The sequence below is a fragment of the Microcoleus sp. PH2017_34_RAT_O_A genome (genome assembly GCF_020737885.1).
Lineage (GTDB): Bacteria > Cyanobacteriota > Cyanobacteriia > Cyanobacteriales > Microcoleaceae > Microcoleus.
On the sequence record NZ_JAEQDD010000006.1, the window covers coordinates 1 to 57671 of the forward strand.

Here is a 57671-nt window from a genome sequence, read left to right on the forward strand (position 1 = left end):
TATGAATGATTTTTTAACCACAGAGGCCGCAGAGGGCGCAGAGTTAGAGAGGAGAGGGTATGTTACGGATTTGGTTTGAGCGAATGTGCGGTCGATCGCTTATACTAGAATATCTGGTTGTGTGCCCTTCAAGGACGAAACAGGACTGAAGTCCTCACTACAAACTTAATTATGATTATTTAATCGGACTTGATATCAACTCTCAGTTAACCGCTAACTACTAACAACTAAGTACAAAAAACGTTTCTGAACAATGGAAGCAAAATCCTACAAAGACACCGTAAATTTGCCCAAAACCAAGTTTGATATGCGCGCCAACGCCGTCAAACGTGAACCAGAATTGCAACAATTTTGGGCAGATCAAGAAATATACGATCGCCTTTCGCACAATAACCCAGGGGATTTGTTCGTCCTCCACGACGGCCCGCCCTACGCTAACGGACAACTCCACATCGGCCACGCCCTCAACAAAATTCTCAAGGATTTTATCAACCGCTACCAAATGCTGCGCGGTAAAAAAGTCCGCTATGTACCCGGTTGGGATTGTCACGGATTGCCGATCGAACTTAAGGTATTGCAAAACATGAAGTCGGACGATCGGCTAAATCTTACTCCGATCGATCTCCGCCGCAAAGCCTCCGCCTTCGCCCAGGAAACAATGGCGCAGCAGCGCACATCCTTTCAGCGCTACGGCGTTTGGGGCGACTGGGAACACCCGTATTTAACCCTGAAACCCGAATACGAAGCGGCTCAAATCGGCGTTTTCGGTCAAATGGTGCTCAAAGGCTACATCTTCCGCGGCTTCAAACCCGTGCACTGGAGTCCGAGCTCGAAAACAGCCCTCGCTGAAGCTGAATTAGAATATCCCGAAGGCCACGTCTCGCGCAGCATCTACGTCGGCTTTCACGTGAGAAAATTGTCAAAATCCCTGCAAACGAAGCTCAAGCGCTATATGCCGAGCCTCTGGGCGGCGATTTGGACGACTACCCCCTGGACGATTCCGGCTAACTTGGCGATCGCAGTTAATCCCGAACTGATGTATGCAGTGGTGGAACCGCCGGCAAATTCCCACATTGCACAACAATTTATGTTAGTTGCTGTCGATGCGGTCGATCGACTGTCGGCAACTTTGAATACTGAATTAAAAATCCTGGCTACCTTCCCAGGTAAAGATTTAGAAGGTTCCACCTACAAACACCCGTTGTTCGATCGCGAAAGCCCGATCGTTGCCGGTGGCGATTACATTACCGCGGACTCAGGAACCGGATTGGTGCACACTGCACCCGGCCACGGACAAGAAGATTTTATCGTCGGGAAACGCTGCGGTTTGCCAGTTTTAACCCCCGTTGATGAAAACGGAAATTTCACCGCCGAAGCAGGACAGTTTGCAGGTTTAAATGTCCTCGGAAACGGCAATGCCGCAGTCATTGATGCCCTTGCGGAAGCAAATTGTTTGATTAAAGAGGAAGCTTATCCTCACTCGTATCCTTACGATTGGCGGACTAAAAAGCCGACGATTTTTCGGGCGACTGAACAGTGGTTTGCATCCGTTGAAGGGTTCCGCGATGAAGCGTTAAAGGCAATTTCCGGTGTGAATTGGATTCCCGCCCAAGGGGAAAATCGGATCACGGCTATGGTTAGCGATCGATCGGATTGGTGTATTTCTCGCCAGCGGACTTGGGGCGTGCCGATTCCCGTGTTTTACGACGAAGAAACCAACGAACCTCTGTTAAATGAAGAGACGATCTCGCACGTGCAAGCTATTTTTGCCGAGATCGGTTCCGATGCTTGGTGGGAAATGTCGATCGCCGAATTGCTACCGGAATCATACCGCAATGACGGCCGCACTTACCGCAAGGGCACAGACACGATGGATGTGTGGTTTGACTCGGGTTCTTCCTGGGCGGCTGTGGCGAAAGGGCGATCGGAATTAAACTATCCTGCTGATATCTATTTGGAAGGTTCAGACCAACACCGCGGCTGGTTTCAATCGAGCTTACTTACCAGTGTAGCAACTAACGGCGTCGCTCCCTACAAAACAGTTTTGACTCACGGTTTTGTCCTAGATGAAAAAGGCCGGAAGATGAGCAAATCTGAAGGCAATGTCGTCGATCCGGCGTTAGTAATTAAGGAATATGGCGCCGATGTTTTGCGGCTGTGGGTGTCTTCGGTAGACTACTCCGCCGACGTGCCTTTAGGCAAAAACATTCTCAAACAGCAATCGGATGTTTACCGCAAGATTCGGAATACAGCGAAGTTTTTGCTGGGGAATTTGCACGACTTCGATCCGGCAAAAGATGCCGTTGCTTTTGAGGATTTGCCGGAACTCGATCGCTATATGCTGCACAGAATGGGTGAAGTGTTTGCGGAAGTTCAAGAAGCTTTTGAAAGTTTCCAATTTTCCCGATTCTTCCAAACAGTGCAGAATTTCTGTACCGTGGATTTGTCTAATTTCTACTTGGATGTTGCCAAGGATCGACTGTACATCAGTTCGACAGATGCGCGCCGCCGCCGCAGTTGTCAGACGGTAATTGCGATCGCAGTCGAAAATTTAGCACGGGCGATCGCACCTGTGTTGTGTCACATGGCTGAGGATATTTGGCAGTACATTCCTTATCAAACACCGTACAAGTCAGTATTTGAGGCTGGTTGGGTGCAACTCGATGCTAAATGGCACAATCCAGAATTGGCGACTCGCTGGCAGTATTTGCGACAAATACGCGGCGAAGTTAACAAGGTTTTGGAACAGGCGAGGACTGAAAAGGCGATCGGTTCTTCTTTGGAAGCTAAGGTTTTATTGTACGTTCCCGATGTCGCAAAAAGAGCGCAATTGCAAGCTTTGAATCCCAGCAGCGAAGGATTGATGGATTATGTGCGATCGCAAAATGCAGCCATCCAACTAGCAGAAGACGAGAAAGCCAAAGCAGTACAAGACAAACAAGAATCACAAGCAGCAAGTGTTGCCAAAGTCTTGACAGAAAAGACAGTTCATGTTGAGGAAGAAACTGTCGCCAAGGGCGATGCAGCTTCTGAGATTGTAGAATATTCTGCCCCAGAAGCATCTGCTTTAGATTTGCAGGAAATGTTAGATAAAAGCGCCCAGTTTGTGGCGGATTTGCCTAACTATGCCGGCAACTTTTTCACAGAATACCAAACATTGCTGGTAACACTTGGGCTGTTAGCTTCTGTGGTGATAACGGGTAGAGTCACCCTGGCGGTTTTGGATACAATGAATCAGATTCCGCTGCTGGGCGGCTTGTTTGAAGTCATCGGTATCTTGTTTACAATCTGGTTTGCTTTCCGTCACTTGCTGTTTGCAGAAAGCCGCCAAGAAATGGCACAAACAATTGATTCGCTGACAGCAGATGTGCTTGGAAAGTCAACGGCGCTGGTACTGGTAGAAACACAGGAGATTGTGCTTTCACTTCCAGTAGAGACAGCCCTTGTACCAGTACAGGCGATCGCACAAACAGCCCCAGTCGAACAAGTGTTTGCAGAAACACCCGAAATCCCGACAGCAGAATTAAGTGCGATCGCGCCCAAAGCAGAAATTCCTGCGGAAATAGCTGTACACCACCATTCTGCAAGTGGTAGCAACGGTGTAGACGAACTGCGCTACTTGTTCATTACTTCGGAAGTGGAACTGATAGAATCGAATGCAGTGATGCAGGAATTGCCGTACAGTTACCAGTCTCCAGAGTTGGCGATTGGTGTAGTTAAAGCAGACGGCCAAAAGTGCGATCGATGCTGGAACTACTCTACTCATGTCGGAGAGTCGATCGAACATCCGGTAATTTGCGAACGTTGCGTCTCAGCAGTTGACGGCAAATTCTAACCCTCGCCTCCAACCCCTCTGAGCTCGGGTTTCGTTTGTGCAGACGCGGTTTCAACCGCCGTCTCCAACTCTTGTGGGATGGGCTTCTCCAACTCTTGTGGGATGGGCTTCTAGCCCGTCCCAAATATACAATTCAAATTGTGTATAAAAAATCAAAAACCTCTTGTGGGATGGGCTTCTAGCCCGTCCCAAATCCACAATTTAAATGCGAAAAACCCTAACAATATTGAGTCTTAAAGATTCATTTATGATTATCGTCATCGCCTTCTGTAACTCTACATTTCCTCCATAAATTCAAACAGAGAATTACAGCAAAAGGCACGAAAAATACAACTGCTGGAACTATCCAAAAAGCACCACCGCCAATCAGACTATCGCCATCTGGCGTGATACAGCTAGAATTAGCCGCCTCGATACAGTCCCGCCATTTCCAGTACCGCACATAAAACAGATAAAAGAAAAAAGAAGAGCAAAACAGACAGACACTCATTATAATATAAGACATCTGATTACAAAAACAAGAGTTAATTGAAGAACTTTTCTATTTCTTATTAAAAAAACGGCAGACAAATTCACCAGGATTGTTTTGTCCAAACGCCAAAACAGTGCCATCTTGCTTAACTGTACTGTGGCTGCGGCAATTGTAGACTTCCAGAGGCTGCTTGACTCCATCAACACTCAGAATTACCCTGTATTCCCAGTAGTTTTTCGCACTGCGCTTGATATCGACAATGCAAATCTCGCGCCCTTGATAGTTGCGGCATACAGAAGCCTCAGCCGGAAGGGCGGCGCAGAAAAAACAGATTAATAGCAACAAGTAGCAAACATATTTCATGATTCGCGATCTATTCTACTGCATAACCAGTAAACTTTCGCATAAACGGCGGCTGAAATCCCCACACAATGTCCTCCTTGGGAACTCCGGCTATGACTAAATCTTCAGCAATATCATCTTCAGTCGCATTCCATTGCAGCCAAATTTTCCCGCCCTTGATATCAATGTGAATGCTACAGTGATGCACTCTAGTCTGTTTGTCCCAGCCCACATAGAAGATTTGGTAATGATCTCGTTCTGTATCAAGAATTGTCTCGACTTCAATATCTCCGTGGGCAGGTTTGCGGTTGCCGTACTCCATTAACATTTGCTGTACAATTTGCCGATATTTGATTAGTTTTTCCATTTAACAATTACCTCAATTGCTGTATCATAAACTATCATTTTTAGCTGATTTTCCTCCACTCTTGCTTTCGGAAAATCTAGTTGAAAGAATTATTCGTAAGTTATTAATGGCACAGCCAAGTACAAAATGCGATCGGGTTCTTTTTCTTTCAGTGCAGCTCGGTAATTAATGAACTGCCCCAAAGCTCTGTGGAATTCGGAGATTGCCGACGATTTTGTCAAAAAGCTTTTAACTTCAACGGCAATTTTTTCGCCTTGCCTTTCTGCTGCAATCAGCCTTTCTGCTCCCAGATCGATCGACATATTGACACCGCCCACACTAATCGGAAACGGATCGTGGGTAATATGCCAGCCTTCTTTTTGCAAAGCTGTTTTGACAACTTCATGAAAAACATCTCTGGCAGACATAATCAATTGATAAATAACTTACTTATTACTATCATACCTCTTAACCGCTAAATACAACAGTAGCTGTAGGGTGCGTCGCTACCTTGAATCCCAAAAAAAGAGCGACAATCTCAGAGCGACGCACCTTACTTACTCGAAAATTGTGTATACCACATATACATGGAATATGCTGTAATTTAGCGTGCTGGCGGTAGCTTGATTTCGATACCCACTTTTTGGCCTAAATCGATCGCACTACTAGCAAAATCAGTCATCCCTGCGATCGGAATTGCGATCGCAGTACCGGCCGCAATCATCGCAGTCAAGCTCTTCTTTAACCTGGCTTTATTCCATTGGCTTTCCGGTTTCTTGATTTCCGCTTCGACATCTTCAATATCGATAATTATCCCATCGCGGATGTCTTCGGGAAACTGAGCGGCGGTTTCACGCATCGATGAAATCAGTTTCAAAAGTTCGGCTGTATTGGCGTTATTATTTTGCACTGATTGATTGCCGCCAACTTCGGCACTGTTTGACGAACCGCCGATATTGCCGGAGAAGTTAGCACCTTGAAAAGCACCTTGAAAGTGGTTGATTTCAGAAGAATTTTGAGTCATTTTTGCTTCGGCTTTATTAATAATAGGTCTACTAACAGCTAGTTTAGCGATATCTATAAGGTCGTCATATTCTCTGCCGTATTTGTCATCGCCCCTTTGCCTTCTGCGCCGAAGTTCGATCGACTCATAGCCATCCAACAAAGGCCGCAAATCCAGTTTAAGTTTAAGTTTCCCCACCCGAACCTTAGTCTCGCCCATCTCCTCCAATCCTAGCAACTCCTCGTAATCCAGCGGATCGGCATCTGGATAACCGGGAACCGGCACCCATTGACTGATTTCCAGATTGGCAAAAGAATTGTGGATTTTGCTAAACGTATCCCGAATCATACTCAGAAAAGAACGCCGCGTCGATTCCCGCCCGCTAACGGCGATCGAGATTTTCTCATCTTCCGGGTCAGACTTAATTCGGGCGATATTGTACACTTCAGCGCCTTCGGTGTACTCCAGCATTACCCCCGTGCGCCAGTGGGTGCAGTTGTGGATTTTCTCGTGCATCAGGACGATGAAACGCGACAGGATGCTGTCGGGGAGGATGCGGTAGTGATATTGAAATTCCAGGGTTTCGCCTTGGAGTTCGGTGTTTTCCGGTTCTTCTTTCGGCAAAATGCCGGGGATGAGGAAAGTCCGTGGGGTGCAATGGCTGAGGGGGAAGCAGAGTTGAAATTCGCCCATCAACTCGGTGAGGCAGTTGTAACGGTGGCTGGGATATTTAGTTGAGTCCAGGATGCGGCTGAGGTCGGCGTAGGTGAGAATGCCTTTGGTTTTGACTTTGAGTGCGTCGTCGCTGAGGAGGGCATAGATGCCTTCTGTCACCCAGTGGGGATTGAGGATGTTGGTGGATTGCAGGATGGGGTGTTCGCGGAAGTTGAGGACAATGCCCAGGTTGTGCAGCAGTCCGATTAGTTGGGTTTGGTCGGTTTCTGCGAGGATGTTTTCTGTGGCGCAGATGGTGGCGTATTCGCTGATGCTGATGAAGTCTTTGTCGAGGTTTTCCAGACGCTGTTTGACTTGGAACCAGCTTAGCGGCAAAAGATCGTAGACTTCCTTGAGTTCGGAGATTTCGGTGTGGATGGCGCTGCGGAGTTCGTCGATTCCCGTGCCGCTTTGGCAGGAGGTTTCGATAATCGCTTTGATGTTGGGATATTTGTCCCGCAAGGCTTTGCGGTTGAGATCCAGGGGTTGTTCGTCGGATTTGTTGCCGACGAGGATGACGGGGGATGCGTCGCCGAAGCTTTCGATCAGTTTCAGCCAGTATTCGAGGCGGTTTTCGTCTTCGCTGGTGCGGCAGTTGGAGACGAGGAGGTAGAGGCTGCGTTTGGTGAGGAAAAATTGGTGGGTGGCGTGGTAGATTTCTTGTCCGCCGAAGTCCCAGACATTGAGTTTGACCGGTTTGGTGTTGACTGTAATTTGCAAGTTTGTGATGTTGAGTCCGTCGGTTTGGGGCTGGTTGGGGTTGTATTGGTTGTGGGTGAGGCGGTTGATCAGGGAGGTTTTGCCGACGCTTCCTTGGCCGACGAGGAGGACTTTGGCTTCGTTGAGGGGGAGGACTTCGCCGCTGCGGAGTTGGCGCAGGTAGTTGAATATGGCGGCGGGAGTACCGGGGTCTTCGTTCAGGTTGTCGGGCCCTAGGACTTCTGGAGAAATGGGCAGGGGATTGCGACGGAGGTCGAGTGTTTCAAGTTTTGGGAGGGTTTCTAAGCATTCGGGAATCTTTTCAATCTGATTGTTAGCGAGGTAAAGCTCTGTCAAATTCGACAGTTTGCCGAGAGCTTCGGGAATTTCCGCTATCTGATTGTTCCAGAGGTAAAGCCGTGTCAAATTCGACAGTTTGCCGAGAGCTTCGGGAATTTCTGCTATCTGATTGTAACTGAGGTAAAGCCCAGTCAAATTCGACAGTTTGCCGAGAACTTCGGGAATTTCTGCTATCTGATTGTTACCGATATCAAGCCCAGTCAAATTCGACAGTTTGCCGAGAACTTCGGGAATTTCTGCTATCTGATTGCTATTGAGGTAAAGCCGTGTCAAATTCGATAGTTTGCCGAGAACTTCGGGAATTTCTGCTATTTGATTGCTATTGAGGTAAAGCCATGCCAAATTCGATAGTTTGCCGAGAACTTCGGGAATTTCTGCTATCTGATTGTTACCGATATCAAGCCCAGTCAAATTCGACAGTTTGCCGAGAGCTTGGGGAATTTCTGCTATCTGATTGAAACCTAAGTCAAGGTATTCAATATTAGCAAGTTGAGCGATCGCATCTGGGATGTGTGTTATCTGATTTCCTCTGAGCTTAAGCTGCATCAGACTGGACATTTGGGTGAGTGCTTCAGGGATTTGTTTTATCTGATTGCTAAACAGGTCAAGATATGTCAGGTTAGACAGTTTGCTGATCGCATCCGGGATTTCTGCAATCTGATTGCCAACGAGGTGAAGCTGTCTCAGTTTGGACAGTTTTCCGAATGTTTCGCAAAGATTTACTAACACTTCTAGGATGTCTTCAATCTGATTGAAACTGAGGTCAAGCTTTGTCAAATTGGGTAATTTGCCGATCGCATCTGGAATTTCTGTTAAACCAATGCTGGTTAAATTCAAACTCTCTAATTGCTTCATTTCCAGCAGCAATTCTGGTATCGTTCCGAATGGATTGCAGCTAAGGTCAATCGATCGCAAATTTTCCAGCGATCGCAATTCCTCTGGTAGTGAGGTCAATTTATTGGTAATCGGCTGCGGAGTCCATTTACCATCAACTCCTCTCCATCTATTTACCTTCCCCAACACCAACGTCTCAAGCTGCGTGCACTTGCCAATCTCCGGCGGCAATTCCTCCAACCCCAACCCCGCCAAATCCAATTCTGTCTGGCCCTCATCAGCCGCTTTGTCGATTAACTGCAACAAGTGCGATCGCGTCATATCCTTTGTCTCCCCGTAGTCTTCATTTGATTGTGACAGGATTTTTTGGTTGGTGGGGAAAGAATCAACCACACGGCCCGAAAGAGGAGACGGCAGTGCCGTTTCCCTACCCGAAAATTATCGTAGGGAAACGGCATTGCCGTGTCCTGCTTGGCCTACGCATCACCACCCGTAGAAACCGGGTTTTTTCCCCATGTCTCTGGCTGTCACCAACAATTCTCGTAAAAACCCGGTTTCTGGCCACCCGCGACAATCTAAGAAACCGGGTTTTTTTGAGTTTCTGCGCTGTCACCAACAATTTTCGTAAAAACCCGGTTTCTGGCCACCCGCGCAAAATCTAAGTCCTCTTTATGTTAATGGGAGATGGACAATCCGATCTTGGTATTCGTTATCGAATGAACCATCAGCAATCAAAATTAATTCCTCAATATTTTGCCCAATACTTAAATCTGAGTTGAGAATGAAAATCCCTGGAATATGTCTGCCTTCAGCCATATGATCTGTTAGATGAACGGGCATTGACTTGCGGTTGTTCGTCACTAAAATAAAACGATTATCCTCACACCAAATCAAAATATCTGGATCGAGCGTACTTTTCGGAGGTGTACCAATGTCGCCCACTGCCCAAACTACTAAATCCGGGCGTTTCCGGCGAAGCTATGTCGCATAAATTGGCGTAACATTCTCATCCATCAAATATTTAAGCGCCATTTCTCAAGCACCCTGGATCGCAGTTTGCCTTTCCCGTTCAGCTTTCAATTTTCGCAATCTTTCCGCAGCCGGATGGGGATTTGCTGCTTGCATTTTTCGCTGCTGATGCGACCATTCTAACCAATCTTGTATGTATCGACTTACTGATTCCTTGTTAAGCAAATAATACAAAATAGTTGTGTAAACTTCTGCTAAAGTTAGAGAGGGATAGAGTTGCTGAATTTCTTCGGCGGTGCGTTCCCGATACAAATACTCATACAGCACCGTCTCAATCCCGATGCGATGTCCTTTAATCCGAATATCATCCGCTGCTAAGAAATCAAAATACTCATTCAGTCCCATATCTAAAATCCCTCTTTTAGCTATCTACTATTCTACTATTCGGTTTGATGAGAAACTATAATGCGATCGATTTCTGCGCGGTGGCGATCGCTCCAACCATCATATCAAATTTCCCCTAGAATCGGATTTCCCCGCAAATCGAGTTTTTCTAGATTCTCCATGCTGTCGATCGCCCTTGGGATTGCTGTAATCTGATTATCATTCAGGTAAAGCTGTCTCAGATTCGGCATTTGGGCGAGATTCTCAGGAATTTCTGTAATCTGATTGCTGCTGAGGTAAAGCTGTGACAGATTCGAGAGTTGGGCGAGATCCTCTGGAATTGCTGTAATCTGATTGTATCGGAGGTAAAGCTCTGTCAAATGCGACAATTGGGCTAGATCCTCTGGGATTACTGCAATCTGATTTTTACTGAGATTGAGCTGTGTCAAATTCGCTAATTTTCCTAGCGCCCCTGGGATGGCTGCAATCTGATTGTGCGTGAGGTAAAGCTTTGTCAAATTCGACAATTGGGCGAGAGAGTCGGGGATTTCGGTAATCTGATTATTATACAGGTCGAGGTCTGTCAGATTCGACAATTGGGCGAGAGAGTCGGGGATTTCGGTAATCTGATTGTAACTGAGATCGAGCAGTTTCAGCTTTGACAGTTTTCCGAGTGATTCTGGGATGACAGCAATCCGATTATTATAGAGGTCAAGGTCTGTCAGATTGGATAGTTGGGCGATAAAATCTGGGATAGCTGCAATCTGATTGTAACTTAAGTCAAGCACTGACAGATGAGAGAGTTGGCAGAGAATTTCTGGGATTTCTGTTAAGCCAATACCGCTTAAATCTAAACTTTCAAGTTGCGTACAGTTGGCAATCTCCGGTGGCAATTCCTGCAACTCTAATCCCGACAAATCAAGTTTTGTAATTTTTTTATCAGTAGCTAGATTAATTCGTCGTAGTGCTTCATCGCGCGTCATATCCTGAGTCTCCGCGTGTGTTTCCCCGCCATCTTGTTTCTATTCAGGCAGGAATTTGGAAGATCCGGAAAAATTGGCAAATTGAGATGAGCAACCGGGTTTCTATTATAAATAAACGTCCGCAATTGTCATTACGAGGCACGAAGCAATCGCCAAGACTAAGATTGCTTCGTTCGTCGCAATGACATATATCAGTTGTTTACGCAGGGAGCGAGAAACCGGGTTTTTATTAATCTTTGGTTAGGTGATGATAAATACGGAAAGAAACCCGGTTTCTGAGGTCTGTGTTACCAAGAGAACTGAAATGATGGTAGGCTTGGCATAGAAACTTGTTTGTTTATGAATCAAATTAAACGTGTTGCCATAGTGGGAGGAACCCACGGAAACGAACTCACAGGAGTATACCTTGTGAAGAAGTTCGATCGCGCGCCAGAGTTAATTGGGCGATCGACTTTTGAAACAATCGCCCTGCTAGCCAACCCCAAAGCCTGCGAAATTGGGAGACGCTACATCGATATCGACCTCAACCGCTGCTTTCGCCAGCAAGATTTAGAAAATCCCCACCTCTCCAGCTACGAAGCCCAGCGGGCGAAAGAGATATACCACATTTTTAGCTCAAAAAACACCGAGCAACAAAGCTTAATCATCGATTTGCACAGCACCACATCGAACATGGGGCTAACATTTATTCTCGCCAGCCAGCATCCCTTTAACCTGCAACTAGCAGCTTATTTAACCTCTATCTATCCGCACCTCAAGTTACTGGCTTCGCCAAGCAATCATCAAGATAGTCCTTTGTTGCGATCGATTTCTGAGTTAGGCGGTACGCTGGAAGTTGGCGCAGTCGCGCAAGGTGTTTTAGATGCGTCTTGGTTTCAGCAAACCGAGCAAGTTATCGGGACAATATTAGATTGCACAGAAGCCTACAATCTAGGCACAATGCCCGTTGTCAATAATTCCCTGACTATTTATCAAAGCATTCGGGCGATCGACTATCCGAGAAACAACTCTGGAGAAATTCAGGCAATGATTCATCCTCAGCTACAATCGAGAGATTATGAAGCATTGAATCCGGGCGATCCGATGTTTTTGACCTTTGAGGGCGAGTCGGTCTTGTATGAAGGTAAATCAATTGTTTATCCAATTTTTATTAACGAGGCGGCTTACTACGAAAAAGGAATTGCCATGTGTTTTACCCAAAAGCAAATTGTGGTTATGTAGCGTACATCAGGGCTGAATTTGGCAACCACTTACTCAATAATTTCCCCCTGACCAAGAATTTCAAAGGTGGTATAGCGGTTGTCAGAAAGATGAGGTACGTTGTTGGGCTTCAGCCCTCTTAGTCGAAGGGTTGTGTGGGCTGCCAGTCATACCTCATCTTTTTGAGAAAGGCTATATAAGCCCCCGGATTTATCCGTGGAATCAATCCCAAATCGAAAATCAAAAATCCTCTCTTCCCCCGGATTTATCCGTGGAATTAATCTAAAATCTAAAATCTAAAATCGATTGACGCACCGTAGCAATTACAATTATTAATTCCATAGAAATTATCGGTTATTTGCATAACTCCCCGCCGGAAATAGCCCTGCCGTTTCCCTACAGATGAAATCCTCTAAGCAATATTGTTCATAATTCGTATTGCCACAAATCTAGGAAACAAAAACACCCGATCGATCGTCGAGATTCCTGAGCAAGTATATTTTGAATGATTAATAGATTTTTCACTACCCACCTCAGCTTTACATCCCACCGGCGAATGATTTTACTATCAAAAAAACAGATTTCTACAATTTTGTTGACCGTGGGGTTGACAACTATTTCTAGCTGTGGTAATAACACGGGAGTTAATGCGCCGATCGCCCAAGCCAACTCGATCGCCCAACGCCTCGTCTCTTCAGCAGTCGCCCAACAGCCCAACAGCCCGAAATTCGGTCAGCCGATCGCCTGTACCCTAGGAAAAGACTGTTTTGTCATGCACTATTTCGATCGCGATCCAAGCCCTGGCGCCGTTGAATTCGGCTGCGGGCGACAAACCTACGACGGGCACGACGGCATAGATTTTGCCATTCCCGACGCCAAAGCAATGGCTAAAGGAGTCCCCGTTGTCGCCTCCGCTGCGGGGAAAGTTTTGCGAGTGCGAGATGGTGTAGTCGATCGGCGTTTGCAAAACCAGACAGACAAAACCAACGTCGCAGGTACAGAATGCGGCAACGGTATGGTAATCGATCACGGCAACGGCTGGGAAGCCCAATATTGCCACCTCCGCCAAAACAGCCTTGTTGTCAAACCGGGAATGCAGGTACAAAAAGGCACTGTTTTGGGCATGGTGGGCAACTCTGGCTTAGCCTCTTTCCCCCACGTACACGTCACTTTTCGGTACCAAGGTAAGCCAGTAGATCCGTTTGTCGGGCCCGATGCCAAATTAGGCTGCAACATTGCCCGCAATCCAATTTGGGACAAGCCGATCGACTATGTTTCTACCGGTTTAATTCGCGCCGGTTTTGCCCCCAAGCCGCCGGATGAGAATACTGTCTGGGCGGGACAATTTTCGGAAACTCAACTACCTGTCAACAGTCCGGTTTTATTGTTTTGGGTGCAGAGTTACGGAGTCCTCAAGGGCGATCGCGAACAATACAAAATCTTTGCACCCGATGGCAAAACAATCGTCAACGACACCAAGGAAATTCCAGCCTCCAACCGCACTTGGTTGCGTTATGTCGGCAAAAAAAACAGCACAAATTCTCCTTTGACTCCCGGAGTGTGGCGCGTAGAATATCGGTTGACGCGGGGCGATCGGGTTTTAGCAGAAGTTAAGCGAGAAGTTGAATTGCGTTAGTGGCTAAGCCTTATAAACTTTAATATCCCTTTATTTCTTAGTCCGCGGAGGCGGACATCGTTTGTGTAGATGCGGTTTCAACCGCCGACTTTTATTTAGATTTAGTTCCCGATCGCACTTTTAAAAGAATGTCATACAGTCAATTCATCAACCTAGAAATGATTGAAACCAACTTTGGCATCACCATTGCTGACAAAGTTGGTATTTTTGCCAATTTACCCAAATCCGAGTATAGCGACCTTCTCAGTCAAACCCTGCAAGAAAATATCTCTTTAGCTTTAGCAATTAATACCGAAAAAGCTCGCTCAGAATTAATTGTTACACCTATTTTAGTAGAACTGAGAAAGCAGTTTAAGTATCAAATTAGCTTGTTTTCAGGAAAAGAGTTTAATGTAGATTTAGAAAAAGGATTGACTGGTTTTTGTGATTTTCTAATTAGTCGTTCTCCAGAACAACTTTTAATTAAAGCCCCGGTTGTCGCCTTAGTAGAAGCTAAAAATGATGATATCCAAGCTGGATTGCCACAATGTATGGCAGAAATGATTGCAGCTCAAATTTTTAATGAAAGACGAAACAATAATATTTCCGAAATATATGGAGTGGTCACAACCGGAACAAACTGGAAATTTTTACGACTTAGCAATCAAATTATGGAAGTGGATTTAAATGATTATTTTATTGATAATATCAGTCAAATTATTGGCATATTAAAATACTTAATAAACGCAGCTAACCTGTGAAACTCAAACTATCTTGAAAGTCATCTGCGTTTATCTGCGTTTATCTGCGGTTTCCCCAATCAAAGATTTATGCCATAAGTCTATAATTTTTGCACGATCGCCAATTCTACCGGACAATGTAGCTGTCATCAGCTTATTGTCCCCGGCTCGATCGCACTGGCGAATGCTTCTGATTTTGACAATTTAGGGCAAATTTTCCCAAGCTTGAGCCACAATCTCACTCAGCCAGCGCCTTTGAGTCAAATCGAGCAGATTGTCGTCCGCCAGTACCTCAGCCTTTAACTCATCCAAAGACTGCGATCGCGATCGGGCAATCTGAACCACACCCACGATCGCAGATGCCACCAATTCTTCATTCAGCGGCTGCTGTCGCAAAGCAATCATTTCTTGAGGATTCGTAGGAATGGGATAATTCATGAAATTGCATACCGAAGAAAGTAGATATTCAGCCACTGCGGGGTTTCCAGCCAATTAGCTAAAAATCTGAGAACAATGTAAACTTATTTAAAACTAAATAAGTATTTGGGAGTATAGCCTACTTTGCTCCCTTGTCAACTCCCCCATCTTTATGAATTTATTGAGAATTGAGACATTAAAATGCAAGAAATTCTTTATTTAGAAGTCCCGACACCCGATACAGCAGCCGTCTGCACTTGGTTGCAACAGGAATTCGATCCCGGAATCGGAGAAAAAATTATTACTCCTGACGGTTTTCGCCTGCTTTCCAACGTAACAGCAGCCGAATTGGTCAAATCTGGATCTCAAAATGCTAATCTAAAACCGACATTCGCCTATAGCAATTCCGAAAACCGCAATTCGCGATCGACAGAACTTTCGACCTTTGTCTGGTCAGTCCAGCGCACAACTTATTTAAAAGTCTTTCGTATCGAAGACGCACCCGCTGGAGAAAGAAAGTTCCTGGAAACTTTGAATCTGGCTGTCAGAAACAAGTTTCCCGAACTATACCCCCAACCCCCCGTTATAGACCTCTCCAAACAGTCAATTTTTGAAGCTCTTGCCCCCTATTACCCCCTTACCGTCAAATACTTCAAAAAAATGCCCAAAGGCGAATACGACCTCCAGCGCGTCTACTGGTGGGAGCAGCGCTGGCGTGAAGGTACTCGCAATCCTCAAGCGCCAAAGCAAGTAGTGTTTTTGAAGAAGGAAGAAGTCCGAGGGAAGTCGGAAGAAGGAAGAGGGAAGAGGGAAGAAGGCACAGTTTCGGTGTCGGATGTTGGGGATAGTTTTAAGGAAGAAGGAAGAGGGGAGAAGAAAGAAGGCACAGTTTCGGTGTCGGATGTTGGGGATACTGTTTACGACTTGATTTATATTGGCGGGGCGTTGGGGGTAATTCACGCCGCAGTCATGGCGAGATTGGGCTACCGAGTGCTGCTGCTGGAAAGAATGCCTTTCGGGCGGATGAATCGCGAGTGGAATATTTCGCGGGATGAAATTCAAAGCTTAATTGATTTGGGTTTGTTTACGGCTGCGGAAATCGAAACTTTGATTGCTAGAGAATACAAAGATGGCTATAACAAGTTTTTTGATGCTAACAATCCAACCGTTGCTCAAGCCCCAATCCTGCACACGCCGAAGGTGCTGAATATAGCTTTAGATGGCGAGAAATTGCTGTATTTGGCGGGAGTTAAGCTAACAGAAGCTGGTGGGGAAATTTGGGACGAAACTGAATTTGTTAGAGCCGATGTTGAAGCAAAAAAAGTAGTGGTTCAAGCCAGCCACTTGCCGACAAAAGCCGATCGCACAACCTCCGCCCGACTGCTCGTGGATGCCATGGGTTCAGCTTCTCCCATCGCTTGGCAATTGAACGGAGGACGGGCGTTTGACAGCGTTTGCCCCACCGTCGGAGCTGCCATTGACGGAGGATTTGAGCCTGGAGTTTGGGATTCTGACTACGGGGATGTTCTCTACAGTCACGGCGACATCTCCCGGGGGCGCCAGCTCATTTGGGAACTGTTTCCCGCTGCTGGTGGAGAACTGACAGTTTATCTATTTCACTACCACCAAGTACATCCCGAAAATCCCGGTTCTTTGCTAGAACTGTACGAGGACTTTTTCGCTATTCTGCCGGAGTACCGTCGCTGCGATATCGACAAATTGGTGTGGAAAAAGCCGACTTTTGGTTATATTCCGGGGCATTTTAGCAGCAACAGCAGCGATCGCGCCGTGGCAGTCGATCGCCTAATTGCGATCGGCGATGCAGCATCTTTGCAATCTCCCTTAGTATTCACCGGTTTCGGCTCCCTCGTCCGCAATCTTTTCCGCTTAACTGACCTTTTGGATACAGCATTAAAACACGATTTATTAAGTGCCAATCACTTAAACCAAATTCGCGCCTACCAGAGCAACGTGTCAGTAACTTGGCTGTTTTCTAAAGGGATGATGGTTCCCACCGGCCGCAGTTTGCCGCCCCAGAGAATTAATTCAATTCTCAATACCTTCTTCGGCATTTTGGCAGGACAAGAACTCACCGTAGCCGAAACTTTTATCAAAGATAGAGTCGATTGGCTAACTTTCAATCGATTGGCGATTGAAGCAGCCGGAAAAAATCCTTCTCTGCTGCTGTGGATTTTAGATTTTGTCACCTTGGGGGATGTTTGGCGCTGGTTGGGGAGTTACTTGACTTTTACTCTGTTGGCTTTAGCTAGTTGGCTGTTCGGATGGCTACCCAGTTTCGCCCGCAAGGTACAGCCTTGGTTGGAACCCAGATATCCGGGTGTTTGGCTGTGGCTGTTGGCTACCAGCTATGCTCTCACCTACGGCATGGGAAAGGGGAAAAAAGAGTTTTCAGTTGATAGCTGAGTGCGAGCGTTTCGCTGACGTTGAACACGCGAGGATCTCGCTGACGTTGAACACGCGAGCGAGACGCTCGCACTGCACTCGGAATAATATTTTTCCGGTCAAAACCCAAACGACGATCTGTCTTTTTGGTAATTGGTAAATTTGAGCAATTACCAATTACCAATTACCAATTACCATAAAGAATTGGTTTAAAGCCGGAACCCTGATCGGGAGAAATTAAAAGAAGACGATTGATTACTCCAATCCTCTTCCTTCTTTTGTCAACTATCAACTGTCAACTGTCAACTGTCAACTGTCAACTGTCAACTTGCGTTTGCTATCGAAAACTCGGCAATTCAATTTCAGCCAGCGATCGACGTTTTTTAGAAGCCCGCAACGGATTGGAAATCAAGGTCAGCCACTCGGGTTGTCCGGCTGCTGTAGGTTTGACCGCACTCGATCGCACTTCCTGAAGGCCAAAGGTTTCCACTGAATTCAAAATTTGAACCGCCTTAGCCAATTCTTGGCTGCCTAAGGTGGGCGCAGCAGTTTCTGGTTCAGGTTCAGGCTCAGCCGCCGGCAGTTGAGGTTCCGCAACCCCAAGGGGCGAGTTTGTTGCTGGCTCAAACGGCTGGTAGGTTTCCGTCTCCTGCAATTGAATGCCGGATGCTTGGGCTAATTTGTTAAGTTCCATATTTGCGATCGATTCAGGGTCGATCGCATATTCAGCAAGCGCTGCCTCTAGATGCTCTTCGGGATCTGACCAAGCTTGGACAGGGGCAGCGTTGAAGGCTGGTGGCAGGGGACTCTGAGAGCTTCTGACTGCCGCTAGCAAGGATTCTAATTGCTTGTGGGCGCTATCTTCCGCCTCGTCAGGTGGCTCAATAATTGGAGATTTCTGTGGCCTTTCCAGACTTTTTTCCAAAGCAGCTTTAAATTGCAGAGTGTGGCGCTGCTGGCGGTGCAAGCGCGATCGCAATTCCCTGCAAACATTTTCGGTAGCTACTAGCTGGTGAAACTGTTCGTTGTAGCGCTGCACAGTAGACGCACATTCTCGCTCCACAATCGCTAACCTGGTTTGGCTGGTTGTCAACTGACTGCTTAAACTTTCCACTAAAATTTCTTGACCTTGCAGAGTTTGATGGGAAACTTCCACTTTCCCAAACAGTCGCGTCAATTGTTCTTGAATGCTTTCTAGTTCAGCAGTCCGCTGTTCTAGTAACGTTTCGCGATTCTCCAATTTGTTGTGGGACTCTTCGAGGGCTGTTTCTAGCTGAGCGATTCGCTGCAAAAGGTCGCGGTTGCATTCGTGCAGCGCTTGCATGAGGGTAACTGGTGTCGATCCTTTGTTCTTAGCCTGTTCGGCATTCCCAAGCAGATTTTTGAGATTGTCTGAAATCACGGGCGATCCCACCTCTGGCGGCTGTGTCTGAGATGGCAAATTGTTCGGGGAGGGTGTTGTGGGAATTGCATCTACGCTGATCGCGTTGGGAAAATCTAGTGTTTGCCAGTCTTCTTCTGGCTGTTGGGGCACCGTTGCGGGAGTATCTGTCGGACGGGGGGCGATCGGCTCAAAACCCCCAGCAGCAGCAAAATTTGACTGCAATCCTTCGTTCTCGGATCGAACAGCAGGGTGGGGTTGGTGCTGACTGGCTCGAAGATCAGCTTCTGACATGGCTTTTTATCCCAATAGTCACAGGGTCTCAGATACAGTCTATCCTTATAGATTATCTAAAAGAAAGCCCCTAGTTATTGGTTATTGGTTATTGGTTATTGGTTATTGGTTATTGGGCAAGCAGGGCAAGCAGGGCAAGCAGGGCATTGGTCACAAGCAAAATTCTCCGATTGGGGACTCCGACATTCGGGCATTCCGAGATTTCCTGCGATCGGCTAAACTTTAACAACTGCAAAATGTTTGTCAACAATTGCTGGAACTTCTGCCGGTTTGATGCGACTGTAGCGAGTTTTGTCCGGCATCACCACTATATTTGGCCCTGCTTTGCACTGTTTGAGACATCCGGTTCCCTGAACAGTAACTTGCCCTTCTAAACCCCGCGCATTCAAAGCATTTTCTAAAGCTTTACAGACTGCTGCGCCGCCCCGCTTCTGGCAGTCGGATTTTTGACACACTAATATTTTGGTTTGAGTTTTTGCCGCAGCTTTGACAGTTTGAGCTGCTGTGGGAGTGGTGACTTCGGTTTTGCCGATCGCGCCAACGGATGTCAGTACCCCAGCAGGTACGCTGGTAGAGTCGAGGTGTTCGGGCGATCGATCGTTGTGGCCCCGAGCCAGAGTGAGGCTGTGAGCTTTCAGTTTTATTTTACCGTTTTTCAAATTGAGTTCTTTCTCACCTGCAACTTGAACTCTCAACCCAGGAGTCAAAACAGGCGCTAAAAATGACCGCAATTCCTTGGAAAGTTTAACAAGGTATTCTACTTTGCGATCGCTGCTAATACGCAAATATTTAAGTTTATAACCATCTTCAATAATCAGGCTGAGGATTTCTCCCTCTAGGCTGAATTCAGAAACTTGCTTGCCAGACTTATACATTGTCATAACTCCTGGGTTGACTGTTCGGTGAAAATTATCAAACTTGACAAGAAAACGTCGCCAGTGAAGGTATTTATGCGTTGAATCGCATCATTATTTTTACTTCTTCCGTCTTCCTTCTTCCGTCTTCCGTCTTCCTTCTTCCTTCTTCCTTCTTCCTTCTTCCTTCTTCCTTCTTCCTTCGGGCTTTATCCGATTTGCCAGCAGCACTCCAGCAACTGAACCAGTTCGCGCCGAGGGGCACTAACTTGCCTCAACACGCTCATTAGCTGAGCAGCTTGTCTGACAGTGTTGACTTTTGCCCGCAAAGGTTGGTCAACCGCACACCAGCAGGGGATTTCGAGTTCTTGCAAGCGTTTGTAAACTTGCCACCTGTCTAGCCAACTAACTTGCACAATCTCACAAACTTCTAACTCTCGATCGGCTGGATTCATCTTGTGACAACAATAATAATTTGCATTAATTTTTACCCGGACTGATAGCGAGCAGAAGTTAAAAGCCAGATTTCAGAAGAGAATCAAGGATTGTCAAAAGCCCTTTCTGAAAAATTTAGCCTTTTGCCTGCTGCTTTCTGCCTTCGGAGGATTCGCCCCACTTTCAGGAAGCACTCAGAACGAGCATCTTTTTCCAGCATAACGCAACTGCTAATAATTCTCAATAGGTTTACAAAAAATTTTTCCTACTCTACAAAATCTTCCACTATCGAGGCAGACCCTGCTTGACGGGCAGATCTGGGATGCTAGACTAACTCTATTGGCAACAATCACTGCCTATTGAAAGGAGAACACACATGGCCCAGACTCAGAGTGCATTGAGACCGTTTGGCCACATAGCCGAAAACCCTGTTCTACTGGAACATTCAGTCACAGCACCGATTTGTGAAGGGATGAACGCGCTGCTGGCCAGTTTTCAGGCTCTATACCTGCAATATCAAAAACATCATTTTGTCGTGGAAGGAGCAGAATTTTACTCCTTGCACAAATTCTTTGAAGAAAGCTACGGAGAAGCTCAAGATAGCGTCCACGAATTGGGCGAACGGTTGAACGGATTGGGCGGCATACCCGTAGCTAGCTTTAGCAAGTTAGCCGAGATGTGCTGTTTCGCTCCGGAAGCCGACGGCGTGTATTCGTGCCGCCAAATGCTGGAACAGGATTTGACTGCCGAACAAGCTATAATCGGTTTGTTGCGCCGTCAAGCAGGACAAGCAGAAAGTTTGGGCGATCGAGCTACGCGCTACCTCTACGAAAAAATCCTGCTAAAAACAGAAGAGCGAGCTTACCACATTTCCCACTTCCTCGCCCCCGACACCTTAGTGCAATTGAACTTGAACTAACCCAAAAAAAGGACTGTCCCTAAATCGGAAAAAAGCTTAAAATCCCCTCCCAATTCAAAATTTGGAGGGGATTTCCGATTGAGCAGCTTATCTGTAGGGATACAGCACTGCTCATTGCTGTCAACTGAAGCCTGAAAGCCTTGATAAATCTCGCTCATCCCCGAGTCTCGATCCCCCTAAATCCCCCTTAAGAAGGGGGACTTTGAGAATATTCCTGTCCCCTCATCGCAGCGGAACTTTCAGAATACTCATGTCCCCCCCTTCTTAAGGGGGGCTAGGGGGGATCTCCGGATTATTATACAAAGTGTGATAACTCGCCAGAGATTAAGGCGCCAAAGCACTACCGCGCAACAAGCTACCAATGGTTTTCGCAGTAATCTTCATCTGAATCAAGGGATTAGCCGGTACTACAGTCTTATACAAGTAGCTATCGAATGTGAGTTTCTGCACATCGCGATCGGCACACATTTCCACAAAAGCTTCGCGAGTAGCATCGGAACGGTAGAACACGCGCTGCAAAATGTCAAGCACTTTGTAGGTAATACCGTAAGCCTTATCCCAGCGCTTCAGATACAGCTTAATTTCTTGTTCAGTCGGAATCCGCGCGCCCTTATTGGAAATTTCCACAATAGTTTCAGCGCACATCCGGCCAGACTTAGCGGCAAAATAGATACCTTCGCCCGAAGACTTGGTAACATAACCAGCAGCGTCGCCTACGAGAGCAACTCGGCCGACAACCCGGCGGGGACGCGGATGTTCTGGGATGGGGTGAGCTTCCACTTTAATGATCTCACCGCCCATGAGTTTTTTGGCAGCGCGGGCGCGGACTCCGGCTTGCAGCTTTTTGATATCAGCTTGATTGACTTTCATCGTGCCGGTACCGACGGCTACGTGGTCGTATTTGGGGAACACCCAGGCGTAGAAGTCGGTGGAAACGTCGTCGCCGACGTACATTTCGGCTAGACCTTCGTAGTAAGCCATTTTATCTTCTGGGAGGCGGATGCGCTCTTGGAAGGCGATCGCATAATTGTAGTCACCAGCATCAATCGCCTTAGCTACGCGGGAGTTAGCGCCGTCAGCCCCAATTACCAAATCGACTTTCAGGGTTTTCTGAGTTCCCACAGCGGTGCCGTTGGAGTGGTCGGCGTAGTGGAGAATGTAGGGGTCGGTGTTGTTGCCTGGAATTTCTAAGGTGTGAACAGTACCGTTAATCAGTTTGGCACCTAAGGAAGCAGCCCGATCGCGCAAAAAGCCATCGAGGACTTCGCGGCGGCACATACCGATGTATTCGTGTTCGTTTTCGATGTTGATATCCACCTCTACATTGGAGGGGGAAATCATTTTCATTTTTCTGACTTGGCGATCGATAATACTTTGTGGCAAGTCAAATTCTTCAACCATGCACAGAGGAATTGCCCCACCGCAGGGTTTAGCGTTGTCTAATTTGCGTTCAAATAAATAAGTTTCGATGCCTGCTTTTACCAATGTTTCGGCGGCGCAAGAACCCGCTGGCCCCGATCCAACAACTGCAACCCGTAGTGTCAAAGCTTTTCTCCCAATTTTTTCTATAAGTCTTTACCAGTCAGATGTGATGGTATCACGGAGTTTCTCTGCTGTGGGGTGAGAATGGGAGATTTAAATGAAATGCAACAGAGCTTAACAATTGGATACAAAAATGGGGTTTTTGATGCTGGTTTCTATGGAAAATCTTAAATTTTTTATGGTAGATGAATGCGGATGGACGCTAATGTGCGATCGAATGTTTAGCGGTATTTTTAAGAACAGGCTTTTCGGCTTGTTCCACAAGAGATAAATTAACTGGTTCCCAGGCTGGAGCCTGGGAAGCGAGATCTAGAGGCTCTGCCTCGTCAGTGTGTAAAATGGAGGCTCTGCCTCCGGATCTACGTTACCAGGCTCCAGCCTGGTAACGAGTAGAACGAGTTGACAATGAATTTTCTTGTGGGGTGGGCTTCTAGCCCGCCCGATCGAACTCCATGCAATTACGTTACATTTAAGTTAAGTAAAGCTCCTATATAAAATTTCAAATTGCTATGCTAGGTAATTTTCAACAAAGCCAACTGCGGATTGAGGTTGAAGCTTCGGAAACAGCGATTCGAGACAGTTTGGTGCGTCCGGTGCAGTTGCAGCAGTGGCTGTGGCCTCAGCAGTTTTCTCAGGGTTTGCCCGAATTGCTCGATCGCGAATTGACATTCACAAGTTGGATAGGCCCGGTAGCGGTGCAGCACTATGTGGAAATTGCTGAGTCAAATTGTCTGCGACTGTTGTTGAGTCAGGGAATTGACGGGTTTCACGAGTGGTATTGGGGCGACGGTTGGGTGCAGTCTCGGTTGGAGGGGGTGTCGCTGCTACCGCTGAATTTGGGACAAACTGCTAGTTTGTTGCGGCTGCGGGAGTTTTTGACTGGGAAGGGAAAGGGGAAGGGGAAGTAAATCAAAATCATCTCAGAGGTTATCAAATGGAGTGGCCCGACTGTTTCCCACCTGATTGCCCACCAAACGACGCTAAAGGGCCGTGCGATCGAGTTTATCGCCTGATTGAACAAGATTCTGCAACGGCTGATGATTTTTTGACAGTCCGCCAACTGTACCCAAATCGGCAATTTCCTGACAGTGAAAAAGAATGCCGTTCCTGTGCACTCTCTGTTTTTAGTTCAAGAGATGATGTCACGGTTAACCGCAGAACTGGTCGGTTTAAAAATATGAAAGTTGCTGTGGCAAATTTGACTCCCGATTCAGGACGAATCAAGCACACTCCCTCGCCGGGTACTAAGAATTCTCACCACAGTTGGTGGGTTCCAGTTAACGTTGAAGCCTTGACTTTATTTGAAGCTGTTGATGTCACTGAGTGAGGTATAGTTATGAGCCTGCTTCCAGAGTCTACTCAACTAGGCAAATTGGAAATTATAGAAGTGTACGAATATTACGATGTACCGTGCCTATTTGCTTGCCGAAATGCGTCTGAACAGATATTTCTTGCGGTTTGGGCAAGCCAAACAAAAGAAATGGGAAAATGGCTTTATGTTCCCATGTCTATAGGTCGGTTTAAACGGGTTCGGTGTGGAAGTATTGATATACGAGATGCTTTTTTGACCGCTGAGGATGGTTTTGTTTATGAAGTTATCATCCCCTGCGACGATAGTTTTGATAGGATAATAGCCGTTTCTTGCCAAGAAATAAATGATGAATGGCTACCTGTGGCTGGTGAGTTGCTTGATTTTGGGAACGAACCTCTGCCTGCATTGTTGTTGTTGCAAAAGCAAGAGGTAAAATGAGTCTGGTTTTATTTGAAATTTACCACTAAAAATTAACTTCAATCTAATTCACCTGAATCAACTCTTTTTCAATTGAATCAGCTTGATTTGTACTATCCAATTCCAGATAAAACGACACGCTTTCAATCTCCCAACTCACCCAAGCATGGGGAACCAGCATTACTCCTTCTATGAAAAAAGACTGTACTGGTTCGGTGATATCGGGAAACGGGCCATCGACAATCAAAGTAGAAGGTTCCACAGCTTTGAAGTGACCTGATTCAGGCGGTTCAGCAACATAATGCCAGAGTTCGCGAACCGATTTTTTGACTTTCTCGAAGACTAAGCAGCATTTGGGGATAAAGATGGTTTCCTGTGGCGAGGGATTCAGCGGATGTCCTGGAATAATGCCGAGATTGCGTGTCGGAATCACCATTTTATCATCAAAGGCGATCGGCTGCTCGTAATCACTGGCGATCGTATAAAGTTTATCAAAATAATTTTGAATAATTGTCATGCTTCCTTCTCCAAAATAGTGATTTGGACAAGGAAGCCGTAGAACATTATAGCTCTTATGCAGAGAAGATTCAACAAAAGCAGAATCTTCAAACCAAAAGAGAGCCTGTTTTATAGCTATCTTTCCATGTAAAACAGGCGTCTCGCCTGTAAATCCCTGCGGTTCAATTCCCCCTACTTAGCCCGCACAACCAACACCGAACAAGGAGCCTCAGCCACAACCTCAGCACTCACCGAACCCTCCAAAATCCGCTTCAAACCAGTCAAACCCCGACAGCCGATCGCAATTAAATCCGCTTTATAAATATTCGCCAAACGCAAAATCTCCTGCGCCGGTTCCCCCGCAACAATCTCCAACTCACTCTGGCAAGGCAACATTTCCTGATAAGATTGCAACAACTTCTCTACTTCTCGATAAGCAATCTCATTTCCCTGAGCGTGAGGTCGATCGACCACCGCATCAAAATCCAGCGTATCAGAACTCACAACATGAACTAAAATCACCTTCGCCGTAGGTTCTAGTTTAAACTGCCCCACAGCTTGCAAAACCTGTGCTGCAAACTCAGAATTGTCGATCGCCACCAAAAGAGTATCCAATATAATGCACCTTTAAATCTCAGATATTAGACTTTAAACTTCTCATTGATAGTCGCCTACTTTCCACAATTTAGCGCTTCCCACCAACAGCATCATTACTACACAGAAACCCGGTTTCTTAACATAATTGCGTCATTTAAGCAAGATAAGCTGTCCTACATTTAAATTGTATGTCAAAAATCACTTAAAAACTCTTGTGGGATGGGCTTCTAGCCCGTCCCGAATATACAATTTAAATGTGCAACAGCTTATTGAAAGAAACCGGGTTTCTTAAACCCGAAGTGCGTAAATCTCGATCGCCAACCTCAACTCTACCATCTAAAACTCATCACCCTCCCTCATTTTCAGTCCGCAAGCGCACCGAATCGGCATGAGAAGGTAAACCCTCAGCTTCCGCCAACACATTAATCGCCCTACCCACCTTCTTAAGTGCAGCCGGCGAATATTGAATCAAACTCGAATGCTTCATAAAAGTTTCCACACCCAGCGGCGAAGCATAGCGCGGAGCACCAGATGTCGGTAAAGTATGATTCGGGCCAGCCAAATAATCGCCCACAGCTTCGGGTGTTGAACAGCCCAGGAAAATCGCCCCAGCGTGCCGAATTTGGTCGAGCAGGGCCCAGGGATCTGCCACTTGCAATTCCAAGTGTTCGGGAGCAAACTCGTTAGATAGTTCCGCCGCCGCCTTCAGAGACTCAACTACTACAACTAAACCGTAATTGGCGATCGCCTTTTCCGTCAAAGTCCGGCGCGGGTGATTTACCAATTGTCTGTCAACTTCAGCCACCACCTTTCTAGCCAACACCGAATCCGCCGTCAGCAAAATCGCCGACGCCATCGAATCGTGTTCAGCTTGAGCCAACATATCCGCAGCCACGTGTACGGGATTCGCCGTAGCATCAGCAATAATCAGCACCTCCGACGGCCCCGCCAGAGAATCGATCCCGACTGTTCCGTAAACCAGTTTTTTCGCCAGCGTGACGTAAATATTCCCCGGCCCGGTGATTAAATCTACCTTGGGAATACTTTCGGTACCGTAGGCCAAAGCTGCGATCGCCTGGGCCCCGCCAACCCGATAAATCTCATCAACTCCCGCCTCCTGAGCCGCTACCAGCACCGCAGGATTCATTTTCTTCTCCTGTCCGGGGGGAGTACACATCACCAGTTTCGGCACCTTGGCGACCTTCGCAGGCACCGCATTCATGATCACCGAGCTGGGATAGGACGCCTGACCGCCAGGGATGTAAATTCCCGCGCGATCGACTGGCGTGTAGCGCTTACCCAAAACAATCTCGTCATCACCAAACTGCACCCAAGATTTGGGCACACGCTGTCGGTGAAACGCCTCTACCTGTTTACAAGCAAGCCGGATCGCATTTAATAATTCTTTCGATATTTGCTGATAAGCAGCATCCAATTCGGCGCCACTCACGCGCAAATCTGTCGCATTTAGGGTGATGCGGTCAAATTCAGCAGTATATTGCAGCACAGCCTGATCGCCTTTGCGTCTTACAGCTTGCAGCACCTCGCGCACGGTGGCTTCTTTGTGAATAACAAGTTCGTCGTGGGTGCGATCGCAGATTCGTCGCAGTTCAGCTTGCGCCTCAACCCACTGAGTAATAATTCGCAGCATGGAGATTAGGAATGCCGTCAATAATTCACTAACATTTGCTTGACAATTGGGGATTTTTGTGGCTATCTCCTGGACAAGTCAGCCACCACCAGCCCACAAGCTTAAACCGCGAGACTCGCGGGAGTTTCTAAGGCTTCAGTGCAGCGTTATAAATCTCTGTCGATGATTTTGCAACACTGAGAGCTTTTCTAGAAATTGCTCGCCAGAGAATCGGGTGCGGAGGGAGAGGGGGAGAGGGGGAGAGGGGAGAGGGGGGAGAGGGGGGAGAGGGGGAGAGGGGGAGAGGGGGAGAGGGAAAAATCTTCTGCCCTTTTCCTTCTGCCCTTTTCCTTCTTCCTTCTGCCCTTTTCCTTCTTCCTTCTTCCTTCTTCCTTCTTCCCTCTTCCTTCGACGAAGCCCAAATAACCCGTACTCTTTGTTATAGCTTAACTTGGATTTTTCAGGGAATGGGATTTTGAGCCGAATCGATGCTATATTAGTTTTTTCGACACCTGATAATTTTTTATAAAAAAACGCCAAGTTATTGTATACTTGAAAATTGCGCGCAATAAACCGTGAATTTAACTCGTGACGGTGGAAACCCCGCAAGACGCCTCGATCGCACCCTTGTCATACCTTTGGGTATCGTCAGAGGTAAAAAAAAAGGCAGTTAAATGAGTCAATTAAAAATTATTGCGCGATCGCCCTTGAAAAAGTAGCCCCAGGCTCAGCTTGAATCCGATCGATCGGCTCATGGCTGACTCAGCTTTAAAAAAATCAAGCTTTTTGTGGCTCCCACCCGAAAAGATTGTCCCTCAAAATCTCCGTGTCTTGAGACTATCTTGAGACTATGATGTATCAATCAATACCTACTTCCACAAACTGAACTATGGCAAATATTAAGTCCGCCGTCAAACGAGTCAAAATCGCCGAGCGCAACCGCTTGTACAACAAGTCGTACAAGTCAGCGGTAAAAACTTTGATGAAAAAGTATTTTGCAGCCGTCGATAAATACGCCGCATCTCCGACACCAGAATTAATGCAAGAAGTCCAGCAGCGGATGTCTGAGGCCTACAGCAAAATAGACAAAGCTGTGAAAAAAGGTGTACTGCACCGCAACAACGGCGCTCGCAAAAAGTCCCGCTTGGCAAGAACCATCAAGCCACACGAAACACAAGTAGCATCCTAAGACAGAAGAAGGAAGAAGGAAGAAGGAAGAAGGAAGAAGGAAGAAGGAAAAAAGCAGCAGGAAGTAAGAAGGAAGAAGAAGAAAAAGTAGCAGGAAGAAGGAAGAGAGAAGATTTTCCCCCTCTCCCCCTCTCCCCCCTCTCCCACTCTCCCCCTCTCCCCCTCTCCCACTCCCCCCCTCTCCCACTCTCCCCCTCGTCTACTCTCTCACTCTCCCATTCCCCCATGCAGCTCATCGATACTCACGTTCATATCAACTTTCAGACTTTCAAGTCGGAGTTAGAAGCCATTCGAGAACGCTGGCGCGAAGCTGGTGTAGTTCGATTGGTTCATTCTTGTGTAGAACCCGAAGAGTTTGCTGGAATTCAAGCAATTGCCAATCAGTTTGCAGAAGTCTCTTTTGCGGTGGGGCTTCATCCCCTAGATGCCGCCAAGTGGAAAGACGAAACTGCAAGCCTGATTAGGGAATTAGCAAGTTCTGACTCTCGGGTAGTGGCGATCGGCGAAACTGGACTAGACTTTTTTAAGGCTGACGATCGCGAACACCAGTTTAAAGTGTTTGAGGCACAGCTTGAAATTGCCCAGGAACTTGACAAACCAGTCATTATTCACTGTCGCGACGCCGCCGCCCCAATGGCCGAAATGCTGCGGAACTTTTGGGAAAGACGCGGCCCAGTACGCGGGGTGATGCACTGCTGGGGAGGTACACCCGAAGAAACCCAGTGGTTTTTAGACCTGGGTTTCTACATCAGTTTTAGCGGCACAGTCACCTTTAAAAAAGCCTTGCAAATACAAGAATCAGCTTGTATGGTAAATAGCGATCGCATCCTAGTCGAGACAGATTGTCCTTTTCTCGCGCCCGTACCCCAGCGGGGAAAACGCAACGAACCAGCTTACGTCTACTACGTAGCCGAGCAAGTTGCTAAATTGAGAGGAGTTTCTCTCTTGACTTTGTCCCAGCAGACAACCGAAAATGCCTGTCAGCTATTCGGGTTGTCACTTTAGCTACTAGCGCATAGAGAAACGAGGAAAACAGGTGGAGTTCGGGGGAAAAGATAGGAAAAATCCCATCTATATCCTGATACAAAAACCGGATTCATCCTTAATCTCAGATTCTTTGGGAGTTGCCGTAGTGCGATCGGATTTGCGTCCTATAATAATAAAAAGAACCGACCGATCGGGCGATCGCTTGCTTGCGGGCGCCGTCGCAGTCGCCGAACTGCTAGCTTGGGCGAGGGCGCGCTAATCTTCCGGACAGACAAAAACGTCAAGCAATACCTCAAACTTACACTCAATTTTACACATTACAAGCAACTTGGAACCTCAGCAATTTGGCAATAGCTGTAAAGTCAATTTTAGGAGTCAAATGTGTAAGGGATTTACCCTGGAGTACCAAGAGATCGGAGCTAAAAGAATCTCGATCGCAGCCAGAACCCGCACAAAAATAATGCGAGCAACCAATAAAAACAACCGTTGCAGCAGTTGGTAGGCGATCGAAAACATCATATAAATTCTCTCACACAATCCATCAAAAAAACGCAACAAGGTAAAAACGCCAAGCCTTGGCGCCATGTAAAAAGCTAGAGCCACTGCGGAAAAAGGACACCCATGACGACTAAAGATTACACAGAATTCGCCTTCACCTTGCCCGACTTGATCGAAATCCAGCGGGCAAGTTTTCGCTGGTTCCTAGAAGCCGGACTGATTGAAGAACTAGACAGCTTCTCCCCGATTACAGACTACACGGGAAAGCTGGAACTCCACTTCATCGGCAAAGACTTCAAACTCAAGCGCCCAAAATACGATGTAGACGAAGCTAAGCGCCGGGACAGCACCTACTCGGTGCAAATGTACGTCCCCACCCGCTTGATTAACAAAGAAACAGGCGAAATCAAAGAGCAAGAAGTCTTCATCGGCGATTTGCCTTTGATGACCGAACGCGGCACTTTCATCATCAACGGTGCGGAACGAGTCATCGTCAACCAAATCGTCCGTTCCCCAGGCGTATACTACAAATCAGAAACCGACAAAAACGGCCGCCGTTCCTACAACGCCAGTCTCATCCCCAACCGCGGCGCGTGGCTGAAATTTGAAACAGACAAAAACGATTTAGTCTGGGTGAGAATCGACAAAACCCGCAAGCTGTCGGCCCAAGTTCTGCTCAAAGCCCTAGGCTTGACAGACGGCGAAATCTACGACAGTTTGCGCCACCCGGAATACTTCCAAAAAACGATCGAGAAAGAAGGACAGTTCGGCGAAGAAGAAGCTTTGATGGAGCTCTACCGCAAACTGCGTCCGGGCGAACCCCCCACCGTAGCCGGCGGCGAACAGCTCCTCAATTCGCGTTTCTTTGACCCCAAACGCTACGATTTGGGCCGGGTAGGCCGCTACAAACTCAACAAAAAACTGCGGTTGACAGTCCCCGATACGATGCGGGTACTGACATCCCAAGATATCTTGACGGCGATCGACTATCTGATCAACCTGGAATTCGACATCGGCTCAACCGATGACATCGACCACCTAGGTAACCGTCGCGTCCGCAGTGTCGGCGAACTGTTGCAAAACCAAGTGCGCGTCGGATTGAACCGCCTAGAACGGATTATCCGCGAACGGATGACAGTTTCCGACGCCGACTCCCTCAGCCCCGCTTCCCTGGTCAACCCCAAACCGCTGGTAGCAGCAATCAAGGAATTCTTCGGTTCCTCGCAGCTATCCCAGTTCATGGATCAAACCAATCCCCTAGCAGAACTGACCCACAAACGCCGGCTTTCCGCCCTCGGCCCAGGAGGCTTGACTCGGGAACGCGCCGGTTTCGCCGTGCGGGACATTCACCCGTCCCACTACGGCCGGATTTGCCCCATTGAAACACCAGAAGGCCCCAACGCCGGACTCATCGGCTCCTTGGCAACCCACGCCCGCGTCAACCCCTACGGCTTCATCGAAACTCCTTTTTACCCAGTCGAAAAAGGACAAGTATTGCGGGACAAAGCCCCCGTATACATGACAGCCGATGAAGAAGACGACTTGCGCGTCGCCCCCGGAGACATCAGCCTCGATGAAAACAACAACCTCTTGGGCGAAACCGTAGCCGTGCGCTACCGCCAAGAGTTCACCACCACCACCCCGATGCAGGTGGACTACATGGCGATTTCGCCAGTGCAAATCGTCTCCGTCGCGACATCGCTGATTCCGTTCTTGGAACACGACGACGCCAACCGAGCTCTGATGGGATCGAATATGCAGCGGCAAGCTGTGCCGCTACTGAAACCAGAACGTCCCCTTGTGGGTACGGGCTTGGAAGCTCAAGCCGCCCGAGATTCCGGGATGGTGGTAGTTTCTAAGGTCAACGGCGAGGTAATTTACATCGATGCCACCCGGATTATTGTCAAGCCCCTAGCGGTAGATGCCGAGTCGAATTCCAGCGAAGAACATTTCATGATTCGCGAATACGACGAGCTCAAAACCAAGCAGCCCTCGGTGTGGAAGCAAAAATATGCCGGCTGCATCGAACACGAATTGCAAAAATATCAGCGATCGAACCAGGATACCTGTTTAAACCAGCGTCCTTTGATCTATGAGGGCGATCGCGTCGTAGCCGGTCAAGTGCTCGCCGACGGTTCCTCCACCGAAGGCGCCGAACTCGCCCTGGGCCACAACATCCTCGTAGCATATATGCCCTGGGAGGGATACAACTACGAAGATGCCATGCTCATTAGCGAGCGTTTGGTGTACGAAGACGTATACACCTCGATTCACATCGAGAAATACGAAATCGAAGCCCGCCAAACCAAACTCGGCCCCGAAGAAATCACCCGCGAAATTCCCAACGTCGGCGAAGACGCGCTGCGCCAGCTAGACGAACAGGGCATCATCCGCAAAGGTGCTTGGGTAGAAGCCAGCGACATTTTGGTAGGGAAAGTCACTCCGAAAGGCGAATCCGACCAACCGCCGGAAGAAAAACTGCTGCGGGCAATCTTCGGCGAAAAAGCCCGAGACGTGCGCGACAACTCCCTCCGCGTCCCTAACGGCGAAAAAGGCCGCGTGGTGGACGTGCGCGTGTTTACCCGGGAACAGGGCGACGAACTGCCCCCCGGCGCCAACATGGTAGTCCGCGTCTACGTAGCCCAAAAACGCAAGATTCAAGTCGGCGACAAAATGGCCGGCCGCCACGGTAACAAAGGTATCGTCTCCCGGATTCTGCCGATGGAAGATATGCCCTACCTGCCCGACGGGACTCCGGTTGACATCGTACTCAACCCCTTGGGCGTACCGTCGCGGATGAACGTCGGTCAGATTTTCGAGTGCTTGCTGGGCTGGGCGGGCGAAAATTTGTCAATGCGGTTCAAGATGGTGCCGTTTGACGAAATGCACGGCGCTGAAAAGTCGCGGGAAACCGTTCACGGCAAGTTAGAGGAGGCGCGCGAAAAAACTGGCAAACCTTGGGTATTTAACGAAAAACACCCAGGCAAAACTATAGTTTACGACGGCCGCACCGGCGAACCGTTCGATCGCCCCGTCACAGTCGGCATCGCCTATATGCTCAAACTCGTCCACTTGGTAGATGACAAAATCCACGCCCGGAGCACGGGGCCTTACTCGCTGGTAACGCAGCAGCCTTTGGGTGGCAAAGCGCAGCAGGGGGGTCAGCGGTTCGGAGAAATGGAAGTTTGGGCTCTCGAAGCGTTCGGCGCAGCTTATACTTTGCAAGAGTTGCTGACTGTCAAGTCGGACGATATGCAGGGTAGAAATGAAGCCTTGAATGCGATCGTCAAAGGCAAAGCCATCCCGCGCCCCGGTACGCCGGAATCGTTTAAGGTGCTGATGCGGGAGTTGCAGTCTTTGTGCTTGGACATTGCCGTGCACAAGGTGAATACGAACGACGAAGGCAGCGAGCACGTAGAAGTCGATTTGATGGCGGATGCTGGTGGGCGGCGATCGCCCTCCAGGCCTACTTACGAATCGCTTTCTCGCGACGAACTCGACGAGGATTAGGGATTAAAGATTTTAGATTTTTTGGCAACATTCAATCTAAAATCTTTAATCGATACTCTCAAATGAAAATGCCTCAACAGTGTTCGTACCACTGCTGAGGCGAATCAACGCTCTAACAAGGAGAGACGCTGACATGATTATTGTAACAGTTATCCCTGGAATTGAAGGAGAATTAGACCTGGAGACAGGCTGTATTAATTGGCAAGGCAGTAAGTTTGGTAACGGTTACGGGCGTAAGTGGATCGATGGCAAAACGGTATTAGTCCACCGCTTAGTCCTCGAATCGAAAATAACAGGATTCCTCGATTCCAGTTATTTTGCTTGCCACACCTGCGACAATCGAAGCTGCATCAACCCGGAACATCTCGTAGCGGGGTCTGCTGCTGAGAATACCGGACAGATGATGGGGCGCGATCGCAAAACTCCCAGACGCAAAAGTATTCCGGGAAGTGGTAAATTGTCTATCCAACAACTGCGGGAAATTCAGACTAAATATTTATCTGGAACAGCAAAGAACCACCTAGCAAAAGAGTATGGGGTACAACATGAAACTATTACTAAGATAATTCAGGCAAATATCCCCGATAATTTCACCACAGTTTCCCCACGCTTTGTAGGAGAAATTCAAGATAACGGCTGCATAATTTTCCAAGGCGCAAAAGACGGTGCCGGCTATGGCAGGTATTTAACAAAAGATGGGAAACAGGCAACAGTGACTCGTGCTGTTTTAGCAGAGAAATTAGGATGTGAACTTCCAACTTATATGGATGCTTGTCATACTTGCGATACTCCCAGTTGTATTAATCCAGAACACCTCTGGGCTGGTACTCGTTCTCAGAATTTATTAGATGCTTCCCAAAAAGGACGCACCCAAGGAAAAAGTCATCCCCTTTCCAATGCCAAATTAGACTGGGAAAAAGTGCGAGAAATCCGGCAAAAACTAGCAGCAGGAGAAAGAATGAAGGATCTAGCTGAAGCATACAGCGTAAATCCGATAACTATACACAATATTAAGTATCACATCACTTGGAAGGAAGCAGGCGAAGAGGTTCCGATTCCTCGTATGGGTGGATATCTCGATCGCAAGCTGACTTTTGCTCAAGCACAGGATGTGCGAGAAAGAATTAAAGCTGGAGAATCTCTTGCTAAAATTTCTCGCGAATTGGGAGTGTCCAAAAATGTCATTTATGACATTAAAACTAATGCCACATATAAAGGAGTCTGATATTGATGTAATTGGCAAACAATCAATCAAAACAGATTAATTAGAGCAAATAATTTCAAGTAAATCATCGATTGGAGTCTAGAATGGCTAAGATAGAACAACGATTTGATTACGTAAAGATTGGGTTAGCTTCACCAGAAAGAATTCGACAATGGGGAGAGAGAACTTTACCCAATGGTCAGCTTACAGGCGAAATCGTGAAACCAGAAACCATAAATTACAGAACATTAAAACCGGAAATGGACGGGTTGTTTTGCGAGCGCATTTTTGGGCCTGCAAAAGATTGGGAATGTCATTGTGGTAAGTACAAAAGAGTGCGTCATAGAGGCATTGTTTGCGAGAGATGCGGTGTGGAAGTCACTGAATCTCGTGTCCGCCGCCACCGCATGGGATTTATCAAATTAGCAGCTCCAGTGGCTCACGTTTGGTATCTCAAAGGCATCCCCAGTTACATGGCAATTCTGTTAGATATGCCCCTGCGAGATGTCGAACAAATTGTCTATTTCAATGCCTATGTTGTGCTGAATGCTGGTAATGCTGAAAAGCTCCAATACAAGCAATTGCTCACCGAAGATGCTTGGCTGGAAATAGAAGATGAACTTTACAGCGAAGATTCCACGCTGACAGGCGTAGAAGTAGGCATTGGTGCGGAAGCTTTGCAAGTTTTGCTGCAAAATATTCCGCTAGAAAGCGAAGCGGAAAAGCTGCGGGAAGATATTGCTAATGCTAAAGGTCAAAAACGCGCGAAGTTAATTAAACGTTTGCGGGTAATTGACAACTTTATCGCTACGGGTTCTCATCCCGATTGGATGGTACTCAATGTGATTCCGGTGATTCCCCCAGACTTGCGGCCGATGGTACAGCTAGACGGTGGACGTTTTGCAACCAGTGACCTTAATGACCTTTATCGGAGAGTTATTAACCGCAATAATCGCTTGGCCAGATTGCAAGAAATTCTGGCGCCGGAAATTATCATTCGCAACGAAAAGCGGATGTTACAAGAGGCTGTGGATGCGCTAATTGATAACGGCCGCCGTGGCCGGACTGTGGTGGGCGCAAACAACCGTCCGCTGAAGTCGCTGTCGGACATTATTGAAGGGAAACAAGGTCGTTTCCGGCAAAACTTGCTGGGTAAACGGGTTGACTACTCTGGACGTTCGGTAATTGTGGTGGGGCCGAAACTGAAGATTCATCAGTGCGGTTTACCGAGGGAAATGGCGATCGAGCTTTTCCAGCCCTTCGTCATCCACCGCCTGATCCGCCAAGGACTCGTCAACAACATCAAAGCAGCCAAAAAACTGATTCAACGCAACGATCCCAGCGTTTGGGACGTGCTGCAAGAGGTAATTGAAGGACACCCTGTCATGCTGAACCGGGCTCCTACGCTGCACCGTTTGGGGATTCAAGCTTTTGAGCCGATTTTGGTGGACGGGAGGGCGATTCAGCTTCACCCGCTAGTCTGTCCGGCTTTTAACGCTGACTTTGACGGCGACCAAATGGCGGTACACGTGCCTTTGTCTCTGGAATCTCAGGCTGAAGCGCGCTTGCTGATGTTGGCTTCTAATAACATTATGTCGCCGGCAACTGGAAGACCGATCGTCACTCCTTCTCAAGATATGGTGCTCGGTTGCTATTACTTGACAGCCGACAATCCTAACGGTCAAAAAGGAGCAGGTCATTACTTCTCTAATCTTAATGATGCGGTTGTAGCTTACGAACAAGGAGTCGTGGACTTGCACTCCTACGTGTGGGTGAGGTTTCAAGGCGCGATCGAAAACACAGAACCCGAAGGTGAACCGCTGAAGGTGGAGCGATCGACTGACGGTACTGTGACGAAAGAATACAAGTTCCGCCGCGTTCGGGAAGATGCAGAGGGTAAGAGGATCAATCAGTTTATTCGGACTACTCCGGGCAGGATTATTTATCACCAAACGATCGAATCGGTAATTAACAATTAGGAATTGGGTAATTGTTCAACAGTTGACAGTTGACAGTTGACAGTTGACAGTTTGAGAGCGACCTTTACCTAGAAGGAAGAGGATTGGAGTAATGAATAGTCTGATTTTAATTTCTCCCTCAAAGACTTGGGGCTTTCAACCAATTCTTTCTGGTAATTGGTAATTGGTAAGTCCTAAAGGCGAAAAAAATGAGGTGCGACTTAGCGGCAAGGTAGACAAAGCAAACCCTAAATATCGATGTTAGGCTGCTGAAATTCTATTAATTACCAATGACCAATGACCAATGACTAATGACAAGGTTCGCGAGCTCTTAAGCTCGCACTTCTGACCAATGACTAATGACAAGGTTCGCGAGCTCTTAAGCTCGCACTTCTGACCAATGACTAAATTACTAACAGCAGAAAAATGACAGAAAATAAGGAAAATAAGGAAATTGTTTTTCGCAATCGAGTTGTTGACAAAGGTCAGCTCAAAAAATTAATCTCTTGGTCATTCATGAACTATGGAACGGCCCGCACGGCGCAAATGGCCGACAAACTCAAAGACTTGGGTTTTCGGTTTGCGACCAGAGCGGGAGTTTCAATTAGCGTAGACGACCTGCAAGTACCGCCAATCAAACGACAACTGCTCGAAGCAGCCGAAGAAGAAATCCGAATCACCGAACAAAAATACACCAGAGGCGAAATCACCGAAGTCGAACGCTTCCAAAAAGTAATCGACACCTGGAACAGCACCTCAGAAGACCTCAAAGACGAAGTAGTCAAAAACTTCCGAGCCACAGACCCGCTCAACTCGGTGTACATGATGGCCTTCTCCGGCGCCCGGGGGAACATCTCCCAAGTGCGGCAGCTCGTCGGAATGCGCGGATTGATGGCAGACCCCCAAGGGGAAATCATCGACTTGCCAATTAAAACCAACTTCCGCGAAGGACTCACCGTTACCGAATACATCATTTCGTCCTACGGAGCGCGCAAAGGCTTAGTAGATACCGCCCTCCGCACCGCCGACTCGGGCTACCTGACTCGTCGGTTAGTCGATGTATCCCAAGATGTCATCGTGCGCGAAGTAGACTGTGGCACCCAACGCGGGATTCGTGTCCGCCCCATGACCGACGGTGCGACCGTGCTCATCCCCCTGAAAGATCGGCTGCTGGGGCGGGTGTTGGCCCGAGATGTGGTCAATCCCAAAACCAAAGAAATCGTGACTTTTGAGAACGAAAGAGCCGCCCGCAACCAGCCGATTACAGAAGAATTGGCAGGAGAAATCGGTAAGTCTGGAGTGCCAGAAGTTTATTTACGATCGCCCCTAACCTGCGAAGCCACCCGTTCCGTTTGCCAGTGCTGCTACGGTTGGAGCCTCGCGCACCTAAAAATGGTGGACATGGGAGAAGCGATCGGGATTATCGCCGCCCAGTCGATCGGGGAACCAGGAACCCAACTCACCATGCGTACCTTCCACACAGGCGGCGTATTTACTGGAGAAGTCGCCAAACAAGAACGCGCACCATTTCCCGGCGTCGCCAAGTTTAAGAACTTACGCACCCGCGCCTTCCGTACCAGACACGGTGAAGAAGCCCTCGTCGCCGAAAACAACGGCAAACTCGTATTCGAGGGCGAAGGCTACGAAGAAGGCAAATCCGGCGCCAAAAATCAGAAGCTGAAAGTAGAATTCGCGATCGTCCAAGGTTCGACCCTGATGGTCAAAGACGGACAGCGCGCCATCCCCGGTCAAGTTTTGGCAGAAGTGCCGATCGTCGGACGCGCCGCCCGCAAAACCACCGAAAAAGTCACAACAGACGTAGCCTCCGACTTGGCCGGCGAAGCCAAATTTGCCGACTTAGTACCAGAAGAAAAAACCGACCGTCAAGGCAATACCACCCGCACCGCCAGCAGAGGCGGACTGATTTGGATTCTCTCGGGTGAAGTCTACAACTTGCTCCCGGGTGCCGAACCAGCAGTCAAAAATGGCGATCGCATCGCAGCCAACAGCGTCATCGCCGAAACCAAACTCGTCTCCGAACACGGCGGCGTAGTCCGCATCGCCGACGAGCGAGAAATCGAAATCATCACCGCTCAAGTCCTTCTAGACCAAGCCATCGTCCGCGCCGAAAGCGCCGGCGGCCGCGAACACTACATCATCGAAACCGCCTCCAACCAAAGGTTTTCGCTCAAAACAGCACCAGGAAGCAAAGTCATCAACGGCGAAGTCGTCGCAGAACTGCTCGACGACAGCTACCGCACCGCCACCGGAGGCATCGTCAAATACGCCGGAGTCGAAGTCCACAAGCGCGGCAAAGCCAAACTCGGCTACGAAGTCGTCAAAGGCGGCACCCTGCTGTGGATTCCCGAAGAATGCCACGAAGTCAACAAAGACATCTCCCTACTCCTAGTAGAAGACGGCCAGTACGTCGAAGCCGGCACCGAAGTCGTCAAAGATATTTTCTGCCAAACCAGCGGCGCCGTAGAAGTTACCCAGAAAAACGACATCCTCCGGGAAATCGTGATCAAGCCCGGAACGTTGCACTCGGTCGATCGCCCGCCGCTCACTTACGGCGAAGGTCAAATAGTCAGTGCCGGTCAAGAAATCTTCCCCGGCTTAATTGCCGAAGAATTGGGCTATGCCGAATACATCGAAACCCCCCAAGGCCCAGCATTGCTGCTGCGCCCCGTAGTCGAGTACCCCGTACCCGACAAACCGCCCATACCTTCCCAAACAGCCCTCAACGAGTCGATCGCCCTCAAAGCAGTCCAACGCCTCCCCTACAAAGACGGAGAGCGCGTCAAATCAGTCGAAGGACTCGAACTGCTGCGGACTCAGCTCATCTTAGAAATTGGTTCCGGCGCGCCGCAACTGGCAGCAGATATCGAACTCCTGCCCGACGATGGGGACGCCTTAGCTTTTGGAGCCGACGGTTCCGGCCCAGCTTGGGTTGGCTCAGAAGCGGCGGTGGCGTCGCAAGAACTAGCTCTCGTCGAAGGCGAAGAAGTCCCAGCGCCGTCTCGGATTTTCCGCTTGCAGTTAGTGATTTTGGAATCGCTGGTAATTCGGCGGGACGTATCGGCAGATCCGACCCAAGGCAGCACCCACACCAGACTATTGGTAGAAGACGGACAGTCGATCGCCCCCAGCGCAGTAGTCGCCCGCACCGAGATTCTCTGCAAAGAAGCCGGCATCGTCCGGGGCATCCGCGAAGGACAGGGCGAACCCATCCGCCGGTTGTTAGTCATGCGGGATGCCGATTCAGTCACAGTTTCAGTAGCGGGTACGCCCGAGGTGAGTCCCGGTCAATTACTCGTAGCCGGTACAGAAGTAGCGCCGGGAGTAATTCTGGAAGAGTCCGGTCAAGTCGTGAAAGTTATACCAACCTCCAATGACGGAGAAGAAGCCAAAATAGTATTGCGCGTAGCCCGTCCCTACCGAGTTTCCGGGGGTGCGGTGCTCCACGTAGACGACGGCGACTTGGTGCAACGCGGCGACAACTTAGTCATCCTCGTATTCGAGCGAGCCAAAACTGGGGACATCATTCAAGGTTTACCCCGGATTGAGGAATTGCTCGAAGGGCGGAAACCGAAGGAAGCTTGCATTTTAGCCAAGCGCCCGGGGACAGCTCAGGTAGTCACCGACGACGATGTGGTGGAACTCGCCGTAGTCGAGGATGACGGCCGAATCGAGCAATATCCTTTATTACCAGGCCAAAACCCGATCGTCTCCGACGGACAGCGCGTTGGCGTCGCCGAAGCCTTAACCGACGGCCCCGCCAACCCCCACGAAATTCTCGAAGTATTTTTCCAAGTCCTCAAAGAGCGCCAACCTACCTTCGAGGCCGCTTTGGAGAGTTTCCAGCAGGTGCAGACTTTCCTCGTCAACGAAGTGCAATCGGTGTACCAGTCTCAAGGCGTGGATATTTCCGACAAACACATCGAAGTAATCGTCCGCCAGATGACCAACAAAGTCCGCATGGAGGACGGCGGCGACACCACCATGCTCCCCGGCGAGTTGGTCGAACTGCGGCAAGTCGAACAGGTGAACGAAGCCATGTCGATTACTGGCGGCGCCCCCGCCGACTACACCCCGGTGCTGCTGGGGATTACCAAAGCTTCGCTCAATACCGACAGCTTTATTTCCGCAGCTTCCTTCCAAGAAACCACAAGGGTGCTCACCGAAGCTGCGATCGAAGGCAAATCCGACTGGCTGCGCGGCCTCAAGGAAAACGTGATCATCGGCCGCCTGATTCCTGCTGGAACTGGGTTCAATGCCTATGAGGATGCCAGCGTTCAAGATGCCGGTTTTGAGGGTGCTGTCTTTGACGACGACATCCAGGATTTGCAGGAAGATGTCGTGTTGGACGATCGCACTGCCCGCCGCAAGTATACGATCGAGAGTCCTTTTGATGTCGGCCGCGCCCCTGATGTTGACTCCGAGGAGGATTTTGAGGAAGTTGAGGTTGATGAGGACGATTTTGTCCCTGATACTGATGATGATTCCTTAGGCGCGATCGCCGATGATGATGATGATATCGGTTACGACTTCGACGAGGACGAAGACTAAAACGAGTGTTTTGAGATAGATTGCCGCGCAGCCAGCGATCCTGAACTGCGCGGCAATTTTTGAGAGATCCTCCCAACCAACAGGCGCAAGCGTTGGTTGAAAAATCTTAAATTTTTGGTTTCAAAACTTAAAATTCAAAATTCACAGGCGAAAGTGCGATCGGCACATCAAATCGCCCGAAAAAAGAAGGCAGAAGATATTCAGCCGCAGGCATAAATCAGAATTCAATAAAACTTGAAAATTAAAATTTTTAATTGTTTGAATCAAACTATAAATAAAATTATTTCTTCCTTATAATACCAATTTTCAAAATTAATACAACATTAGTTGTAGGCTGTGGATCCACGAAAAATTCGTAGCTATATATCGACAATTTGACAGAGCCGCACCTGACCACAATGGTACAAGCGACCAAACAAAACATTTATTATGTCGCAATCTTTTGTCAAAATGGTATTATAAACACGCTCGCATTATTCAAGCCAGTCTGCGAAAATAACTATTTGTTCTGATGTGGGTTTAAGCACGAATTCGTAGGTTAGATTGAACACTAGGTCTTTAAGAAATATCAAGACTTTTCTTAAAAAGTCGATCAAATAAAAGCCGTCCTAGAAGGACGGGGCTGAAGAAGCCAAGTTTTCGGTAAAAGACCGCTAACCCAAGCGTATTAAACTACAAACTTCGTGGCTTCCCTCCGTTACATTTGTTACATCCGACAGCCGACGAATCCGTTGCTGAACTTCCTTCTTCAAATATGGTGCGCTCACTCAGGGAGCAAAGCCTTGATCCGATCGACAAACTCTTGATGGTCTACTACGGGTTTAGAGATGTAACCGTCGGCACCGCTTTGATCCAGAAAAGTTTCTCTATCACCGGCCATGGCGTGAGCCGTCACCAATATAATCGGGAGCGAGGCGGTTTGCGGGTCAGCTTTCAGCAGTTGAGTAATCTTAATGCCGTCAACAGATTTTCCCTGGTACACGCTGCGCGAAAGAGACACGTCCATTAAAATCAAATCAGCTTGGCCGGCCGCAGCAATCTGCATCACCTCTTCAACATTTTCCGTGTGCTTGACAGCTAAGCCCCCCCGCTTAGTAAGTATTTTGGAAAAAACTCGAGCATTAACCAAATCGTCCTCTACAATCAGAACGGTTTTCATAAATAAATATGGGAAGTATGGAAACTTTGCGACATGAGTCAAAAGAGGAACACGGCACGAGGATTAGATTCCCCGTCAAAAATGCAGAGTTTTTAGCGCCATCAGCCGGGAACCCTGCAAAACCCGCATATATTCCTTGAGCGACTACCGTGAGAGGGTGTACAGATGCCCAGAAGCATCCATTACCATCATTTAGACTACTACATACAAACAAACAGATACATTTAACCCGGTAGAAGCTGAAAATCAACCTTTACTGTGTATGGCACAATTGGTAAGATGCAATCTTACGCCTTTGTGTCGCGGATCTGTCACAGCCTTTAAAAAAAGGCTAAAAGTGCCATTCATATCACGCCCGATGCCATGACCGCAAGAAGGACAAACTGTTGGTTACCTTCTAACTTTTTGTGGTTCTGTCCATACTTTGAACAGGTTTTAGATGTATATTCTTCAGTCAGTCTGCTACAATACATCCGCGCTTAGATGCGGAAATGCTTTAACGTAAAATAGGGTGAACCTATTGATATTACTACAATCTACCACAGTCTACTAGAATATTTCAAATAATTGTCTACCTTAGATAGAGTGTTTAGTTGTTTTTTAGAACTAGACCTGACACTGACGCTCGTCTCACGATCCCCCGGTAGCAAGTTTTTAGTAACCTGTTGTCGATTTAAATTGTATATTTGAATTCTCTATTCCCCTTCACGGTTACATTTTCTCCCCGACGACCGAGAATCTCCCTCTCTCCCCCGAATATCGCAGACAATTTCGGGATTGCTACTGCTTATCCTCTCTTGTGGTCAGGACTCCAACTTGTACCATTTTAGATTTTAGATTTTAGACTGGGGACGATCGCTCGGATAGGGGTATGAAGGTGGACTGAGGTTGAGGGCAGTTCCATTACTTTTTGTAACTGCTATGGGAGTCCCGGAGCCTTGACAATTATTTTCTTTCTTGCTCTTAGAGTCAAGCAATGTTGATTGACCTACTCGGGCCTTCCCATTCGGATCGGAGTACCCAATATAGCGGGGATGGTTGGGGATTCGCCATTCTCAGTTTTGACCGCTATCGAGCTGGTGTCAGAGGCTTGAGAGTTCGCCCGGATAGATTTGACCCGGCTGAATTCTGAACGATCTGCCTTTGTGAGCGATTATAAGGAAAAGTATGACTGTGAATCAACCTTCTCGCGGCGGCGGGTAAATAGACAGGTAGGCACAAAGGTCGGCAACATAGAGTAGCAAAGAAGCGGAGTAATTCGAGGGAAACGGAGTAATTCGGAGTACCCTGCTACACCAGATTTCACACACACCAAGAGTGTGATAGCCGCTGGAGGGTCATGACTCAATCAATTCGGGCAAGATTCAAGCGTCAGGGGAGGAACATCGCGTAGCTTCTGAACGTGGAACACCGCACCCTGGTAACAAGCCTGTAAGCCAATCGATGCAAACATTACCAAGTCCCCAGATGCAGAAATGCAAATTCAAGCTAATTACGTTTTCCTGTTGAATCACGACAGGACGTTCCTCAACATGGTGCATCCTGCCCGTGCTAGAGAGCTGTTGACCAAACAAAAAGCAGCGGTGTACAGATCATATCCGTTTGCGATCGTCCTCAAGCAACAGATTCTCAATCCCACACTCAAACCCTATCGGCTCAAAATAGATCCAGGTTCTAAATGGACGGGTTTCGCCATTCAATGCGGTGAAGATATTGTCTTCGGCATGGAACTAAAGCATCGAGGATTGCAAATCAGCGCTGACCTCAAACAACGGGCTAGCGTGCGAGGCTCGCGGCGTTCGCGCAATCTTAGATATCGAGCAAAGCGTTTTAATCGAAAGCAGCCTACAGGATGGTTAGCCCCCAGCTTGCGACATAGAGTTCAAACGGTAGAAACTTGGATTAAGCGATTCATGCGCTACAGTCCCATCACTGAGATTGAGATTGAGCAAGTCCGGTTTGACACACAACTGATGCAGAATCCTGAGATTAGTGGAGTGCAATATCAAGCGGGTGAACTGGCTGGCTATGAGGTGAAGCAATATCTACTAGAAAAGTGGGAACAAAAATGCTCGTACTGCGGTGCAACCGATACCCCCCTGGAAGTAGAACACATTCAGGCTAAATCAAAAGGTGGGTCAAACCGAGTCAGCAACCTTGCTCTTTCCTGTGTTCCGTGCAACCAGAAGAAGGGGAATCGCGATATCCAAGATTTCCTTTCGGGCAAACCCGACCTGCTACAACGTATTCTTGCACAAGCCAAGCAACCCCTTAAAGATGCAGCAGCAGTGAATTCAACCCGTTTTGCCATTGTCAGGATGGCAAAAGAGCTATGCGACACGGTGAAGTGTTGGACGGGCGGCAGAACTAAATTCAACCGCACTCAACAGGGCTTAGAGAAGTCACACAGCATTGATGCCGCCTGTGTCGGGAAATCTGGTCGCTCGATTCAATTGAGAACAACTCAGCCTCTGATTGTCACGTGTTTTGGGCACGGCACAAGGCAGGAAATACGAGTCAACAAACACGGGTTCCCAGCAGTGAAAAATACACGAGTACGATACAAGCACGTCAAAACAGGCGATACAGTTAAGTTCACGCTGGATACTGACCGCAAGAATTCACGAGCCGGAACCTATACGGCGCGAGTGAAAAAACCTACTGCAAAGGGTTTTGAGGTTTTAATTAATCAGTTTCGTATTGGAGTTTCTACCATAAAAAACGTGAAGTTTATTCACCGACAGGACGGCTACTCATATCGATTTTAGTTCACTCCGTTTCACCCCAGAATACTCCGATATTCTGCTATCTAGTAATTAGACATAAGGACTCATGGCTAAACAACTCAACCTACTTTCCGGGCAAGTAATTTCTACGCCTCTGCACGCCGAGATGCAGCAATCGTACCTCGAATATGCCATGAGTGTGATCGTCGGGCGAGCTTTGCCTGATGTCCGCGACGGTTTAAAACCTGTGCACCGTCGAATTTTGTACGCGATGCACGAACTCGGTTTGACACCAGACCGACCTTACCGCAAGTGCGCCCGGGTAGTTGGAGATGTTTTGGGAAAATATCACCCCCACGGCGACCAATCGGTTTACGACGCTCTGGTGCGAATGGCTCAGGAGTTTTCGAGCCGCTATCCTTTGCTGGCGGGTCACGGCAATTTCGGTTCGGTGGACAATGACCCTGCTGCTGCGATGCGCTACACGGAAACTAGACTGGCATCGATCGCCCACGAAGCCATGCTAACCCAAGTCGGTGACGCAACTGTTGATTTTACTAATAACTTTGACAGTTCGCAGCAGGAACCGACGGCGCTCCCTGCTCAGTTGCCGTTTCTGTTGCTCAACGGTTGTACTGGCATTGCTGTCGGGATGGCTACTAATATCCCGCCGCACAATTTGGGCGAGGTGGTAGACGGTTTAATTGCTTTGATTGAAAATCCGGAGATCTCGGATGAGAAGTTGATCGAACTAATTCCGGGCCCGGATTTCCCGACCGGAGGGGAAATCGTCTCTACAGAGGGCATTGTTGATGCCTACACTAAGGGTCGAGGTAGCATTGCGGTCAGGGGTATAGCTGGGGTGGAAGAAGTGCCTGGGAATCGCAAGGTGCGAACTAAAACGGCGATCGTCGTGACGGAGTTTCCGTTTCAGGTAAATAAGGCAGCTTGGATTGAAAAGGTGGCGGAGTTGGTGAATGCCGGCCGCCTCGACGGTATTTCTGATTTGCGTGACGAGAGCGATCGCGAAGGCATTCGAGTTGTAATTGAACTTAAACGAGAATTTACTCCAGAGGCGGTGCTGGCTCGTCTTTACCAACAAACTGACCTGCAAACAAATTTTGGCGCGATTTTGCTGGCAATTGTCAACGGTCAACCCCGACAGTTGACCTTGAGACAATTGTTGCAAGAATTTCTCGATTTCCGAGAAGTGACTCTCACCCGCCGCTACAATTACGAGTTGCAGGCGGCAGAACGTCGCTGTCACATTGTCCAAGGCTTAATGTTGGCTTTGACAAATCTTGATACTGCGATCGACATTCTCAGAAATGCTCCTGACGGGACTACTGCTAAGCAAACTTTCCAAGTTCGCCTTAATCTGAGCGAAAGTCAAGCTGATGCGATTTTGGCGATGCCGATGCGTCGGCTGACTGGTATGGAAAGGCAAAATTTGCAGTCTGAGTTGGATGAGTTGATGGGGAATATTCAAGAATTGCAGCGGTTGTTGAGCGACAGGCGCGAACTTTTGAAGGCTTTAAAGAAGGAATTGCGATCGCTAAAACGCAAGTACGCTGACGAACGTCGCACTAAATTTGCCAATGGAACCGGACGCGCCAGAACTGCACAAACACAACCGGCTGGCAAGAAAAATGCTGGTGTGAAGCCTTTGTTGCCGGCAACAATTTCACCTAATTTATTGCCCGATATTGAACCGGAGGAAACTATTGTTGAATTTTCGCACAAGCAGTACGTGAGACGATTGCCCGCTGCGGAACGCCCGCGCTCGAAAAGTCGCGAAAAATCGGTTTCAGCTTTAGAAAAAAATGAAGATTTTATTGTGACGGCAAACCTGACAAAAACCGATCGCACTTTGGTCGTCTTAATTCCTAACGGCAAAGCTTATCCGCTGAAAGTGGCTGATATTCCTAGTAGCAGCCAAAAAGACCGGGGAACGCCGATTGTTAGTTTGTTGTCGCCCAGTGCTACTAAAGAAAGTGCGGGTCGTGCTTTCTCGGAAATCACAGTTGCACACTTTATTTTGCCGGAAAATTCGGAGGCTGCGGATTTAGTAACTCTGACTCAACAAGGCAAAATTAAGCGCTTGCCGATGCAGGAATTTGCTGAGCTGACTAATCGCGGCGTGACTGTTGTTAAACTCAAGGAGGACGATCGACTGCGTAATGCTAGTCTCAGCAAAGTTGGCGACCAAGTGGTCGTCGCAACTTCGGGAGGTCGAGTCCTCCGATTTGATGTTGATGACGAACAACTGCCGCCCATGGGCCGCACCGCCCAGGGTTCTCAAGTCACCAGGTTGCGGAAGCAGGAACAGTTGGTGGGTTGTATTACGATCGACCGGGAGGACAGTCTGGTGCTAATTTCGGAGTTGGGTTGGGCTAAACGAATGCCTGCGGGTTCTGTCAGGCTGACTAACCGCGGCGAAATTGGCACTCAAGCTTTTCGCTTTGCAGAGCCTAAAGATGCTTTGGTTGGATTGCTGCGGGCTGTTCCGGGTACGGATGTTAAACTTTTTACGACTGCTGGCCGCCTGCTGCGATCGACTACTGATGCTATAGCTTTTTGGGGGAAGGATGCTCCGGGCGATCGGGTTTTTGACCTCAATCCTGGTGAAAGAATTATCAAGGTTATCAGTAGTCAATAGTCAATAGTCAGTAGTCAGTAGTCAGTAGTCAGTAGTCAATAGTCAGTAGTCAGTAGTCAATAGTCAGTAGTCATTGGTAATGGGTAATTATTTGGGGAGCATCTCAGTTTTGTTTTTATAGTGCTGTCCCCGCTCGCGAGGGTTAGATCGGCAAGCGACCGGGGACGATCACACTAAAAGAAAAAATTATTTTTACAAAAATGAAATTCTCCCATTATTCTTCCCTCTTCCCTCTTCCTTCTTCCTTCTTCCTTCCTCCAAATCTAAAATCTAAAATCGTTTGATGGCGCAAGTTGTATTAGAAAATATCTACAAAAGTTTTCCCCTCCGCCAAGGAGAACAGGAAAAAGTAGCAAACAACGTCGCAGAAAGTGTCTCAACAGAGACTCCTAGCTCTTCGTCTAACACTGTTTTGCGGCGGATTAACCTGACCGTCCTCGACGGGGAATTCATGGTGTTGGTGGGGCCTTCGGGCTGCGGAAAAAGCACTTTGCTGCGATCGATCGCAGGTTTGGAAGTTTTGACAGCCGGCAATATCTGGATTGGCGATCGGCTCGTTAATGATTTACCTCCAAAAGACCGAGATATCGCTATGGTGTTTCAAAATTATGCTCTCTATCCTCACTTAACAGTCTACGATAATCTCGCCTTTGGATTGCGCCGCTCACAGAAGGAAGAAGGAAGAGGGAAGTCGGAAGAAGGCCTTTCGGCTTCGCTAAAGGTAAAAAGAGGGAAGAGAGAAGAAGGAAGAGGGAAGAGGGAAGAGGGAAGAAGGAATGAGGAAGCAGAGACAGTGACAGTGACAGAAAAAGGAAGAAGGGAGAAGGTAGAACTAATCAGGAATAAGATAGAAGAGGGGATTAATTATTTAGCTTCTAATACTGTAAGCAAAGAGCGAATATATACTTTAGGGGAGGACTTTTTAGTGGGAGCAACTCGCAAGCTTCCTCCGGGTTTGCGCTATTTGTCGGAACGGGAAAAGGCGGTAGGAGAAAGAGTTAGGGCGGTAGCTCAATTATTGCAAATAGAACCGCTTTTAAATCGCTTGCCGAAACAACTTTCGGGAGGACAAAAGCAGCGGGTGGCTTTGGGTAGGGCGATGGCTCGAAATCCTCAAGTGTTTTTGATGGACGAACCTCTATCAAATCTTGATGCGAAGTTGAGGGCGGAAACTCGATCGCAAATTGTGCAGTTGCAGCGGCAGTTGGGCACTACCACTATTTATGTGACTCACGACCAAACTGAGGCGATGACTATGGGCGATCGCATTGCTATTATGAATGCTGGCCAGCTTCAGCAAGTCGCTAAGCCTCTGGATCTTTACAACAAGCCAGCTAATCTGTTTGTGGCTGAGTTTATCGGTTCTCCACCGATGAATTTTTTGCCTGTCCAATTTACCGCCCCGCTGTTGATTTCTCACCCGCAGTTTCGCTTTACTTTACCCGATATTTGGGCGAAAAATTTACAAAAATATGACGGGCGAGGACTGATTTTGGGCATTCGCCCGGAACATCTCAGCATTAACCCTCCTGCTACCAAAAATTTGTCGGTACAAGTGGAAATTGTGGAGGCTTTGGGACACGAAACTTATTTGCGGGTGTGTTTGACTGACGATCGGGCTGTGCGGATGCAGGTGCGGGTGCCTCCCGAGCGATCGATCCGTGTTGGCGAGGAGCTTTGGCTGGCGATCGCCCATGACAAAATTCACTTGTTCGATCCTGATACCGAATTGGCGATTTTTCCTCGGTAGGAAACAGGAGAAAGGTCGATCGACCTTTGCGATCGATATCACACATCACAAACTTGCATTTTTTTCAAGTAACTGTTATATTAATTAACATGAGCCTTACAAAAGTTAATGAAGGGAGTTCGCACTATGCAAGAACAAAAACGCAACGCTTGGAACTGGGGCTTCAGCGCAGGTGCTGAAAATTGGAACGGTCGTTTAGCAATGATTGGTTTCTCTGCCGCTGTCATCATTGAATTGGTTTCCGGTCAAGGCGTGCTGCACTTCTGGGGCCTGATCTAATTTTCTAGTTAAAACTTTTCAGACACTGCAAAGCTTGGGAGTTCTTTTGGGGACTCCCAAAATTTTGCCCGTGCGTTTTTAGCAGCGCAATTTTTGCAGGAGAATTTACCCGCAGCAAATAGCTAATTGCCGTCGTGCATTGAGCAGTACAATGTTTAACAGCGATCGCTCTTTTTGGGGTAGGGGGTTCCACCCCAAAAGAGTAAATCACTCTTTTGGGTGATGCGAGAGAAATGCTCTAGCGGATATATTCTTTTAAGATGCTGTTACGGTTGGGATGGCGCAATTTCCGCAGGGCTTTAGCCTCGATTTGGCGAATCCTCTCGCGAGTGACGTTAAAGATTTGACCAATTTCCTCCAAGGTCTTCATCCGTCCGTCATCTAAGCCGTAACGCAGCCTCAGTACATCCCGTTCTCGGGGGCTGAGAGTGTCCAAAACGCTTTCCAAATCTTCCCTGAGCAAGTTCTTTGAGACTTGATCTTCTGGCGTTTCCCCGTCAGATTCAATAAAGTCTCCCAGACGCGAGTCTTCCTCTTTGCCGATCGGAGTTTCTAAAGAAATTGGCAACTGTGCGGATTTAGCAATAAAGCGCAACTTCTCGATGGTCATCTCCATCTTGGTGGCGATTTCTTCTTCCGTAGGCTTGCGGCCCATTTCCTGAGAAAGCAGCTTGGTAGTTTTTTTGATCCGCGAGATGGTTTCGTAAAGGTGAACCGGGAGGCGGATAGTCCGGGATTGATCGGCGATTGCTCTGGTGATGGCTTGACGTATCCACCAAGTTGCGTAGGTGGAAAATTTGTAGCCTTTTTCGTGGTCGAATTTTTCAGCAGCCCGGATTAGACCCAAAGAGCCTTCTTGAATCAAATCTTGGAAAGACAAACCGCGATTCATGTACTTTTTGGCGATCGACACCACCAAACGCAGGTTTGATTGCACCATCTTCTCCTTGGCGCGCCTACCAACGTGGAGTCGGTGACGGAATGCAGGTAGTGCCATGTCTACAGCAGTAGCCCATTCGTTGTCTTTAGGTTCGCGGTCTAACTCTTCGAGCAATTGTTCTCGAACTCGCTCCAATTCCAGCAAATCTGCAATCTTGCGGGCGAGTTCAATCTCTTCGTCTGCTCGCAACAGTCGAATCCGACCGATTTCTTGCAGGTAGAGACGAATAGAGTCTTCTGTATAATGCTTTTTCTTTGCCTGAGCCCGACGGCGGGCTTTCGCGCCTTTGCCAGCTTTAGTGTCGTCCTCCTCAGACGGGTTGTCTAGAAAATCTTCTCGATCGTCTTCTTCGTCGATAAAGAGTTCCAACTCGCTCTCAGGTAGAACGCTTTCGGCGTTCCTCAGCAACTCGATAGTTTCCATTTTGGGTGTAATTTTGGTTTCGAGTACGGTGTTAGCCTGGATCATGCCGCCTTCCTCATGCTCCTGAATTAAAGAATAAATAACAGTGGAATAGTGTCTGTTTGTAGTTTAGACAAGTTAGCCAGTATTGACATTCCCGCAGGAAGAAATCGTGGAATTTTCGGTCTGCTAAGTGAAGCAGTAACCGAAACCGCAACAATTTTATGAGTCAAAGTTCGAGCTCTGGGAAAGAAGTAGCCAGCGCATTCACTCGATCGCCGACTTTAACGTCGCAACCTCGGATTGAGCGTGCGGCTTTTTCTTGTTTGGGCTAGTTAACGCATCGTCTGCGATACCTGACCCAGAAAAGCAAACCCGGAGATGCGATCGCACCTCAAAAAATACTGGCTTTTTTACTCGGCACTTCGATGTTTTACCCGTACAAGTTTTCTGGCACGGAACCCTCTAACTTTTCTGTTATGGGTGTCCAACTTTTGATTTGCTTGCTGCTTTCACTCTGGTCGTCAGACATCACAGTTGCACGGCAAATTTTCGCCACCTTGGATGCGGGTCTGCTGCCTCAAATGTAACAGCAGAGAGTCGAAGCACCAAACTGTGAGAATCGGATCTTGGAAAGACCCTTACGATTGTAGCCGTTCTCACAAAAAATGGAAGTTGTTTTCCGTTTTTTGTCAAGAACCTAGAAAACTTTGTCAGCTTAGCTTGACAATACTGACTCATGTCTGGCTCAGCTAAATCCTGAGAACGGCCCGGAAAAACTTGGGCGCGATCGAACGGCGCTGTTTTGTGTGGATATCTGGGTTAAAGGCTGCGGCGCAGTCTGCCAGAGAGTTAGCAGACAATTTTTGACTTGCCGGAATTGAGACCAATACAATCCGTGTAGATGCACCCATCTTTACCCTGTTTCCCTGAATTGAATCATACGCAATCTGCGATTGAATAAAGCTTGTGAGCTTTAGTTGTAAGTCGGCAACTCTCTCATGAGAGACCGACGATCGCCCCCAATGAAGCGTTGCGGGTTTAGTAGTGCAACAGGGGCTTTCTTTGTTAAGTTAGCTCAATTTTGAAAAATTGGGGCTGCTTTTGACATTACATCACATTAAGTTCGTAACGTCACATTCTCATTTAAGCTTGTCTGTGAGCTTTGCGGTCTCAGAGATAACAGCCAGAATGAGAAAGTTTGCTAAGAGTTCGCTCCTGCGGTAATTGTTACGCTGCGAACTGTTCGGGGATTGCTTGTCTCTCTAGCTAATATCTACATTCATTTTAATCTCAGAAACAACTTAAGTCCAATATTACTAAGTTTACCTCGATCTCGCCGAGGCAGATCTTCCTCACGGGCGATCGCCTCCATGGCGACACTTGATGGATTTGAGAAACTCCAAGCTCTCTTGAGAGGAGCTAGCCGTTCAACCGACACCTGTTCCCTCAAAAAATGCGATGGTAGACCCGCGATCCCAACCATCATGGTATAGCTGATTCCATCGAAAATCTCAAATCGAAAATTGTCTGACCTGATTGTTGAAAAGACGTGCAACTTTATACTTAATTAAAAAATATCCGCTGCAATATAAAGACACGATGAACCTTTTCTCCGCAATACTAAGTAATATTACGGGACGACCTGCTGTATTTAAAACCAACTCATGCTATTTTAGATGCAAGATTGGGGATTGGGCATGGGGAATGATTCATGGGATCGGGACTAGGATCTGACAAAACAGTTGTCTTCTGTTGGAAAACAGGGAGCGGCAAAACCAGACTCAGGCTTAAGTATAAAGGTTGGTGGCAAGGACAAAAAATTTGCCGCCATCATTATCCTATTAAAAACAACTGTGCAACCGATCGCGATCGCCACTCCTGTTGGGCACTCAATCACCGCTTGGCGACTCCAAACCTCCGACAACCGCGATCGAATAATTAAACTGACTCAACTGCACGATAATAAAAAGCTTCAAGGGCTGCGACGCAAGTTTTATCGCCGTACAGACGCCCTTGTCTTTGCAAAATTCGATCGGCAATACTCTGCCTCCATTCCGATTCTAAGCCCAGCCTCACAGCTATTTTTACGTATTCTGCTGCGGTTTGAGCAACTGTTTCGGTGACTCCGAGCATTTCCAAAATCCCAGAGGAATGGCGGCCCCGCATAAATTCTCCCGGACAAGTGACAATTGGTAAATTGCAGGCGATCGCTTCCAAAGTCGTGTGACCTCCAGACCAACCGAAACTGTCGAGAAAAACATCAGACAAAAGTTGAAGATTCCAATAAGCTTTCTCATCCATTTTAGGTAAAATCGCGCAAAAATCAGCGCTATCCAAACCGTACTTAGCAAAAGTCCGCTGGAGGCGCTGCTGAAACAGTTTACCAATATCAACATTCGGACGTGATATAAAGGCAAACTGAGCTTGAGGAACCTGTCGGGCAATTTCCGCGAATATGTAGTCGTGCTGCGGCAGGTATTTGCAGAGAGTTTGACAGCAGAGATAAACAACAGCCCCCTCCCGCAGGCAAAAATTTGCACGAGTGGCCGTTGTGCTAGGAATCGTGGGCTGCGGGTAAGAAATGCCAATATTCGGCAAGCGAATTAATTTTTCGGAATAGTGCAAAACAGCATTTTCCGGTTCCATCAAGTCGCTGGAGAGGAAGTAATCGACGGTGGGCAATCCTGAAGTCACCGGATGCGCCCAGGAGGTACACTGAATGGGAGCAAGGCGCAAGGCTGCAAGTTGAGTCATTTGCGGTTGCAGCCCAATATCGAGGAAAACCAGTACGTGTAATTGGTCAGCAATAATTTGTTGGCAGATTAATTCTAAGTTGCCGGGGATGTAGTGAAAAGTATCGCTGTAAAATCGGAACTGTTGAGTAAAGTTGTCTTGCGTCTCGGTAATTTGATAGCAATATACTTCAAATTCGCTGCTGCTGTGTTGCAGCCAGCCGAGGGTTAATTTGCCGACTGTATGTCCCCACAAGCAACCAGATATGTAGCCGATGCGAATTTTTCCGGTTTTGCTGGGGGGAGGTAGCGGTAAATCCTTTACCCACTGCGGGTAGTTAGCAGCCATGACTTTGCGAACAAATTGCCCGTACTGTTTCTGGATATCTAAGTCGTTGCCGCCTTGGTAAGCTAGAAAGAAGTTGGTGTGCTGACTGATAATTGTTAAGGCTTTTTGTTGGCCTGCATCTGTATCGAGGCTGGTTTGTTGAATTAACAGTTTGATTCCCGTCTCGAACCGATCGCGATAAACAGCTATTTCCTCTACACTTTGATAAATCACCGGCAGAATTAAATACTGTCCCGGATTAAAAAAGCTGTCTTCGGGAAATAAACTCGACGCATCGGTCGCAATTGCGATCGCTTCTGAATTTCTCCCGGATGCTACCAAAGCCAAGACTAAATTGCGGTAAAGACTGGCGTCTGCTGGATAAAGCTCGATCGCCTCCCGGCAAACTTGAATGGCGGCTGCATATTCCTCTAAATGTTGGTAACACTCAGCCAAATTCAAGTATAATTGAAGGTCGCCTGTTTGAACTTCTAAAAATTTCCTGTACTCGATAACGGCTTGTTGATATTCACCGCGCCCATAGCAATCGTTGCCAAAATAAAGGTATGCTTGAATTGGGTCATTTTTGAGACGGCGGGCAAAGTCGAGATTGGCGACAACTTCAGCAGCATCGGGCTGCAATTGCAGGGCAGTTTCGTAAAGCTCGATCGCGCGATCGACTTCTGTTTTCGACAGTAGCAAGTTTCCCAGATTCAGATAGCTGCCAAAATGAGCGGGATTAAGTGCGATCGCTTGACGGTAAATTGACTCAGCTCGATCGACATCGCCGATTTGTCCTAAAATATTGCCTAAATTATTATAAGCATCAATGCAGTTGGGTTCGAGGGCGATCGCCTCTCGATAAGCTCTTACGGCACCGATAACATCCCCGGTTTTTTCCAACACCAAGCCCAAGCTGTAATGAGCGCCAGCTACGGAGGAATCCACCGCCAAACATTCGCTCAGCAGATCTTGCGCTTCTCGATACCGCTCTGTGGCATAATAAAGTGTACCGAGGTTTTGCCAAGCATCTACTTGATTTGGATCGTACTGCAAAACCTGCTTGTACTTCTCCTCTGCTGCTATAAATTTTCCGGCTTGGTGCAGGTTTAAAGCTTGACTGTACAGCTCTGCGGTGATTTTTTTTCGATCGGATTGCTGCAAATCGTAAATTGATTGAATCGCAGCCTGACTGCCCAATTGCTGAAAAGTTGACCACTCGTAATTGCCGGATGTATTGACGACATCCCAACTAAAAACCTGCAAGCCATTCCAAGCATCGCTAAATTCAGGTGCAGAAAAATCAAATAGCAGTTGGCATTGAGGGTGGGCGGCGATAAAATCCCAGTTGGCTTGACGCGGAGTCTCCCAATTGCTATTGCTGACAACAATCAGTGCCGAGTCTGCTAAAAAAGGTTTGGATAAAAGTAAAGCTAGTAAGTGCGATCGATAATCGTGAGCGGCATCATAAAACAATACACCAATGCGATCGGCAGATTGCATTTCCCGCAAATCCCAGAAAAATTCCTCAAAATTTTGATTGCAAAAAACAACTTGTTCCGATATATTAAAGTTGGCTAGGTTTTCTCCTAAATTATCGCTGCTGTCGCCAAAAGTATCAAATTCCGAAAAGTCATCAACGGCACAAGCGGTTATTTGTGAATGATTTAGCAGCGTACCGATTAAGCTGCCGCCTTGAAAGCAGCCGATTTCGCAGTAAATTTCTTCGGGAGACATACATTCGACAGCAAAATTTAGCAACTGCATTGCATTGGCTGTCGTTGTGGTTTGCAGAGAGTTGATTATTTGCTGAAATTGACTGGATTTTGGTTCGGCTTGCGGTGTCCCCCAGTTATTGTACAACTCGGATATGTGTTCGAGAAATGTTTGGTATTTCATCTTTTGCGTTTGCTTGTCAAACAGTTCGTAGTCAGGACTTTAGTCCTCGGAAAAGAAAGGACCCAAGTCCGAACGATCAAACCTTTTTAGACTAGAGTATTGAGAAAGGCAAGGACTAAAGTCCTCACTACGAACCTTTTTTAGGACTATAATTATAAGAGAAGAAAGGACTGAAGTCCTCACTACGAACCTTTTTGTAGGACTATAATTATAAGAGAAGAAAGGACTGAAGTCCTCACTACGAACCAATCTTTCCTATTACTGCTGGTTCCGCAGCCGGGGATTGACAAATTCGTTCAATCCTTCTCCCACCAAAGACAGCCCAACAACCATTAAAGTCATTGCCAAACCGGGAAACAAAGCCGTCCACCAAATGCCCGTAGGTAGCGCATCTAAAGCTAAACGCAAATCGTGTCCCCATTCCGGAGTTTCTTCGGGAAGTCCCAAACCGAGAAATCCTAAGCCTCCTAATGTTAGAATTGCATCGGCGGCGTTGAGCGCGAACAGCACCGGTACGCTCTGAATTACGTTGAGAAACAGGTAGCGCGACAACACTGTCCAAGTGTCTGCACCCATGGCGCGGGCGGCTTCGACAAATAATTCGGTTTTGACGCTGGCGGTGTGATTCCTGACGACGCGGTAGTATTGAGGGATGTAGGAAATGCTCAGGGCGATCGCAGCATTCAATACTCCTTTTCCCACGACAAATGCTAAAGTTAACGAAAGCAGCAATCCCGGCAACGTATAAATTGTATCCATTAAAAATAACAGCACGCGATCGAGCTTGCCGCCCAAATAACCGCTAACCAAACCCAGCGGCACGCCGATAAACAAACTCAACGCTGTGGCTAAAATCACCACTTGCCAAGCCGCCCGCGAAGCAAACAGCGTGCGCGAAAAAACATCGTAGCCGCTGCGGCTGGTACCGAACCAATAATTCGCCGACGGCGGTTCGTGAATCGGGTTAATCAAAGCATCGGTAGGATTTTGCAGCCATCCCCAACCTTGCATGACGGGAGATAAGGTTGCTACTATGATAAATAAGGCAGTTATTGCCAAACCCGCCCACATCATTTTCATTGACAGGCTTGACGGTGAGGCAATGTTGAGAAATCGCGGTAATTGAACTTTGTTTAGTGTCATGTTTCGCCGTTTACTGATTGAAGCTTTGTCGGATTTTTGCTAAATTTTCCTGGGCTGCTGTGCAGTTTTCATCGAAAGTCAGCGCTAGTTCAAATGCCGATACTGCATCCGACCAGCGCTTCAGGTTAGTATAAGCTAGACCCAAACAGCAAGCCGGGTCGGTGGTGGTGAAACTTGGCTCGAAAGGCTCTCTTGTATAGTAGCTGTTATCTTTACCCAGTTTCAGGCAATTCTCAAAGTAAGCAACGGCACCTAACGGAAATCCTAGATTAATTAATGTCATGCCAGCTATATAATTTAGGGGAGGATAGTTGGGACACCATTCCAGACCTCGCTGACACAGTAACATGGTTGTTTCATAGTCTCGATTTTGGAGCGATCGCCCTGCTAAAGTAAAAACTAAGGAGGGAATGAAACCAAATTCTTCTGGAGGGTTGCCGTCTATCAAATGCGGAAACAATCTTTCTAATGCTTCCTCCCAGCAGTCTCGCGCTTTTTCGTCCTCGCCCGCTGAGCCGTACATCCCAGCTAGGGAGTACAAT

44 protein-coding genes and 1 pseudogene (1 of these 45 running past the window's edge) are annotated in these 57671 nt (G+C 47.7%); 21 read left to right on the plus strand and 24 right to left on the minus strand.

From position 1 onward, the window contains the following. Window positions 1–253 precede the first annotated feature (253 nt). The gene (gene ileS, locus JGK11_RS04130) at window positions 254–3835 is read left to right on the plus strand and encodes an isoleucine--tRNA ligase (RefSeq protein ID WP_293210661.1); all 3582 of its coding nucleotides are present in this window, start codon (window positions 254–256) and stop codon (window positions 3833–3835) included. A 541-nt stretch (window positions 3836–4376) separates the two neighbouring features. Here the strand turns inward: ileS and JGK11_RS04135 are convergent. The 7 genes and pseudogenes from JGK11_RS04135 to JGK11_RS04165 form a co-directional block, all read right to left on the minus strand. Then, the gene (locus JGK11_RS04135) at window positions 4377–4670 is read right to left on the minus strand and encodes a hypothetical protein (protein WP_293196980.1); all 294 of its coding nucleotides are present in this window, start codon (window positions 4668–4670) and stop codon (window positions 4377–4379) included. A 10-nt stretch (window positions 4671–4680) separates the two neighbouring features. Next, window positions 4681–5016, minus strand: a complete 336-nt coding sequence (locus JGK11_RS04140) for a XisI protein (protein ID WP_293183425.1) — start codon at window positions 5014–5016, stop codon at window positions 4681–4683. Continuing rightward, window positions 5004–5423 (minus strand): annotated as a pseudogene (locus JGK11_RS04145) (XisH family protein). The gene JGK11_RS04140 and the pseudogene JGK11_RS04145 overlap by 13 nt, the downstream one beginning before the upstream one ends. A 176-nt stretch (window positions 5424–5599) precedes the next feature. After that, window positions 5600–8998: a leucine-rich repeat domain-containing protein gene (locus tag JGK11_RS04150; RefSeq protein ID WP_293210664.1), complete on the minus strand. Its 3399-nt coding sequence runs from the start codon at window positions 8996–8998 to the stop codon at window positions 5600–5602. Window positions 8999–9274: 276 nt separating this feature from the next. Beyond that, complete coding sequence (locus tag JGK11_RS04155; RefSeq protein ID WP_366053377.1) at window positions 9275–9547, minus strand: hypothetical protein; 273 nt, start codon at window positions 9545–9547, stop codon at window positions 9275–9277. A gap of 93 nt (window positions 9548–9640) precedes the next feature. After that, window positions 9641–9979 carry a DUF433 domain-containing protein gene (locus tag JGK11_RS04160; RefSeq protein ID WP_293178597.1) on the minus strand — a complete coding sequence of 113 codons (339 nt, stop codon included), beginning with the start codon at window positions 9977–9979 and terminating at the stop codon, window positions 9641–9643. A gap of 104 nt (window positions 9980–10083) precedes the next feature. Then, complete coding sequence (locus JGK11_RS04165; RefSeq protein ID WP_293178594.1) at window positions 10084–10941, minus strand: leucine-rich repeat protein; 858 nt, start codon at window positions 10939–10941, stop codon at window positions 10084–10086. Between the two features lie 339 nt (window positions 10942–11280). On the opposite strand from JGK11_RS04165, the gene JGK11_RS04170 reads away from it, so the two are divergent. The 3 genes from JGK11_RS04170 to JGK11_RS04180 all read left to right on the plus strand — a co-directional run bounded on the left by JGK11_RS04170 (window position 11281) and on the right by JGK11_RS04180 (window position 14517). Next, a complete protein-coding gene (locus tag JGK11_RS04170) occupies window positions 11281–12162 on the plus strand; it encodes an aspartoacylase (protein ID WP_293178591.1) in 882 nt (293 codons plus the stop codon). A gap of 484 nt (window positions 12163–12646) precedes the next feature. Beyond that, window positions 12647–13777, plus strand: a complete 1131-nt coding sequence (locus JGK11_RS04175) for a M23 family metallopeptidase (RefSeq protein ID WP_293210666.1) — start codon at window positions 12647–12649, stop codon at window positions 13775–13777. Between the two features lie 158 nt (window positions 13778–13935). Continuing rightward, complete coding sequence (locus JGK11_RS04180; RefSeq protein ID WP_325314830.1) at window positions 13936–14517, plus strand: hypothetical protein; 582 nt, start codon at window positions 13936–13938, stop codon at window positions 14515–14517. Between the two features lie 183 nt (window positions 14518–14700). Here the strand turns inward: JGK11_RS04180 and JGK11_RS04185 are convergent, their stop codons facing one another. Then, a complete protein-coding gene (locus tag JGK11_RS04185; RefSeq protein ID WP_293153381.1) occupies window positions 14701–14934 on the minus strand; it encodes a hypothetical protein in 234 nt (77 codons plus the stop codon). Window positions 14935–15114: 180 nt separating this feature from the next. Here JGK11_RS04185 and JGK11_RS04190 point away from each other — a divergent pair, with 180 nt between their 5' ends. Continuing rightward, window positions 15115–17337: a flavin-dependent dehydrogenase gene (locus tag JGK11_RS04190; protein ID WP_293210668.1), complete on the plus strand. Its 2223-nt coding sequence runs from the start codon at window positions 15115–15117 to the stop codon at window positions 17335–17337. 316 nt (window positions 17338–17653) lie between these two features. Here the strand turns inward: JGK11_RS04190 and JGK11_RS04195 are convergent, their stop codons facing one another. The 3 genes from JGK11_RS04195 to JGK11_RS04205 all read right to left on the minus strand — a co-directional run bounded on the left by JGK11_RS04195 (window position 17654) and on the right by JGK11_RS04205 (window position 20300). After that, on the minus strand, window positions 17654–18991 hold the full coding sequence (locus tag JGK11_RS04195) for a hypothetical protein (protein WP_293210670.1): 1338 nt from the start codon (window positions 18989–18991) through the stop codon (window positions 17654–17656). Between the two features lie 215 nt (window positions 18992–19206). Further along, a complete protein-coding gene (locus JGK11_RS04200) occupies window positions 19207–19872 on the minus strand; it encodes a (2Fe-2S) ferredoxin domain-containing protein (RefSeq protein ID WP_293210672.1) in 666 nt (221 codons plus the stop codon). A gap of 182 nt (window positions 19873–20054) precedes the next feature. Next, window positions 20055–20300: an Asr1405/Asl0597 family protein gene (locus tag JGK11_RS04205; RefSeq protein ID WP_293178573.1), complete on the minus strand. Its 246-nt coding sequence runs from the start codon at window positions 20298–20300 to the stop codon at window positions 20055–20057. 356 nt (window positions 20301–20656) lie between these two features. Here JGK11_RS04205 and JGK11_RS04210 point away from each other — a divergent pair, with 356 nt between their 5' ends. Beyond that, window positions 20657–21199: a Dps family protein gene (locus tag JGK11_RS04210; RefSeq protein WP_293210674.1), complete on the plus strand. Its 543-nt coding sequence runs from the start codon at window positions 20657–20659 to the stop codon at window positions 21197–21199. A 324-nt stretch (window positions 21200–21523) separates the two neighbouring features. On the opposite strand, the gene chlP is transcribed toward JGK11_RS04210, so the two are convergent. Continuing rightward, entirely contained in the window at window positions 21524–22744 is a 1221-nt protein-coding gene (chlP, locus tag JGK11_RS04215; RefSeq protein WP_293178567.1) for a geranylgeranyl reductase, read from the minus strand. A gap of 506 nt (window positions 22745–23250) precedes the next feature. Between chlP and JGK11_RS04220 the strand changes: the two genes are divergently transcribed. The 3 genes from JGK11_RS04220 to JGK11_RS04230 are packed head-to-tail and all read left to right on the plus strand — an operon-like array spanning window position 23251 to window position 24491. After that, window positions 23251–23649 (plus strand): hypothetical protein, encoded by a 399-nt coding sequence (locus tag JGK11_RS04220; RefSeq protein ID WP_293210676.1) that lies wholly within the window; start codon window positions 23251–23253, stop codon window positions 23647–23649. Window positions 23650–23675: 26 nt separating this feature from the next. After that, complete coding sequence (locus JGK11_RS04225) at window positions 23676–24068, plus strand: hypothetical protein (protein ID WP_293210678.1); 393 nt, start codon at window positions 23676–23678, stop codon at window positions 24066–24068. A 9-nt stretch (window positions 24069–24077) separates the two neighbouring features. Continuing rightward, window positions 24078–24491: a DUF6575 domain-containing protein gene (locus tag JGK11_RS04230; RefSeq protein ID WP_293210680.1), complete on the plus strand. Its 414-nt coding sequence runs from the start codon at window positions 24078–24080 to the stop codon at window positions 24489–24491. Between the two features lie 43 nt (window positions 24492–24534). Here JGK11_RS04230 and JGK11_RS04235 read toward each other — a convergent pair whose 3' ends face one another. From JGK11_RS04235 to JGK11_RS04250, 4 genes are all read right to left on the minus strand, one after another. Next, on the minus strand, window positions 24535–24987 hold the full coding sequence (locus JGK11_RS04235; protein ID WP_293210683.1) for a hypothetical protein: 453 nt from the start codon (window positions 24985–24987) through the stop codon (window positions 24535–24537). 173 nt (window positions 24988–25160) lie between these two features. Next, a complete protein-coding gene (locus JGK11_RS04240; protein ID WP_293210720.1) occupies window positions 25161–25586 on the minus strand; it encodes a universal stress protein in 426 nt (141 codons plus the stop codon). Between the two features lie 325 nt (window positions 25587–25911). Continuing rightward, window positions 25912–27216, minus strand: a complete 1305-nt coding sequence (gene hisD, locus JGK11_RS04245; RefSeq protein WP_293178546.1) for a histidinol dehydrogenase — start codon at window positions 27214–27216, stop codon at window positions 25912–25914. A gap of 188 nt (window positions 27217–27404) precedes the next feature. After that, window positions 27405–27617 carry a hypothetical protein gene (locus tag JGK11_RS04250; protein WP_293178543.1) on the minus strand — a complete coding sequence of 71 codons (213 nt, stop codon included), beginning with the start codon at window positions 27615–27617 and terminating at the stop codon, window positions 27405–27407. A gap of 467 nt (window positions 27618–28084) precedes the next feature. Between JGK11_RS04250 and rpsT the strand changes: the two genes are divergently transcribed. The 3 genes from rpsT (at window position 28085) to JGK11_RS04265 (ending at window position 29629) form a co-directional block, all read left to right on the plus strand. After that, window positions 28085–28384 (plus strand): 30S ribosomal protein S20, encoded by a 300-nt coding sequence (gene rpsT / locus JGK11_RS04255; protein WP_293178540.1) that lies wholly within the window; start codon window positions 28085–28087, stop codon window positions 28382–28384. A 224-nt stretch (window positions 28385–28608) separates the two neighbouring features. Further along, on the plus strand, window positions 28609–29388 hold the full coding sequence (locus JGK11_RS04260; protein WP_293178537.1) for a TatD family hydrolase: 780 nt from the start codon (window positions 28609–28611) through the stop codon (window positions 29386–29388). Window positions 29389–29419: 31 nt separating this feature from the next. Beyond that, window positions 29420–29629 (plus strand): hypothetical protein, encoded by a 210-nt coding sequence (locus JGK11_RS04265; protein ID WP_293178534.1) that lies wholly within the window; start codon window positions 29420–29422, stop codon window positions 29627–29629. Between the two features lie 116 nt (window positions 29630–29745). Here JGK11_RS04265 and JGK11_RS04270 read toward each other — a convergent pair whose 3' ends face one another. Beyond that, window positions 29746–29889 carry a hypothetical protein gene (locus tag JGK11_RS04270; RefSeq protein ID WP_293178531.1) on the minus strand — a complete coding sequence of 48 codons (144 nt, stop codon included), beginning with the start codon at window positions 29887–29889 and terminating at the stop codon, window positions 29746–29748. Between the two features lie 102 nt (window positions 29890–29991). Here JGK11_RS04270 and rpoB point away from each other — a divergent pair, with 102 nt between their 5' ends. The 4 genes from rpoB (at window position 29992) to JGK11_RS04290 (ending at window position 41109) form a co-directional block, all read left to right on the plus strand. After that, window positions 29992–33378: a DNA-directed RNA polymerase subunit beta gene (gene rpoB / locus JGK11_RS04275; protein WP_293178528.1), complete on the plus strand. Its 3387-nt coding sequence runs from the start codon at window positions 29992–29994 to the stop codon at window positions 33376–33378. Between the two features lie 133 nt (window positions 33379–33511). Continuing rightward, a complete protein-coding gene (locus JGK11_RS04280; protein WP_293210685.1) occupies window positions 33512–34603 on the plus strand; it encodes an HNH endonuclease in 1092 nt (363 codons plus the stop codon). 83 nt (window positions 34604–34686) lie between these two features. Continuing rightward, window positions 34687–36561 (plus strand): DNA-directed RNA polymerase subunit gamma, encoded by a 1875-nt coding sequence (locus tag JGK11_RS04285; protein ID WP_293178522.1) that lies wholly within the window; start codon window positions 34687–34689, stop codon window positions 36559–36561. A gap of 405 nt (window positions 36562–36966) precedes the next feature. After that, window positions 36967–41109, plus strand: a complete 4143-nt coding sequence (locus JGK11_RS04290; protein WP_293210687.1) for a DNA-directed RNA polymerase subunit beta'' — start codon at window positions 36967–36969, stop codon at window positions 41107–41109. Window positions 41110–41872: 763 nt separating this feature from the next. Here the strand turns inward: JGK11_RS04290 and JGK11_RS04295 are convergent. Next, the gene (locus JGK11_RS04295; protein ID WP_293153459.1) at window positions 41873–42268 is read right to left on the minus strand and encodes a response regulator; all 396 of its coding nucleotides are present in this window, start codon (window positions 42266–42268) and stop codon (window positions 41873–41875) included. Window positions 42269–43743: 1475 nt separating this feature from the next. Here JGK11_RS04295 and iscB point away from each other — a divergent pair. The 4 genes from iscB (at window position 43744) to JGK11_RS04315 (ending at window position 49682) form a co-directional block, all read left to right on the plus strand. Beyond that, on the plus strand, window positions 43744–45036 hold the full coding sequence (gene iscB / locus JGK11_RS04300; RefSeq protein WP_293178516.1) for an RNA-guided endonuclease IscB: 1293 nt from the start codon (window positions 43744–43746) through the stop codon (window positions 45034–45036). Between the two features lie 64 nt (window positions 45037–45100). Continuing rightward, window positions 45101–47653 carry a DNA topoisomerase (ATP-hydrolyzing) gene (locus tag JGK11_RS04305; RefSeq protein WP_293189378.1) on the plus strand — a complete coding sequence of 851 codons (2553 nt, stop codon included), beginning with the start codon at window positions 45101–45103 and terminating at the stop codon, window positions 47651–47653. A 283-nt stretch (window positions 47654–47936) separates the two neighbouring features. Next, complete coding sequence (locus tag JGK11_RS04310; RefSeq protein ID WP_293210689.1) at window positions 47937–49403, plus strand: ATP-binding cassette domain-containing protein; 1467 nt, start codon at window positions 47937–47939, stop codon at window positions 49401–49403. 126 nt (window positions 49404–49529) lie between these two features. Then, a complete protein-coding gene (locus JGK11_RS04315; protein WP_293178506.1) occupies window positions 49530–49682 on the plus strand; it encodes a chlorophyll A-B binding protein in 153 nt (50 codons plus the stop codon). A gap of 4 nt (window positions 49683–49686) precedes the next feature. Here the strand turns inward: JGK11_RS04315 and JGK11_RS04320 are convergent, their stop codons facing one another. The 3 genes from JGK11_RS04320 to JGK11_RS04330 all read right to left on the minus strand — a co-directional run bounded on the left by JGK11_RS04320 (window position 49687) and on the right by JGK11_RS04330 (window position 51938). Further along, a complete protein-coding gene (locus tag JGK11_RS04320; protein ID WP_293210691.1) occupies window positions 49687–49893 on the minus strand; it encodes a hypothetical protein in 207 nt (68 codons plus the stop codon). Window positions 49894–49920: 27 nt separating this feature from the next. Further along, the gene (gene rpoD / locus JGK11_RS04325; RefSeq protein WP_293178503.1) at window positions 49921–51090 is read right to left on the minus strand and encodes an RNA polymerase sigma factor RpoD; all 1170 of its coding nucleotides are present in this window, start codon (window positions 51088–51090) and stop codon (window positions 49921–49923) included. 686 nt (window positions 51091–51776) lie between these two features. Continuing rightward, window positions 51777–51938, minus strand: coding sequence for a hypothetical protein (locus tag JGK11_RS04330; protein WP_293178500.1), 162 nt, complete (start codon window positions 51936–51938; stop codon window positions 51777–51779). 800 nt (window positions 51939–52738) lie between these two features. Here JGK11_RS04330 and JGK11_RS04335 point away from each other — a divergent pair. After that, window positions 52739–52969 carry a hypothetical protein gene (locus JGK11_RS04335; RefSeq protein ID WP_293189374.1) on the plus strand — a complete coding sequence of 77 codons (231 nt, stop codon included), beginning with the start codon at window positions 52739–52741 and terminating at the stop codon, window positions 52967–52969. Here JGK11_RS04335 and JGK11_RS04340 read toward each other — a convergent pair. From JGK11_RS04340 to JGK11_RS04350, 3 genes are all read right to left on the minus strand, one after another. After that, a complete protein-coding gene (locus tag JGK11_RS04340; protein WP_293210693.1) occupies window positions 52966–55986 on the minus strand; it encodes a tetratricopeptide repeat protein in 3021 nt (1006 codons plus the stop codon). The two genes, JGK11_RS04335 and JGK11_RS04340, sit on opposite strands and share 4 nt — an antisense overlap. Before the next feature lie 258 nt (window positions 55987–56244). Beyond that, window positions 56245–57129 carry an ABC transporter permease gene (locus JGK11_RS04345; protein ID WP_293185819.1) on the minus strand — a complete coding sequence of 295 codons (885 nt, stop codon included), beginning with the start codon at window positions 57127–57129 and terminating at the stop codon, window positions 56245–56247. Window positions 57130–57139: 10 nt separating this feature from the next. Beyond that, window positions 57140–57671 carry the final stretch of a glycosyltransferase family 2 protein gene (locus JGK11_RS04350; protein WP_293210696.1) on the minus strand. The gene runs 626 nt beyond the window's last position, so the window shows 532 of its 1158 coding nt (coding positions 627–1158); the start codon falls outside the window, past its right edge; the stop codon is at window positions 57140–57142.

Bases quoted from the DNA above. Each gene is read 5' to 3' on its own strand.
- iscB (WP_293178516.1), top strand. From the start codon at position 43,744: ATGCAAATTCAAGCTAATTACGTTTTCCTGTTGAATCACGACAGGACG.
- JGK11_RS04210 (WP_293210674.1), top strand. From the start codon at position 20,657: ATGGCCCAGACTCAGAGTGCATTGAGACCGTTTGGCCACATAGCCGAA.
- rpoB (WP_293178528.1), top strand. From the start codon at position 29,992: ATGACGACTAAAGATTACACAGAATTCGCCTTCACCTTGCCCGACTTG.
- JGK11_RS04160 (WP_293178597.1), bottom strand. From the start codon at position 9,979: ATGGGACTGAATGAGTATTTTGATTTCTTAGCAGCGGATGATATTCGG.
- JGK11_RS04340 (WP_293210693.1), bottom strand. From the start codon at position 55,986: ATGAAATACCAAACATTTCTCGAACACATATCCGAGTTGTACAATAAC.
- rpsT (WP_293178540.1), top strand. From the start codon at position 28,085: ATGGCAAATATTAAGTCCGCCGTCAAACGAGTCAAAATCGCCGAGCGC.
- JGK11_RS04205 (WP_293178573.1), bottom strand. From the start codon at position 20,300: ATGAATCCAGCCGATCGAGAGTTAGAAGTTTGTGAGATTGTGCAAGTT.
- JGK11_RS04175 (WP_293210666.1), top strand. From the start codon at position 12,647: ATGATTAATAGATTTTTCACTACCCACCTCAGCTTTACATCCCACCGG.
- JGK11_RS04200 (WP_293210672.1), bottom strand. From the start codon at position 19,872: ATGACAATGTATAAGTCTGGCAAGCAAGTTTCTGAATTCAGCCTAGAG.
- JGK11_RS04170 (WP_293178591.1), top strand. From the start codon at position 11,281: ATGAATCAAATTAAACGTGTTGCCATAGTGGGAGGAACCCACGGAAAC.
- JGK11_RS04135 (WP_293196980.1), bottom strand. From the start codon at position 4,670: ATGAAATATGTTTGCTACTTGTTGCTATTAATCTGTTTTTTCTGCGCC.
- JGK11_RS04285 (WP_293178522.1), top strand. From the start codon at position 34,687: ATGGCTAAGATAGAACAACGATTTGATTACGTAAAGATTGGGTTAGCT.
- JGK11_RS04305 (WP_293189378.1), top strand. From the start codon at position 45,101: ATGGCTAAACAACTCAACCTACTTTCCGGGCAAGTAATTTCTACGCCT.
- JGK11_RS04220 (WP_293210676.1), top strand. From the start codon at position 23,251: ATGCTAGGTAATTTTCAACAAAGCCAACTGCGGATTGAGGTTGAAGCT.
- JGK11_RS04295 (WP_293153459.1), bottom strand. From the start codon at position 42,268: ATGAAAACCGTTCTGATTGTAGAGGACGATTTGGTTAATGCTCGAGTT.
- JGK11_RS04180 (WP_325314830.1), top strand. From the start codon at position 13,936: ATGATTGAAACCAACTTTGGCATCACCATTGCTGACAAAGTTGGTATT.
- JGK11_RS04270 (WP_293178531.1), bottom strand. From the start codon at position 29,889: ATGATGTTTTCGATCGCCTACCAACTGCTGCAACGGTTGTTTTTATTG.
- JGK11_RS04260 (WP_293178537.1), top strand. From the start codon at position 28,609: ATGCAGCTCATCGATACTCACGTTCATATCAACTTTCAGACTTTCAAG.
- JGK11_RS04315 (WP_293178506.1), top strand. From the start codon at position 49,530: ATGCAAGAACAAAAACGCAACGCTTGGAACTGGGGCTTCAGCGCAGGT.
- hisD (WP_293178546.1), bottom strand. From the start codon at position 27,216: ATGCTGCGAATTATTACTCAGTGGGTTGAGGCGCAAGCTGAACTGCGA.
- JGK11_RS04235 (WP_293210683.1), bottom strand. From the start codon at position 24,987: ATGACAATTATTCAAAATTATTTTGATAAACTTTATACGATCGCCAGT.
- JGK11_RS04335 (WP_293189374.1), top strand. From the start codon at position 52,739: ATGGGATCGGGACTAGGATCTGACAAAACAGTTGTCTTCTGTTGGAAA.
- JGK11_RS04310 (WP_293210689.1), top strand. From the start codon at position 47,937: ATGGCGCAAGTTGTATTAGAAAATATCTACAAAAGTTTTCCCCTCCGC.
- JGK11_RS04345 (WP_293185819.1), bottom strand. From the start codon at position 57,129: ATGACACTAAACAAAGTTCAATTACCGCGATTTCTCAACATTGCCTCA.
- JGK11_RS04190 (WP_293210668.1), top strand. From the start codon at position 15,115: ATGCAAGAAATTCTTTATTTAGAAGTCCCGACACCCGATACAGCAGCC.
- JGK11_RS04280 (WP_293210685.1), top strand. From the start codon at position 33,512: ATGATTATTGTAACAGTTATCCCTGGAATTGAAGGAGAATTAGACCTG.
- JGK11_RS04290 (WP_293210687.1), top strand. From the start codon at position 36,967: ATGACAGAAAATAAGGAAAATAAGGAAATTGTTTTTCGCAATCGAGTT.
- JGK11_RS04230 (WP_293210680.1), top strand. From the start codon at position 24,078: ATGAGCCTGCTTCCAGAGTCTACTCAACTAGGCAAATTGGAAATTATA.
- JGK11_RS04140 (WP_293183425.1), bottom strand. From the start codon at position 5,016: ATGGAAAAACTAATCAAATATCGGCAAATTGTACAGCAAATGTTAATG.
- ileS (WP_293210661.1), top strand. From the start codon at position 254: ATGGAAGCAAAATCCTACAAAGACACCGTAAATTTGCCCAAAACCAAG.
- JGK11_RS04185 (WP_293153381.1), bottom strand. From the start codon at position 14,934: ATGAATTATCCCATTCCTACGAATCCTCAAGAAATGATTGCTTTGCGA.
- JGK11_RS04225 (WP_293210678.1), top strand. From the start codon at position 23,676: ATGGAGTGGCCCGACTGTTTCCCACCTGATTGCCCACCAAACGACGCT.
- JGK11_RS04165 (WP_293178594.1), bottom strand. From the start codon at position 10,941: ATGACGCGCGATGAAGCACTACGACGAATTAATCTAGCTACTGATAAA.
- JGK11_RS04330 (WP_293178500.1), bottom strand. From the start codon at position 51,938: ATGGGTGCATCTACACGGATTGTATTGGTCTCAATTCCGGCAAGTCAA.
- rpoD (WP_293178503.1), bottom strand. From the start codon at position 51,090: ATGATCCAGGCTAACACCGTACTCGAAACCAAAATTACACCCAAAATG.
- JGK11_RS04195 (WP_293210670.1), bottom strand. From the start codon at position 18,991: ATGTCAGAAGCTGATCTTCGAGCCAGTCAGCACCAACCCCACCCTGCT.